The organism is Lolliginicoccus lacisalsi (genome assembly GCF_014841105.1).
In the GTDB taxonomy this organism is placed as follows: domain Bacteria; phylum Actinomycetota; class Actinomycetes; order Mycobacteriales; family Mycobacteriaceae; genus Lolliginicoccus; species Lolliginicoccus lacisalsi.
Window position 1 is genome coordinate 1 of sequence record NZ_JACYWE010000011.1, and the last position, 57115, is coordinate 57115.

Annotated in this window: 29 protein-coding genes; 27 read left to right on the plus strand and 2 right to left on the minus strand. The window is 67.6% G+C overall.

The features are described 5' to 3' along the window. Positions 1–44 precede the first annotated feature (44 nt). From HT102_RS15100 to HT102_RS15155, 12 genes are all read left to right on the plus strand, one after another. Positions 45–797: an MlaE family ABC transporter permease gene (locus HT102_RS15100; protein WP_192040306.1), complete on the plus strand. Its 753-nt coding sequence runs from the start codon at positions 45–47 to the stop codon at positions 795–797. Positions 798–800: 3 nt separating this feature from the next. Next, a complete protein-coding gene (locus HT102_RS15105) occupies positions 801–1661 on the plus strand; it encodes an MlaE family ABC transporter permease (protein WP_192040283.1) in 861 nt (286 codons plus the stop codon). Then, on the plus strand, positions 1658–3001 hold the full coding sequence (locus HT102_RS15110) for an MCE family protein (RefSeq protein WP_192040284.1): 1344 nt from the start codon (positions 1658–1660) through the stop codon (positions 2999–3001). The genes HT102_RS15105 and HT102_RS15110 overlap by 4 nt, the downstream gene beginning before the upstream one ends. Continuing rightward, a complete protein-coding gene (locus HT102_RS15115) occupies positions 2998–4077 on the plus strand; it encodes an MCE family protein (RefSeq protein ID WP_192040285.1) in 1080 nt (359 codons plus the stop codon). The genes HT102_RS15110 and HT102_RS15115 overlap by 4 nt, the downstream gene beginning before the upstream one ends. Further along, positions 4074–5069, plus strand: a complete 996-nt coding sequence (locus tag HT102_RS15120) for an MCE family protein (RefSeq protein ID WP_192040286.1) — start codon at positions 4074–4076, stop codon at positions 5067–5069. The genes HT102_RS15115 and HT102_RS15120 overlap by 4 nt, the downstream gene beginning before the upstream one ends. Next, positions 5069–6310 carry an MCE family protein gene (locus HT102_RS15125; RefSeq protein WP_192040287.1) on the plus strand — a complete coding sequence of 414 codons (1242 nt, stop codon included), beginning with the start codon at positions 5069–5071 and terminating at the stop codon, positions 6308–6310. Before HT102_RS15120 ends, HT102_RS15125 begins: the two co-directional genes overlap by 1 nt. A gap of 95 nt (positions 6311–6405) precedes the next feature. Next, a complete protein-coding gene (locus HT102_RS15130) occupies positions 6406–7587 on the plus strand; it encodes an MCE family protein (protein ID WP_333473490.1) in 1182 nt (393 codons plus the stop codon). Beyond that, positions 7584–8843: an MCE family protein gene (locus HT102_RS15135; RefSeq protein ID WP_192040288.1), complete on the plus strand. Its 1260-nt coding sequence runs from the start codon at positions 7584–7586 to the stop codon at positions 8841–8843. The genes HT102_RS15130 and HT102_RS15135 overlap by 4 nt, the downstream gene beginning before the upstream one ends. A 123-nt stretch (positions 8844–8966) precedes the next feature. Beyond that, entirely contained in the window at positions 8967–9650 is a 684-nt protein-coding gene (locus HT102_RS15140; RefSeq protein WP_192040289.1) for a hypothetical protein, read from the plus strand. 82 nt (positions 9651–9732) lie between these two features. Continuing rightward, the gene (locus tag HT102_RS15145; RefSeq protein WP_192040290.1) at positions 9733–10437 is read left to right on the plus strand and encodes a hypothetical protein; all 705 of its coding nucleotides are present in this window, start codon (positions 9733–9735) and stop codon (positions 10435–10437) included. 387 nt (positions 10438–10824) lie between these two features. After that, positions 10825–14298, plus strand: coding sequence for a DNA-directed RNA polymerase subunit beta (gene rpoB, locus HT102_RS15150; protein ID WP_192040291.1), 3474 nt, complete (start codon positions 10825–10827; stop codon positions 14296–14298). A 165-nt stretch (positions 14299–14463) separates the two neighbouring features. Continuing rightward, positions 14464–18417, plus strand: coding sequence for a DNA-directed RNA polymerase subunit beta' (locus tag HT102_RS15155; protein ID WP_192040292.1), 3954 nt, complete (start codon positions 14464–14466; stop codon positions 18415–18417). A gap of 113 nt (positions 18418–18530) precedes the next feature. Here the strand turns inward: HT102_RS15155 and HT102_RS15160 are convergent, their stop codons facing one another. Both HT102_RS15160 and HT102_RS15165 read right to left on the minus strand, forming a co-directional pair. Beyond that, positions 18531–19277 carry an acyl-[acyl-carrier-protein] thioesterase gene (locus HT102_RS15160; RefSeq protein WP_192040293.1) on the minus strand — a complete coding sequence of 249 codons (747 nt, stop codon included), beginning with the start codon at positions 19275–19277 and terminating at the stop codon, positions 18531–18533. 23 nt (positions 19278–19300) lie between these two features. Further along, complete coding sequence (locus HT102_RS15165) at positions 19301–19798, minus strand: SixA phosphatase family protein (protein ID WP_192040294.1); 498 nt, start codon at positions 19796–19798, stop codon at positions 19301–19303. A gap of 224 nt (positions 19799–20022) precedes the next feature. Here HT102_RS15165 and HT102_RS15170 point away from each other — a divergent pair, with 224 nt between their 5' ends. The 15 genes from HT102_RS15170 (at position 20023) to HT102_RS15240 (ending at position 56822) form a co-directional block, all read left to right on the plus strand. Further along, positions 20023–20826 (plus strand): TIGR03084 family metal-binding protein, encoded by an 804-nt coding sequence (locus tag HT102_RS15170; protein WP_192040295.1) that lies wholly within the window; start codon positions 20023–20025, stop codon positions 20824–20826. Positions 20827–20873: 47 nt separating this feature from the next. Continuing rightward, positions 20874–22580 (plus strand): acyclic terpene utilization AtuA family protein, encoded by a 1707-nt coding sequence (locus HT102_RS15175; protein ID WP_225443764.1) that lies wholly within the window; start codon positions 20874–20876, stop codon positions 22578–22580. Between the two features lie 26 nt (positions 22581–22606). After that, positions 22607–23776 carry an acyl-CoA dehydrogenase family protein gene (locus HT102_RS15180; protein WP_192040296.1) on the plus strand — a complete coding sequence of 390 codons (1170 nt, stop codon included), beginning with the start codon at positions 22607–22609 and terminating at the stop codon, positions 23774–23776. Next, complete coding sequence (locus tag HT102_RS15185; protein ID WP_192040297.1) at positions 23773–25371, plus strand: acyl-CoA carboxylase subunit beta; 1599 nt, start codon at positions 23773–23775, stop codon at positions 25369–25371. The genes HT102_RS15180 and HT102_RS15185 overlap by 4 nt, the downstream gene beginning before the upstream one ends. Before the next feature lie 10 nt (positions 25372–25381). Continuing rightward, positions 25382–27388: an acetyl/propionyl/methylcrotonyl-CoA carboxylase subunit alpha gene (locus HT102_RS15190; protein ID WP_225443765.1), complete on the plus strand. Its 2007-nt coding sequence runs from the start codon at positions 25382–25384 to the stop codon at positions 27386–27388. A gap of 4 nt (positions 27389–27392) precedes the next feature. Continuing rightward, positions 27393–28550: an acyl-CoA dehydrogenase family protein gene (locus tag HT102_RS15195; RefSeq protein ID WP_192040298.1), complete on the plus strand. Its 1158-nt coding sequence runs from the start codon at positions 27393–27395 to the stop codon at positions 28548–28550. A gap of 75 nt (positions 28551–28625) precedes the next feature. Beyond that, entirely contained in the window at positions 28626–29435 is an 810-nt protein-coding gene (locus tag HT102_RS15200) for an enoyl-CoA hydratase family protein (RefSeq protein ID WP_192040299.1), read from the plus strand. 2 nt (positions 29436–29437) lie between these two features. Next, complete coding sequence (locus tag HT102_RS15205) at positions 29438–30073, plus strand: TetR/AcrR family transcriptional regulator (protein WP_192040310.1); 636 nt, start codon at positions 29438–29440, stop codon at positions 30071–30073. An 11-nt stretch (positions 30074–30084) separates the two neighbouring features. Then, complete coding sequence (locus HT102_RS15210; RefSeq protein WP_192040300.1) at positions 30085–30645, plus strand: DUF3558 domain-containing protein; 561 nt, start codon at positions 30085–30087, stop codon at positions 30643–30645. A gap of 46 nt (positions 30646–30691) precedes the next feature. Then, the gene (locus tag HT102_RS15215; RefSeq protein WP_192040301.1) at positions 30692–31210 is read left to right on the plus strand and encodes a DUF3558 domain-containing protein; all 519 of its coding nucleotides are present in this window, start codon (positions 30692–30694) and stop codon (positions 31208–31210) included. Between the two features lie 401 nt (positions 31211–31611). Continuing rightward, positions 31612–31986 carry a 30S ribosomal protein S12 gene (gene rpsL, locus HT102_RS15220; RefSeq protein ID WP_149360542.1) on the plus strand — a complete coding sequence of 125 codons (375 nt, stop codon included), beginning with the start codon at positions 31612–31614 and terminating at the stop codon, positions 31984–31986. Further along, on the plus strand, positions 31986–32456 hold the full coding sequence (gene rpsG, locus HT102_RS15225; protein WP_192040302.1) for a 30S ribosomal protein S7: 471 nt from the start codon (positions 31986–31988) through the stop codon (positions 32454–32456). Before rpsL ends, rpsG begins: the two co-directional genes overlap by 1 nt. 162 nt (positions 32457–32618) lie before the next feature. Next, positions 32619–34736, plus strand: a complete 2118-nt coding sequence (fusA, locus tag HT102_RS15230) for an elongation factor G (protein ID WP_192040303.1) — start codon at positions 32619–32621, stop codon at positions 34734–34736. Between the two features lie 137 nt (positions 34737–34873). Further along, positions 34874–36067 (plus strand): elongation factor Tu, encoded by a 1194-nt coding sequence (gene tuf, locus HT102_RS15235; RefSeq protein WP_192040304.1) that lies wholly within the window; start codon positions 34874–34876, stop codon positions 36065–36067. A 514-nt stretch (positions 36068–36581) separates the two neighbouring features. Continuing rightward, the gene (locus HT102_RS15240; protein ID WP_192040305.1) at positions 36582–56822 is read left to right on the plus strand and encodes a non-ribosomal peptide synthase/polyketide synthase; all 20241 of its coding nucleotides are present in this window, start codon (positions 36582–36584) and stop codon (positions 56820–56822) included. The last annotated feature ends 293 nt before the right edge of the window (positions 56823–57115 follow it).

Below are 57115 nucleotides of genomic sequence, written 5' to 3' on the forward strand. Positions count from 1 at the left end.
CCAGCGCAGTGCGCGATAACAAGGTGACAAAGGCCGCGGAGGGCATGCTCCGCCAGGCCGGGCTGATCTTCCAGCTCTTCGTCGATGTCATCCGCAACACCTTCCGCCGCCCGTTCCAGACCCGCGAGTTCATCGAGCAGGCATGGTTCATCGCCAACGTGACCATTCTGCCGACCGCGCTGGTGGCGATCCCGTTCGGCGCGATCGTCTCGCTGCAGACCGGCTCGCTGATCCGCCAGCTAGGTGCCGAGGGCTTCGTCGGATCCGCGAGCTCGCTGGCCGTCATCCAGCAGGGAAGCCCGCTGGTGACCGCCCTGCTCGTCTCCGGTGCGGCTGGTTCAGCCGTGACCGCCGATCTGGGCTCACGCACCATCCGCGAGGAGATCGACGCGATGAGGGTGCTGGGCATCGACCCCATCCAGCGCCTCGTGGTGCCCCGCGTGCTGGCGATGATCCTGGTCGCCGCGCTGCTCAACGGCCTCGTCGCCGTCGTGGGCGTGGGCGGTGGCTACGTCTTCAACGTCATGCTGCAGGACGGCACTCCAGGAACGTACGTCGCATCGTTCTCAGCGCTCGCGCAGTTGCCCGACCTCTGGATCGGCGAGGTCAAGGGCATGGTGTTCGGTGTGATCGCGGGCGTGATCGCCGCCTACAAGGGCCTCAATCCCAAGGGTGGCCCGAAGGGCGTGGGGGATGCGGTGAACGAGGGCGTGGTCATCAGTTTCCTCTTGCTGTTCTTCGCCAACTTCATCCTCACCGCTGTGTACATCCAGATGATCCCGCCGAAGGGGGCGTAAGGCATGACGGCAACCAAGGGCCGCCTCGATGTCATGGGGCGGCGCGCGAAGAAAGTCGCCAAGGCACCCCTCAATACGCTCGAGGACCTGGGCGGGCAGCTGTCATTCTATGGCCGCGCCATCGCCTGGATCCCCGCCGCCATCAAGAAGTACCCGAAGGAGATCACCCGGCTGCTCGCCGAAGTGACCTTCGGCACCGGTGGCCTCGCGGTCATCCTGGGTACCTTCGGAGTCATCATCGCGATGTCCGCCTTCACAGGCGTGGTCGTCGGCATGCAGGGCTATGCCTCGCTCGACCAGATCGGCGCCTCGGTGCTGACGGGCTTCATCGCGGCATACATCAATACCCGTGAGGTGGCGCCGATCATCGCGGCGCTGGCCTTGTCGTCCACCGTCGGTTGCGGCTTCACGGCCCAGCTCGGCGCGATGCGCATCTCCGAGGAGATCGACGCCGTCGAGGTCATGGCGGTACCGAGCCTTCCGTTCCTCGTCACGACCCGCATCGTGGCTGGCTTCATCGCCGTCATCCCGCTGTATGTGGTGGGCCTGCTCTCCTCGTACTTCGCCTCGCGAGCCATCAACGTCTACCTCAATGGCCAGTCGACTGGCTCGTACGATCACTACTTCAACCTATTCTTGCCACCCGAGGATGTGTTGTGGTCGTTCGGCAAGGTGATGATATTCGCGTTCGTCCTCATCATGGTGCATTGCTACTACGGCTATAACGCCAGCGGTGGCCCGGCTGGTGTGGGCGTGGCCGTCGGTACTTCAGTGCGTACGGTCATCGTGACCGTCGCCATCCTTGACTTCTTCCTGAGCCTCGCGATCTGGGGCACGACTACCACAGTGAGGGTTGCCGGATGAGTGCTGCACCCAGCAAAAACAGGCTGCGCTTCGTCGGACTGATCTTTCTCGTCCTGATCCTGACTTTCGTGCTGATGACGGTGCTGATCTTCATGAAGGTCTTCAAGCCGGTCACCAAGGCGACCGTGATGGTCGAAACGCTCGGCAACTCGCTGAGCAACCAGGCCGACGTCAAGATCAACGGTGTCGACGTCGGTGAGGTCCGCAGCACGAGCATCAGCCCGGGCGGAGGCCAGGCGGAGATCGAGATCGCCATCGATGCGGACCGGACCTCGTACGTCCCGGAGAACGTCACCGCGCGCATCGCCCCCAAGACGCTCTTCGGCGAGCGATACGTCGCCCTGATCCTGCCGGAGAACCCGGTGGGCGAGATCCAGGCGGGCGCGGTCATCCCCGAGGCGACCCAGGGCAGCGTCATTGACGCCTCGCGCATGTACGACGTGTTCCACGATCTGCTCACGGCAGTGCCGCCCTCGGACCTCGCTGTCACTCTCGGCGCGCTGAACCAGGCCTTCGACGATCGCGGCGACAAGCTCGGGGTCATGATCGACCGGTTCCAGGAGATGGCGACGAGCATCAATACGGAGCAGCCCAACCTCGAGGCAACGGTCCGGGACTTCGCGACTTTTGCCGATACCTACTCCGATGCCCTTCCGGATTTGATCAACGCGCTCGATACCTTCCGCACCACCAACCAGACGGTCATCGAAGAACGATCCAACGTCGATGCGATGCTGGTATCGCTCACCCGTTCGTCGAACCAGCTCGCGGATTTCCTCAACACCAACGGCGGTAGCCTCATCACCATCGCCTCGGACTCAAGGGAGACCCTGGAGATGCTTGCCCGGTACTCACCGGCCTACGGATGCGCCATCGGCTACTTCGCTGACCTCGAACCGAGGCTCGACCGCGCATTCGGCGCGGGGCTCGAGGATCGCGGCACAGGCCTCTCGGTGACGGTGGAGCTCGCGAACCCGCGCGGCCGTTACCTCCCCAACCAGGACGAGCCACGACTCTTCGATACTCGCGGCCCTGTCTGCTACCAGCCCGTGCCGCCGGGCCAGGGCAACTTCGGCCAGTACCCCGGTGGCGCGATCAATGACGGCACCTACCCCGTGCCCTCGCGCAACCCCGGGCCGCAGAACCTGCAGGAACTGCCAGATCCCTTGGCCAGCGTGGTGAGCACGAGTGGCCCGGACCTCGCCGGTTCCGCGGCGGAACGCGATGCACTGAGCGTCATCTACAGCCAGGGCACCGGAATCGCGCCCGACGACATCCCAGGATGGACCACCATGATCGGAGCACCAGTACTTCGCGGGGCGGAGGTGAGCATTCGATGAAGAGTCTCGCCGCACCCCTGATCAAGCTGATTGTCTTTGCCGTGGTCACGATCATGGCCGTCTCTGTGCTCGCGGTTGCCGTCGCGAACTACCTTCCGACCTCGGGCGCGAAGTACACCGCCCAGTTCACCGACGTCACCTCCCTCGCCGTCGGCGACGAGGTCCGGATCGCGGGCATCCGCGTCGGTAAGGTCACGGCCATCAACCTCTTGCCCCGGGGTGCCGAGCGTGACATCGCCGAGGTGGAGTTCCAGTTGCAGGATGGCATGGAGGTGCCCTCCAACATCGATGCCTCGATCCGATACCGGCACCTCGCCGGCCAGCGCTACGTACTGCTGACCAGGGGAACCACCGGGGACGAGTCCGAGATGCTGCAATCGGGCGATGTGATCCCGCTGGAGCGCACGACGCCGGCCGTCAACCTGACCGTCCTGTTCAATGGCTTCCGGCCACTGTTCGAGACCCTCAACCCCAACGACGTGAACCGGCTCGCGGACCAGATCATCCAGATCTTCCAGGGCGAGCGGACAAACGTCACCCAGCTCGTAGCGAATGTCGGCACCCTGACCAACGCCATCGCCGACAAGGACGAGGTCATCGGAGCTGTCATCGCGAACCTCAACTCCGTGCTCGAGCGCGTCAACGAGCATGACGAGGACATCAAGGAAATGGTGACCTCCCTCGACATCCTGGTGAGTGGCCTCGCGGAGGACCGCGGGACCATCGGCAGCGCGGTCGACTCGCTGTCCGTGCTCACCACCGAGCTGTCCGCGCTTCTCGAATCGTCCCGCCCGTCGATCCAAGGCACGATCGGAGGCGTTGAGCAGCTCGCGGGCAACCTCAACGAGGGGAGCGCAGAGGTCGAGTCCGCTCTGCAGAACCTGCCGGTCAAGCTCGAGCGAGTGGGCAAGACGGCATCGCTCGGCTCTTGGTTCTCCATCTACCTGTGCGGGCTCGACATCATGCTCGGACCGGGCGCACCCTCCACGGTTAATGTTCCCGGCGGCATCCCGCGGCTCAACCAGCCGATCTACACCAATGCCTCGCCACGCTGCCAACCTGGAGGTATCCAGTGACCACGCACCGTAATCCCGCTATTACCGGCTTTATCGGTGTCATCGTGATCCTCGCGGCCACGGCGTCGGCGTTCTTCCTCAACGATGTCCCGCTGTACGGCCAGGCGCAGAGCTACACCGCCGAGTTCAGCGAGACCGCGGGAATGGACGTTGGTGCCGAGGTCCGTGTCGCGGGCGTCAAGGTCGGTGAGGTCACCGGCCTGACTCTCGAGGGCGACCGCGTGGCCATCGACCTCCGCGTCGAGGACACCTGGGTCGGCGACCGCACCGAGGCCTCGATCCAGATCAAGACCGTGCTTGGGCAGAAGTTCGTGTCGCTCGAACCACGCGGCACCGAGGCACTCAATCCACGCGAACGGATCCCGCTGGAGCGTACGAATGCTCCCTATGACGTCATCCCGGCGTTCTCGGACGCGGCGGAGACTTTGGGCGAGATCGACATGGAGCAGGCAGCGGACGCCTTCCGGACGCTTTCGGACGCCTTCGCCGATACGCCCGAGCACATGCGCAATGCCATCGACGGTGTTACGCGGCTCTCGCAGACCATCTCGCAGCGCGACGAGGAGCTCGTGCGGCTCCTCGATGAGACGCGGCAGACCACGCAGATCTTCGCGGACCGCAACGAGGAGTTCAGCCGCTTGATCACCAATGCGGGACTGTTGCTCCAGGAGCTCAACATCCGTCGCGAGGCGATCTCGATCCTCCTTAGGTCGAGCCAGGACCTCTCCACCGAGCTGACCGGCCTGGTCGAGGACAACGAGGCCCAGATGGGCCCCGCGCTGGCACAGCTCCAGGGAGTCACCGACATCCTCGTGCGCAACCAGGATGCGTTGCAGCGCGGCGTGAACCTGCTCGCGCCGTTCTACCGGGTCTTCGCGGACACGCTCGGAAACGGTCGCTGGTTCGATATCGCCATCGTCAACCTCACGCCACCGGGGTTGCCTGAGGTTCCAGGCGTTCGTGCCCCGATCAACACCGAGGGAGTTAACTGATGGCCAAGAAAGGCATCGGATTCATCGCGGGCGCCCTGGTGGTGGTGCTCCTCGTCGGGGTCATCATCTGGTGGCTGCTGTTCCGCCCCGGGATGCAGATCACCACGCACTTCCCAACGACCGTTGGCATCTACAGCGGCACCAAGGTGCGCGTGCTGGGCATGGAGGTCGGCAAGGTCTCCAGCGTCACCCCCGTGGGTGATGAGGTCCGCGTGGAGATGAACATCGATCGGGGCGTCGAGCTTCCCGCTGACGTGTTCGCCCTGCAGATGACGCCGTCCCTCATCTCGGACCGATACATCCAGCTGGCGCCCGGCTACTCGGGCGGCCCGACGCTGGAGGGGCCTGACGCCGAGATCCCCCGGGAACGCGCCCGCGTCCCGGTCGAGGTTGATGAGATCTATCGCTCGCTGGCCGAGTTCACCGAGGCCATGGGTTCGGATGGGGCAAACCGGGACGGCGCGCTGTCGGAATTCATCGACACCTCCCACGCAAACCTGGTCGGCAATGGCGAGGCACTGGGCGAATCGATCACTGAGCTCGCCGCGGCGTCGCGGACGTTCTCGGAAGGCAGCGAGGACTTCTTCGGAACGATCCGCAACCTGCAGGAACTGACGACCGCGCTGGCCGAGAACGACACCCAGGTGCGCAACTTCAACACGCAGATGGCGGTCTTCACCAACTATCTCGCCGGTGAGCGGGAAAACGTCGGTGCCGCGATCAACCAGCTCTCCTTCACGCTCGACGACGTCGCGCGCTTCGTCAACGACAATCGCGAGGCGATCTCGTCCAACGCCGACGGGCTTGCCCAGGTGACCTCCCGGTTGACGCAGGAGACCGACGCGCTCCGAGAGATCCTGGTGACCGCGCCGCTCGCGATCAGCAACCTCGCGAACGCCTACGACGCGGAATCCGGAACGCTGGCCGCTCGACTCAATCTGCTCGAGCTCCAGGATCTCGGTGGCTCGGTCTGCGGCTTGGTCGACCTGCAGCGCCTGTACCCGGGTGATCAGCGCTTCGCTGACCTCGGCAGGCAGATGGCACCGATCCTCGAGCAATGCGACGGCCTTGCCCAGCAGATCAATGCGGGGGTTCGGAGCCCAGGAGTGGTCCTGCCGCTGGGCATCATGAGCAACCAGCTCATCGAGGGTGCTGGCCCGGTCCCCGGTACGGTTCCCGGCGTCCAGGCACCCATCGCGCTTACTGATGTCGAACGCTCACTGGTCGGAGGTGGACGGTGATCAATCCGTCAAGGGGCAACGCTCCACGAACCAGCAACGCAACGCCACGGCGACGGCCCGGTCGACTGATCGGCCTGGGCGCTAGCCTGGCGGCAGTGGGTGCGATGACCACTGGCTGCGTGCTGGAGGACGGCATCTACACGATTCCGCTGCCCGGCGGCGCGGACCTCGGATCTGATCCGATCTCGGTCACCGCCGAGTTCGACCAGGTGCCCGAGGTCTTCCCCGACACCATGGTGAAGGTCAACGGCGTCAACGTTGGAATGGTCGACGACGTGAACCTGAGCGACGGTGGCTGGAACGCGATCATCTCGATTCGCCTGCGCGAGGGGCTCGAGCTGCCCGTGAACTCGGTGATCTCCATCCAGCAGACCGCGTTGCTCGGAGAGAAGTTCGTTGCCATCGAGCCACCGGAAGGGGACAGGTCCCCCGAAGTGATCGAGGACGGGCACTACATCCCACCTGACAACAGCCGGGTCCAGATCGAGATCGAGGACATCTTCGGGGCACTGTCCCTGCTGCTCAATGGCGGCGGCGTCGCACAGATCCAGCCCATCCTCGATGAGCTCGAGAAGGCCTTCGGAGGCCGCGAGCCACAGATCAAGTCGCTGCTGCAGGAGACGAACACACTGGTCAACAGCCTGAACAACCAACGAGGCGAGATCCAGCGTGCTCTTGACAACCTCGAGGTGATGTCTGCGCGTCTCGATGGCCAGCGTGACCAGATCAGCGCGATCGCCGAGGAGATCCCGCGCGGAACACAGATCCTCGCGGAGCAGACCCCGCAGCTCATCGAGGCGCTCCGCCAGATCGAGGCAATGAGCACCATCGGCTCGGACGTGATCAGCACGGTCCGGGAGGATCTTGTCGCTGACCTGCGGGCATTGCGCCCGATCGTGCAAGCGCTCGCCAACACGGGACAGGACTTGCCCGAGGCGCTGTCGATCCTGCCGACCTACCCGTTCCCGGATACCGCGATCGAAGCTTCCTTCGCCGGGGCGGTCAATGGGTGGCTCACCGTGGACCTCCAGCTCGCCGATACCCTGGAGAACCTAGGGATCGGGCAGCCGCCGCCGCAGTACATCGCACCGTACGGGCAGCCGCAACCGGTCATTGACCCGAGCAACCCCTACGTCAACGGGAACGGGCCGGTGCCAGGTCCGGGGACCGCGCCGCTGATCCCGCTGGGCAACCTGTTGCCCGCGCGGGCGCCGGTGGAGTCACCACTCGGACAGTTCCAGGAACTCCTCGACACCTTGGGGGTCGGCCAGCCATGATGTCTCGCTTTGTCAAGATCCAGTTGGTCATGTTCGTGGTGATCGCCGTCGTGGGCGTCGTTTTCGTCGGCGCCAAGTACGCGCGGTTGCACACCTTGATCGGCTTCGGCGAGTTCTCCGTCTATGTCGACATGGGCGAGGAAGGCGGCACCGGCGGCATCTTCCCGCTCGCCGAGGTGACCTACCGCGGTGTTCCGGTCGGATTGATCGGCGAGCTCGAGCCGGTCGATGGCGGCACGCGCGTGGAGCTGCTGATCAACACGAGCAGCCCGGACATCCCAGCGTCGTCCCGGGCAGTGGTGGCCAACCGCTCGGCCGCGGGCGAGCAGTTCCTCGACCTCCGGGCGGAGACCGAGGAGGGGCCGTACCTCGAGGAGGGGTCGGTCATCGGGTTCGAGAAGTCCTCCGCGCCGGTCCGTGTCGACCGCCTGCTCGATGGTCTCTATGACTTGTCGCAGTCGATCCCGCTGGAGAAGTTCCGCGAGGTCGTCGAGGAGACCGCATCGGTATTCCATGCACGGGGAGAGGACCTCGGGACGATCATTGACTCGTTCGACACCTTCTCGGAGGAAGCGAACGACTCCATGCCAGAGGTCCTGGATTTCCTCCGCGATGGCAGCATCTTCCTGCGCACGCAGGCGGAGCAGCAGAACGAGATCCGTTCCTTCTCCAGTGATCTCGGCCTGATCACCGATCAGTTGCAGCAAAGCGATCAGGACATCCGGCGCATCATCGGTACGTCTACGAGCGCGAGCGACGCCGTGAGCGCGCTGCTCGATCGTGGCGGACCGTCACTGACGCGGATCCTGAGCGACACCGCGCCCATCGCGGAGGTGCTCGGCGAGCGGGGCATGTACCTGCGGCCGGTGCTGCAGGCGTTGCCCGCGCTCGGTGCCGCGGCCTACACAGTGGCGCCCAACGATGGGACCGCGCACTTCGGGCTGGTCTTCGAGCTCAATAATCCACCAGCATGCACGGTCGGCTACGAGGGCACCCGCGAGCGAATGCCCGCAGGGCCAACGATCGACACGGTGTACAACGGCACGCACGCTGACTGGGAATGGGACACCACGGTCGGGTGCCGCACCCCGCAGGGCAACCCGACGGGCGTGCGCACGTCCAACAAGATGGTCTACGCGGATCCCAACACGGTGCAGCCGTGGGACAACAACCCGAAGGTCGCTCCCGATACCGCGAACCTCAACCCGTTCGCGCAGCAGACCGCGCAACTGCTCAATCTGCTCGACGGCGGCTAGCAAGACACCATCTAGTGGGGCCCGGGCAATGACTGGGCCCCACTAGATGTGTGTTTGCTTGCGGTTTCCTGAGAACCGCATGGGTAGTTCGGGCCAGGCACACGGCGAAGGTACGGTGAACGCGTGAGTGAGAAGCAAGGCACAGAATCCGGGACCAAGACGGATACGCCACAGAGGCACAGCGGCGCGACGATCGCCCTCGGGGTGATCGCCGTCCTGCTGATCGGGGCCATCGGATGGCTCGCCTGGGTGTGGTGGGGGGTGTTCGACGGGCGCGGCGTTGCCACGGAGCGTGATCGGGTGCTGACCGCCGCGCATGGCGCCGTCGTCACGATGAACTCCCTCGACGGGGATGACCCCGAGGGAACCCTCGAGGAGATCCGCACCGTGATCACGGGCGAGGACATCAACGCCCAGATCGACCAGGCGGAGGAAGCACTGCTCGGCCGCGACACCGAGGGCCGACGGATCAGCGTCGAGGTCACCGACATCGCGCTGGAGTCGTTCGATGCCGAAGCAGGCATCGCGGAGGTGTTCGCCGTGCTCAACCAGACCGCTGAGCGCCCTGATACGGGGAACGTCGTCCAGCGCGTCATCGCTGGGATGACGATGACCAAGGTTGATGGCAAGTGGCTGGTGTCGGCCTCGGACTACGTGGCTCTCTCGACCCCGATCGTTGGCGGTCCGGGCGAGGGGGACGCGCAGCAGGATCCGGCCGTGCCGGGCGAGGCTCCCGCCCCGCAGCCGGAGGACGGCGCTCCGCAGCAGGAAGGTGGCGAGGCGCCACAGCCCGAGGAGGGTGAGTGAGCGTGCTCGCTATCGCTGACCGTGGCGCGCTGATCGCGAGCGCGCCTGACCGCCGCAGATTCATCGAGGGAGAGTAGTCATCATGGTGCGACGCAATACCGCGGGCGGGCAACGGCCGGAACGTGGTCGCCGCCCCCGGATCGCCGGTCACAATCGCTCCCGGACCGAGCAGCACGCGGAAGCCCAGGGCGCGCGAGCTGCGACGGAGGGGACGGACCAGTCTTCTGGCAGCGCGAGGAACGACGGTCCCGCGACGACCAAGGGCACGCCCCGCTGGCTCATCGCGCTCGTCGTTGTGCTCGCGCTCGTCGCGGCGATCGCGACGGGGGTTCTTGCCGGAACCCGTGGCGTGGGCGCGCTCGCCGGCGCCAGCTCCGCTGCGGACGGGGGCTCTGGAAATCGAGCTTTCGTGGATGCGGGCGAGACGCGGGAGGTCAAGCTTCGTGCCGTCGAGGCGGTCGAGGCGATCTTCAGCTATAGCCACGAGACGCTCGAGGAAGACTTTGAAGCTGCTCGCGGGTACCTGACTGACTCGATGCGGGAGAACTACGATTCCACCATCGGAGTCACCCAGGACGTGGCGCTCCAGCTTGGCGCGGTGGTGGAGACCACCGTTCCGCGCGCTGGCGTGGTGTCCCTGAGCGATGGCGAGGCCGAGGTGCTCGTGCTGACAGCGGTGAGCACCGTGAGGTCCGATGGCGCGGCTGACCAGGCTTCGGGGCCGTTGCGACTGGAACTGGTCGAGGTCGACGGGGAGTGGCTCGTCGATGCGATCATCGAGCGGTAGGGCTCACATTCGCCGGGGCTGCGTTATCGCCTCTGATTGGGTACGATCTCGATAGGCAGTCGGCAGTGCCTGGATTGCGCTATTCGCGTACCAGCAGCACTGCGTGGCTGGGGAGCGCCGGGCCTTGCCGGACGCTCCGGGATGCGGCCTGTCGACGCGACTCGACAAGTGTCGACTATTTTTGCGTGGGATTCGACATCTCAGCGCCGATCGTCTATCGTTGGACGTTGCGCTGGCTGCCTCCTGTACACCACTCGTCCCTCGATCGTGCTTCGTCTCGTCTGATCGTGAGTTGAGGGGTTCGTTCGGGTTGCCTCCAGCGGACTCAATCACTCAGCAAAGCAGACGAAAGCGTTTGCCGTCCGCGAGCCGGGCGGCGCGCGTGAGGTGCTGGAAGGACGCATCTTGGCAGTCTCCCGCCAGACCAGTTCAGTGGCCGGCATTCCCGGAGCTCCGCATAGGGTCTCCTTCGCGAAGATTCGCGAACCCCTCGAAGTCCCTGGGTTGCTTGACCTTCAGTTGGATTCATTCGAATGGTTGATCGGCGCGGAAAGCTGGCGCGAGCGCGCAGCTGCCCGCGGCGAGGACGCCACCGCCAGCGGTCTTGAGTACGTGCTTTCGGAAATCTCCCCCATTGAGGACTTCGCGTCCTCGATGTCGTTGTCCTTCACCGACCCGCGATTCGACGAGGTCAAGGCCTCCGTCGAGGAGTGCAAGGAAAAGGACATGACCTACGCGGCGCCGTTGTTCGTGACCGCGGAGTTCATCAACAACGAGACGGGCGAGATCAAGAGCCAGACGGTCTTCATGGGCGATTTCCCCATGATGACCAACAAGGGCACCTTTGTCATCAATGGCACCGAGCGTGTCGTGGTGTCCCAGCTGGTTCGCTCGCCGGGCGTCTACTTCGACAAGACCCGCGATAAGTCCACTGAGAAGGACCTCTATAGCGTCAAGGTGATCCCGAGCCGGGGTGCCTGGCTCGAGTTCGACATCGACAAGCGCGACACCGTCGGCGTCCGCATCGACCGCAAGCGCCGCCAGCCCGTCACCGTGCTCCTCAAGGCGCGTGGCTGGACCAACGAGCGGATCCGCGAGCGCTTCGGCTTCTCCGAGATCATGATGTCGACTCTCGAGAAGGACAACACCGCAGGCACCGATGACGCGTTGCTTGATATCTACCGCAAGCTGCGCCCGGGCGAGCCCCCCACCAAGGAGGGCGCCGAGAGCCTCCTCGATAGCCTGTTCTTCAAGGACAAGCGCTATGACCTCGCGCGGGTCGGCCGGTACAAGGTGAACAAGAAGCTCGGGCTGGCCATTGATCCGGCCACGACGACGCTCACCGACGAGGACATCGTCTCCACCATCGAGTACCTCGTTCGCCTACACGCCGGCGAGACCCTGATGACCAGCGTCAACGACGTCGAGGTCACGGTCCGCACCGACGATATCGATCACTTCGGCAATCGTCGCCTGCGCACCGTCGGCGAGCTGATCCAGAACCAGATCCGGGTCGGCCTGTCCCGCATGGAGCGCGTGGTCCGCGAGCGCATGACCACCCAGGACGTGGAGGCCATCACTCCGCAGACCCTGATCAACATCCGGCCCGTGGTCGCGGCGATCAAGGAGTTCTTCGGAACCTCCCAGCTGTCGCAGTTCATGGACCAGAACAACCCGCTGTCGGGCCTGACCCACAAGCGGCGCCTGTCGGCACTGGGCCCCGGTGGCCTCTCCCGTGAGCGCGCGGGGCTGGAAGTCCGTGACGTCCACCCCTCGCACTACGGCCGCATGTGCCCGATCGAGACCCCGGAAGGCCCGAACATCGGGCTGATCGGCTCGCTCTCGGTCTACGCGCGGGTGAACCCGTTCGGCTTCATCGAGACCCCCTCCCGCAAGGTCGAGGGTGGCGTTGTCACCGACGAGATCCGCTACCTCACCGCGGACGAGGAAGATCGCTTCAACATCGCGCAGGCCAACTCGGCTATCGACGCGCAGGGGCGGTTCGTCGATGAGCAGGTCCTCGTGCGGCCCCCGGCCGCGAGCGACTCCGAGGTCGAGTTCGTCGCGGCGGACGAGGTCCAGTACATGGATGTCTCGCCGCGGCAGATGGTCTCGGCAGCTACCGCGATGATCCCCTTCCTCGAGCACGACGACGCCAACCGTGCGCTCATGGGCGCGAACATGCAGCGCCAGGCTGTCCCGCTGCTCCGCAGCGAGGCGCCCCTGGTGGGCACCGGCATGGAGCTGCGCGCCGCGTATGACTCGGGCGATGTGATCCTCACCGAGAAGGCAGGCGTGGTCGAGGAGGTCTCGGCCGACTACATCACGATCAGGGCCGACGACGGGACCCGGCGCACCTACCAGCTGCGCAAGTTCAGTCGCTCGAACCAGGGCACCTGCATCAACCAGCGCCCGATCGTTGACGAGGGCCAGCGGGTCGAGATCGGCCAGGTCATCGGCGACGGTCCCTGCACCGACCAGGGCGAGATGGCGCTCGGCAAGAACCTGCTCGTCGCGGTCATGCCGTGGGAGGGCCACAACTACGAGGACGCGATCATCATCTCGCAGCGCCTCGTGGAGGAGGACACCTTCACCTCGATCCAGATCGAGGAGCACGAGATCGATGCGCGCGACACCAAGCTCGGGGCCGAGGAGATCACCCGCGACATCCCCAATGTCGCCGATGAGGTCCTTGCTGATCTCGACGACCGCGGCATCGTGCGCATCGGCGCGGAGGTCCGCGATGGCGACATCCTCGTCGGCAAGGTCACCCCGAAGGGCGAGACCGAGCTGACCCCCGAGGAGCGGTTGCTCCGCGCGATCTTCGGCGAGAAGGCCAAGGAGGTCCGCGACACGTCGCTGCGCGTGCCGCACGGCGAGCCCGGCAAGGTCATCGGTGTCCGGGTCTTCTCCCGCGAGGACAACGACGATCTCCCGCCCGGTGTCAATGAGCTCGTGCGCGTGTACGTAGCGCAGAAGCGCAAGATCCAGGATGGTGACAAGCTCGCTGGCCGCCACGGCAACAAGGGCGTCATCGGCAAGATCCTCCCCACCGAGGACATGCCATTCCTGGCCGACGGCACCCCGGTCGATATCATCCTCAACACCCACGGCGTGCCCCGCCGAATGAACATCGGCCAGGTCCTCGAGTCCCATCTGGGATGGATCGCGAAGTCCGGCTGGAAGGTCGACATCGCCAACGGCATGCCCGATTGGGCGGAGAAGCTGCCGCAGGAGGTCCTTGAGGCAGAGCCCGATACGCGCACCGCTACCCCGGTGTTCGATGGGGCCAAGGAGGACGAGCTCGCTGGACTGCTCGGTTCCACCCTGCCCAACCGCGATGGCGATCACATGGTGGAGGCGAACGGCAAGGCGAACCTGTTCGATGGCCGCTCGGGCGAGCCGTTCCCGTACCCGGTCGCGGTCGGCTACATGTACATCCTCAAGCTGCACCACATGGTCGACGACAAGATCCACGCGCGCTCGACCGGGCCCTACTCGATGATCACCCAGCAGCCGCTCGGCGGCAAGGCCCAGTTCGGTGGCCAGCGCTTTGGTGAGATGGAGTGCTGGGCGATGCAGGCCTACGGTGCTGCCTACACGCTGCAGGAGCTGCTCACCATCAAGTCGGACGACGTGGTGGGCCGCGTCAAGGTGTACGAGGCGATCGTCAAGGGCGAGAACATCCCCGAGCCAGGCATCCCCGAGTCGTTCAAGGTGTTGCTCAAGGAGCTCCAGTCGCTCTGCCTGAACGTCGAGGTGCTGTCCTCGGATGGCGCCGCGATCTCGATGCACGACAGCGATGACGACGACATCGAGCGCACCGCCGCGAGCTTCGGGATGAACAGCCGCGCGATCTGATGGGGGCGATAGCCACCGCGTCCCCGGATGCGGTGGCGCTCCGGCGCCCGTCGCGGACACGCGTCATGGTGCTTTAGCTGAACAAGGTATTGCAGTCCGGCCTCGCAGGCCGGGGAACGTATCCAGCCTGCGAGGCCAATAACCCTTACGGGGAAAGGAAGTTACGTGCTAGACGTCAACTTCTTCGATGAACTCCGCATCAGCCTGGCCACCGCGGACGACATCAGGGCCTGGTCGCACGGTGAGGTCAAGAAGCCTGAGACGATCAACTACCGCACCCTCAAGCCCGAGAAGGACGGACTCTTCTGCGAGAAGATCTTCGGCCCCACCCGGGACTGGGAATGCTACTGCGGCAAGTACAAGCGCGTCCGCTTCAAGGGCATCATCTGTGAGCGCTGCGGTGTCGAGGTAACCCGCGCGAAGGTGCGTCGCGAGCGCATGGGGCATATCGCCCTCGCCGCGCCGGTCACTCACATCTGGTACTTCAAGGGCGTGCCGAGCCGTCTTGGCTATCTGCTGGATCTCGCGCCGAAGGATCTCGAGAAGATCATCTACTTCGCGGCGTATGTCATCACCCACGTCGAGGACGAGATGCGTCACAACGAGCTCTCCACCCTCGAGGCGCAGATGAACGTCGAGAAGAAGGGCGTGGCCGATCAGCGCGACGCTGATCTCGCCGAGCGCGCGCAGAAGCTCGAGAGCGACCTCGCCGAGCTCGAGGCCGAGGGCGCCAAGGCCGATATCCGCAAGAAGGTCAAGGATGGCGCCGAGCGGGAGATGCGCCAGATCCGTGACCGCGCGCAGCGCGAGATCGATCGTCTCGAGGAGATCTGGACCGTCTTCACCAAGATGGCGCCCAAGCAGCTCATCGTCGACGAGCTGATCTACCGCGAGCTCGAGGACCGCTACGGCCAGTACTTCGAGGGCGGCATGGGGGCCGAGGCCATCCAGAAGCTGCTCGAGACGTTCGACGTCGAGGGCGAGGCCGAGATCCTGCGCGAGGTCATCCGCAGCGGCAAGGGCCAGAAGAAGATCCGCGCCCTCAAGCGGCTCAAGGTCGTGGCCGCGTTCCAGTCGACGGGCAACTCGCCCGGCGGCATGGTTCTCGACGCCGTACCGGTGATCCCGCCGGAGCTGCGGCCGATGGTCCAGCTCGACGGTGGCCGGTTCGCCACGTCCGACCTCAATGACCTGTACCGGCGCGTCATCAACCGCAACAACCGGTTGAAGCGGCTCATCGACCTCGGGGCTCCCGAGATCATCGTCGCCAACGAGAAGCGCATGCTGCAGGAGTCCGTGGACGCGCTGTTCGACAATGGTCGTCGTGGCCGTCCGGTCACCGGGCCGGGCAACCGTCCGTTGAAGTCCTTGTCGGACCTTCTCAAGGGCAAGCAGGGCCGGTTCCGCCAGAACCTGCTGGGCAAGCGTGTGGACTACTCGGGCCGCTCGGTCATCGTGGTCGGTCCGCAGCTCAAGCTGCACCAGTGCGGCCTGCCCAAGCTGATGGCCCTTGAGCTGTTCAAGCCGTTCGTGATGAAGCGGCTCGTGGATCTCAACCACGCGCAGAACATCAAGGCCGCCAAGCGGGCGGTCGAGCGCCAGCGCACCCAGGTCTGGGAGGTCCTCGAAGAGGTCATCTCCGAGCATCCCGTGATGCTCAACCGTGCGCCTACCCTGCACCGCCTCGGTATCCAGGCGTTCGAGCCGATCCTCGTCGAGGGCAAGGCCATCCAGCTGCATCCGCTCGTGTGCGAGGCGTTCAACGCTGACTTCGACGGTGACCAGATGGCCGTGCACCTGCCGCTGTCCTCGGAGGCACAGGCCGAGGCCCGCGTGCTGATGCTGTCGTCGAACAACATCCTCTCGCCCGCCTCGGGCCGCCCGCTCGCCATGCCGCGACTCGACATGGTGACCGGCCTGTACCACCTGACCCGCCTCGTGGAGGACGGCAAGGGCCAGTACAAGGCAGCCGCGAAGGATGTGCCGGAGCGGGGCGTCTACGCCTCGCCGGCGGAGGCGATCATGGCCTTCGATCGTGGCGAGCTCGGCTTGCAGTCGATGGTCAAGATCCGCCTCAACCATCGTCGCCCCACCAAGGACGACGAGCGGGAGCTGTTCCCCGAGGGCTGGAAGCTCGGTGACGCCTGGATCGCCACCACCACCCTGGGCCGGGTCCTGTTCAACGATCTGCTGCCGCGCGACTACTACTACGTCAACGACGTGATGCCGAAGAAGCGGCAGGCCGTGATCATCAACGATCTCGCCGAGCGCTACCCGATGATCGTCGTCGCGCAGACCGTGGACAAGCTCAAGGACGCCGGCTTCTACTGGGCAACCCGCTCGGGCGTGACGGTAGCCATGTCCGACGTGCTCGTGCCGCCGGACAAGGAGCAGATCCTCGCGGTGTACGACCAGAAGGCCGCGAACCTCGAGAAGATGTACCAGCGGGGCAAGCTGTCCTCCGATGAGCGCCATGACGGTCTCGTCGAGATCTGGAAGCAGGCCACGGACGAGGTCGGCAAGGCGCTCGAGGCGTACTACCCGGATGACAACCCGATCCCGATGATCGTGAAGTCCGGAGCCGCGGGCAACATGACGCAGATCCGGTCGCTCGCCGGCATGAAGGGCCTGGTGACCAACCCGAAGGGTGAGTTCATCTCGCAGCCGATCAAGTCCTCGTTCCGCGAGGGCCTGACCGTGCTCGAGTACTTCATCAACACCCACGGTGCCCGCAAGGGCCTCGCCGATACCGCGCTGCGCACGGCGGACTCGGGCTACCTGACCCGTCGTCTCGTGGACGTCTCGCAGGACGTCATCGTTCGCGAGGTCGACTGCGGCACCTCCCGCGGCCTGGAGATCCCGATCGCGGAGCACACCCAGGACGGCAGCCTGATCCAGGTCGAGCATGTCGAGACCAGCGCGTATGCCCGCACCCTCGCGGCCGATGCGCTCGATGCGAACGGCAATGTCGTTGTCGAGCGCGGCCACGATCTTGGTGATCCGGCGATCGAGAAGCTCATCGAGTCGGGAATCACCAAGGTCAAGGTCCGCTCGGTGCTGACCTGCACCACCGCCACTGGTGTGTGCGCGATGTGCTACGGCCGGTCGATGGCTACTGGCCAGCTCGTGGATATCGGCGAGGCCGTCGGTATCGTCGCGGCCCAGTCCATCGGTGAGCCAGGCACCCAGCTGACGATGCGTACCTTCCACCAGGGTGGTGTCGGTGACGACATCACTGGCGGCCTGCCCCGCGTGCAGGAACTGTTCGAGGCCCGCGTGCCCAAGAGCAGGACCCCGATCGCGGAGTCCGCTGGCACCGTGCGCATCGAGGACGATGACCGCTTCTTCAAGATCATCGTCACTCCTGACGATGGCAGCGACGAGGTGCACATCGACAAGCTGCCCAAGCGGCAGGGCCTGGCCCGGTTCAAGCATGCCGATGGCGTGGAGCGCATCCTCGCCAACGGTGATCGTGTCGAGCTCGGGCAGGAACTGCTCGAGGGCTCTGCGGATCCGCACGAGGTGCTTCGCGTCCTCGGGCCCCGCAAGGTGCAGATCCACCTCGTCAACGAGGTGCAGGAGGTCTACCGGTCGCAGGGCGTGTCGATCCACGACAAGCACATCGAGGTGATCATCCGGCAGATGCTGCGTCGCGTCACCATCATCGATTCGGGCTCCACCGAGTTCCTGCCCGGCTCGCTCGTCGAGCGCGCCGAGTTCGAGGCGGAGAACCGTCGTGTGGTGTCCGAGGGTGGCGAGCCGGCCTCGGGCCGCGCGGTGCTCATGGGTATCACCAAGGCGTCGCTGGCCACCGATTCGTGGCTGTCCGCGGCTTCCTTCCAGGAGACCACCCGGGTGCTCACCGATGCGGCGATCAACCGTCGCAGCGACAAGCTCATCGGCCTGAAGGAGAACGTGATCATCGGCAAGCTGATCCCGGCCGGAACTGGCATCGCCCAGTACCGGGACATCCAGGTCCAGCCGACCGAGGAGGCGCGCGAGGCGGCATTCGCTGTCACCTCGTACGACGACACCTACTTCAGCCCCGATGCGTTCGGGACCAGCTCTGGTGTCGCGGTGCCGCTCGATGACTTCGGCGGATTCCAGGACATGCGCTAGGAGCCAGGCATAGCAGCGATGCCCGCTTCCGGATCATCCGGGAGCGGGCATCGCTTTGTCGTGGGTGGCGGGGCGGCGGGGCAGTCCTATGCCTGCGCCGATGCGCAGGGCACCTAGTCGAGTGGCGCTACCTTGGCCTGGGCGCTGGTCTTGCCGTTGACGGTGAACCAGGTGATGAATGCCTTCTCGTCCTGGCGGATGGCGAGCTCGACCTCGGCGTCGGGCGGGATGGGCGCGAGGTACTCGATGGCAGTGCGCGTGGGAACGGACTGGAGCTCGGGGCGGTGGTGGAGGACTTCCTCGACGGCCTGGAGGTAGATGCTGTTGTTGACGTGGCCGAGCAGGTCGATGTCCACGGCGCGGATGGGGAAGGCGGCGCGGGTGTCACGCTCGAGGGGTGTCTCGGTTATCCAGGAGCGCCAGCGCAGGCGCTGCGTCTCGGCGGTGGAGCCGAGCATCTTCTCGAAACCGTCGGTGATGCGAGTGGGCATCCCGCTGGTGGGGCTGAGGTTGATCCAGAATCCCTCGGTCTCGATGAGGCCGCCGGTGGGGGTGGAGAGCCGGACCCGCATGGTGCACCAGCGGCTCGAGATTCCGGAGCACCAGCGCTCCACTGTGACGGTATCGGGGAACGTGATGGGCTCGATGATGTCGATGACGGTGCGGCGAACGACCCAGATGGGGTGCTCGCCGCGTGCCTCGACGTGGTCGAGGTGGTCGAAGCCGGCGTCCTGGAGGTAGCGCGCGACACCGTCGCGGCGGAGCGATGTGTTGCGGTCGACGTCGCCGGCACGGACGGGCCAGGAGGTGCGGAAGACGTGGGGGCTGTCGGGGAGCGGTGCCAGGCGTGCGTCGAACATGGATTCCTCGGAGTCGTGCGGTTTCAGCGCGGGACGTGGAATGTGACGAGGGTACAGGAACCGGCGGCGAGCTTGTCCCAGTCGTGCTTGGTGGTGAGCACCGCGAGGGCTGAGGTGGGGTATTTGGCCCGGATGCGCCCTGCGGCCTCGCCGGTGTCGTTGGCGGCGAGGTAGAGGGTGGCGTCCGGGATGCCGGGCCAGTGCCCGATGACGAGGATGGCCTGGATGCTGGGCTCGACGAGTCCTATTTCCTCGATGATGGATTGCTCGTCGGCGCCGTAGAGCTCGGGGACGAACGTGACGGGAGCGTCGATCCTCGCGGCGGCGAGCGTGTCCCGGGTGCGGCGGGAGGTGGAGCACAGGACGAGGTCGATGCGGGGGGCATGCTCGCGCAGCCAGTCGCCGGCGAGCGCTGCCTCGCGCTCGCCGCGGTCGGCGAGGGGGCGGTCGTGGTCGCTCGTTGCCGGTGGGTAGGCGGATTTGCCGTGGCGCAGGAAGATCAGGGTGCGGCCGGTGTCCATGATCGGCAACCGTAGTGCGGTGGGCGACGGGGCGCGGGGGAGCGGCGTGGACGTATCCGGATCGTGCTCAAACCGTTTGCTCGTGCCGCGGGGCCGTGGTGGCGGTGTCGCGCATCCGGGATTCTCAGGCAATACACACCAAAAAAGAATCATGCATGCTTGCTTCTTTATCGGCGAGCTGTCACTCTTGTCTCACATAACTCGGCCGATCCGGAAGCGAGCCCATGTCCGATCCCACCCGTCTTGTCACCGAGGTCGTTGACGACCTCGACGCCGAGGGCGACGCCCTCGAGGCCCTTGTCGCGGGCCTGCCGCCCGATCAATGGTCGCGGCCCACGCCCGCCGAGGGCTGGACCATAGCCCACCAGATCGCCCATCTCGCCTGGACCGATGCCGCCTCCATCAAAGCCGCCACCGATCCCGAGGCCTTTCAGCAACTCGTCACCGAGGCTTGGAGCAATCCTACGGGCTTCGTCGACGAGGCCGCTGAGGAATGGGCGCGCATCCCTCCCGCGCAATTGCTCGAGACCTGGCGCGCGGGCCGGCACGAGCTCTCAGAGGCCTTGCGAGCAGTCGAGCCCGGCAACAAGATCCCCTGGTTCGGCCCGCCGATGAACCCGGTGTCCATGGCCAGCGCGCGCATCATGGAGACCTGGGCGCACGGCCTCGACATCGCCGACACCATCGGCGCAGCGCCAGAGCCCACCGCGCGCATCAAGCACGTCGCCCACATCGGCGTCCGGGCCCGTGACTTCGCCTACGCGCTCAATCAGCTCACCCCTCCCGCCGAGCCGTTCCGCGTCGAGCTCGTCGCCCCGGACGGCGCGACCTGGACGTGGGGCCCCGAGGATGCCGCGCAGCGCGTCACCGGGACAGCGCTCGACTTCTGCTACCTCGTCACCCAGCGCCGCAACATCGCGGACGTCGACCTGAGCGCCGAGGGTGAGGACGCGCGCCACTGGCTCGGGATCGCGCAGGCCTTCGCGGGCCCTCCAGGCAATGGCAGGCCGCCCGCAAGCAGCCAGTAGGCCACATCCATGACTCCGTCGCACACCTGAAGCAACAAGGACACCACATGCCACAACCCACCATGATCAGGGTCGGAAACTGCTCCGGCTTCTACGGCGACCGCATCTCCGCCATGCGCGAGATGCTCGAGGGCGGCGACCTCGACTACCTCACCGGCGACTACCTCGCTGAGCTCACCATGCTCATCCTCGGCCGCGACCGCATGAAGGATGCTGGCCTCGGCTATGCCAAGACCTTCCTCCGGCAAGTGGAGGACACCCTCGGGCTCGCTCTCGAGCAGGGCGTCAAGATCGTCACCAACGCGGGCGGGCTCAACCCGGCTGGCCTCGTCGCCAAGATGCAGGAGTTCGCCAAGGCCCAGGGCCTCACCGCCAGCATCGCCCACGTCGAGGGAGATGACCTGCGCGAGAGGGCCCAGGAGCTCGGCCTCGGCACCCCGCTCACCGCCAATGCCTACCTCGGCGCCTTCGGCATCGCCGAATGCCTCAACGCCGGCGCGGACATCGTCGTCACCGGCCGCGTCACCGATGCCTCCGTCATCGTCGCCCCCGCCATCGCCGAGTTCGGCTGGGGGCGCACCGACTTTGATCAGCTCGCCGGCGCCGTCGCCGCCGGGCACATCATCGAGTGCGGCACCCAGGCCACCGGCGGCAACTACGCCTTCTTCTCCGAGATCCCTGACCTTGGCCGCCCCGGTTTCCCCATCGCCGAGATCCACCCCGACGGCAGCAGCGTCATCACCAAGCACGAGGGCACCGGGGGAGAGGTCAGCGTCGGCACTGTCACCGCCCAGCTGCTGTACGAGATCTCCGGCGCGCGCTACGCCGGGCCCGACGTGACCACCCGCATGGACAGCATCGAGCTGTCGCAGGAGGGCCCCGATCGGGTCCGCGTCAGCGGAGTCACGGGCGAGGCACCGCCGCCGGACCTCAAGGTCTCGCTGAACACCCTCGGCGGGTTCCGCAACCAAATGGAGTTCATCGTCACCGGCCTCGACCGCGAGAAGAAGGTCGAGCTCGCGAAGTCCCAGCTCGAGTCCTGGCTGACCAAGCGTCCCGCCGAGCTGCGCTGGGAATACTCCGGCACCGCGAAGGAGGATGCCGAGACCGAGGAGCAAGCCACCTCGCTGCTGCGCTGCATCGTCAAGGATCCCGACCCGAAGGTCGTGGGCCGGGCCTTCACCAGCGTCGCCGTCGAGCTCGCGCTCGCTAGCTATGCGGGCTTCACGTTCACCTCCCCGCCCGGCGACGCCCAGCCCTATGGGCTGTTCACGCCCGGCTACGTCCCGCAGGACAAGGTCCCGCACATCGCGGTCCTGCCCGACGGCACCCGCGTCGATATCCCCGCCCCCGAGCAGGTGCAGGCCCTCGCCGATGTGGACGAGCCCGCGCTGCCGGAGCCCATCGAGCCCGGCGAGACCCGTTCCGTCCCGCTCGGCCTCGTCGTCGGCGCGCGCAGCGGTGACAAGGGCGGCAGCGCCAACATCGGCGTCTGGGCCCGCAGCGACGAGGCCTGGGCCTGGCTCGCCCACGCGCTCACCGTCGAAGAGCTCAAGCGGCTCCTGCCCGAGGCCAAGGACCTCGAGGTCACGCGCTACGTGCTGCCGAGGCTCCGGGCCGTGAACTTCGTCATCGAGGGCATCCTCGGGCAGGGCGTCGCCTCCCAGGCCCGCTTCGACCCGCAGGCCAAGGGCCTCGGCGAATGGCTCCGCTCCCGCCACATGTACATCCCCGTTTCCCTCCTCCCCGCATGACCGCACCCCGGAAGGTGAATCCCAGCATGACCTCAGCAGGCACCTGGCCATCCCGCTCGCTATGGGAGAGCCCCGAACGACTCGAGCTCCGCAAGACGGTGCGCCGTTTCGCCGAGCAACACATCCTTCCGTACCAGGAGCAGTGGGAGCGTGACGGCGAGCTGCCGCGCGAGCTCCACAAGAAGGCCGGCGACATCGGCCTGCTCGGCGCTGGCTTCCCCGAGGAGGTCGGCGGCGGCGGGGGCAACCTCATCGACGCGATGATCGTCGCCGAGGAGATCTGCTACGCCGGTGCCCCCGGTGGCCTGCTCGCCTCCTTGTTCACCCACGGCATCGCCCTGCCGCACATGGCCACCGCTGGCGATCCCGACCACCTCGCCAAGTGGGTCCGCCCCACCCTCGACGGTGACCTCATCGGATCCCTCGCCATCACCGAGCCCGGCGGCGGCTCCGACGTGGCTAGCATGCGCACCACCGCGCGCCGGGAGGGCGACGAGTTCGTCATCAACGGCTCCAAGACCTTCATCACCTCCGCGGTGCGGGCCGACTTCGTCGTCACCGTCTGCCGCACCGGCGAGAAGGGCCAGCTCTCGCTCATCGTCGTCGAGAAGGGCACCCCGGGCTTCACCGTGGCGCGCAAGCTCGACAAGATGGGCTGGCTGTGCTCGGACACCGCCGAGCTGCACTACGACGACGTGCGCGTGCCCGCCGCCAACCTCATCGGCGACGAGCACAGCGGCTTCCAGCAGCTCGCCCAGGGCTTCGTCACCGAGCGGGCCGCCCTCGCCGTGCAGGGCTACGCCAGCGCGCAGCGATGCCTCGACCTATCGGTGCAGTGGTGCCGCGACCGCGAGACCTTCGGCCGCCCGCTCATCAGCCGCCAGACCGTGCAGGCCACCCTCTCCGAGATGGCCCGCAAGAGCGACGTCGCCCGCGTCTACAGCCGCCAGCTCATCGAGCGCTTCACCTACGGCGACGGCGACCTCATCGCCGAGATGTGCTTCGCGAAGAACACCGCGGTGGAGACCGGTGAGTGGGTCGCCAACCAGGCGGTGCAGCTCTTCGGCGGCATGGGCTACATGCGGGAGAGCGAAGTAGAGCGGCAATACCGAGACATGCGCCTCCTCGGCATCGGGGGCGGCACCAACGAGATCCTTACCGGCCTGGCCGCGAAGCGATTGGGGTTCAAGGCATGACCACACTGAAAACGACTCTGGACACCTCCTCCGAGGATTTCGCTGGCGCCCGCGAGGCCATGCTGGCCAAGCTCCAGGAGGTCGAGGCCGAGTACGACAAGGCCCTCTCCGGCGGCGGCGAGGACAAGATGGCGCGCCACCGCAAGCGTGGCAAGCTGACCGCCCGCGAGCGCATCGAGCTGCTCATCGATCCGGATTCCGCGTTCCTCGAGCTGTGCCCGCTCGCGGCCTGGGGAAGCGACTTCCATGTCGGCGCGAGCCTCGTCATCGGCATCGGTGTCGTCAGCGGCGTCGAGTGCCTCATCGTCGCCAACGACCCCACCGTCAAGGGCGGCACCTCCAACCCGTGGACGCTCAAGAAGTCGTTCCGGGCAAACGAGGTCGCCTTCCAGAACCGGCTTCCCGTCATCTCCCTCGTAGAGTCCGGCGGAGCTGACCTGCCCACGCAGAAGGAAGTCTTCATCCCCGGTGGCAAGATGTTCCGGGACCTCACCCGTGCCTCCGCGGCGGGCATCCCCACCATCTCCCTGGTGTTCGGCAACTCCACCGCGGGTGGTGCCTACATCCCCGGCATGTCCGACCACGTGGTGATGATCAAGGAGCAGTCGAAGGTCTTCCTCGGTGGCCCGCCCCTGGTGAAGATGGCCACCGGCGAGGAGTCCGATGACGAGTCCCTCGGCGGCGCCGACATGCACGCGCGTGTCTCCGGCCTCGCTGACTACTACGCCATCGACGAGCCCGACGCCATCCGCATCGGCCGCGACATCGTCTCCCGCCTCAACTGGCACAAGAAGGGCCCCGAGCCGCGCGCCGACTACGCCGACCCGCTCTATGACTCCGAGGACCTGCTCGGCGTGGTCCCCAGCGACCTGAAGATCCCGTTCGACCCCCGCGAGGTCATCGCCCGCGTCGTCGACGGCTCCGAGTTCGACGAGTTCAAGCCGCTCTACGGCACGTCGCTGGTCACTGGCTGGGCGCAGCTGCACGGCTACCCCGTGGGCATCCTCGCCAACGCCCGCGGCATCCTGTTCAGCGAGGAATCGCAGAAGGCGACGCAGTTCATCCAGCTCGCCAACCGGGCCAACACCCCGCTGCTGTTCCTCCACAACACCACCGGCTACATGGTCGGCAAGGAGTACGAGCAGAACGGCATCATCAAGCACGGATCGATGATGATCAACGCCGTCTCCAACTCGAAGGTCCCGCACATCTCGCTGCTCATGGGCGCCTCCTACGGAGCCGGCCACTACGGCATGTGCGGCCGCGCCTACGACCCCCGCTTCCTGTTCGCCTGGCCGAGCGCCAAGTCCGCCGTGATGGGCGCCCAGCAGCTCGCGGGCGTCATCTCGCTGGTCATGCGGGCTGGGGCCGAGGCCAAGGGCAAGCCGTTCGACGAGGAGTTCGACAAGAACATGCGTGCCATGGTCGAGGCACAGATCGAGGCGGAGTCGCTGCCGATGTTCCTCTCCGGCCGGCTCTTCGACGACGGCGTGATCGACCCGCGCGACACCCGCACCATCCTGGGCCTCTGCCTCTCCGCGATCCACACCGAAGCGGTCGAGGGCACGGACAACTTCGGCGTCTTCCGGATGTGAGTGGACCGACATGAACGCTCAGACAGGAACAAGCATGCAAGCCATCACCAATGTCCTCGTGGCCAACCGTGGCGAGATCGCCCGCCGCGTCTTCGCCACCTGCCGCCGCGCCGGTATCGGCACCGTAGCGGTCTTCTCCGACGCCGACGCCCAGGCCCCGCACGTGCTCGAGGCTGACGCCGCCGTGCACCTGCCCGGCAACACCCCGGGCGAGACCTACCTGCGCGCCGACAAGATCATCGAGGCGGCCAAGGCGGCGGGAGCGGACGCCATCCACCCCGGCTACGGCTTCCTCTCCGAGAACGCCGACTTCGCGCGCGCTGTCATCGACGCCGGGCTCATCTGGATCGGCCCGCCCGTCAAGGCCATCGAGCTGATGGGCTCGAAGGTCGAGTCCAAGCGCATGATGGACGACGCTGGCGTGCCCGTGCTCAAGAAGCTCGACCCCGCCACCGTCACCGAGGCAGAGCTGCCCGTGCTCATCAAGGCCTCCGCGGGCGGCGGCGGGCGCGGCATGCGCATCGTGCGCAAGCTCGCCGACCTCAACGACCAGATCGAGGCCGCGCAGCGCGAGGCCGGATCCGCCTTCGGCGATCCGACCGTGTTCTGCGAGCGCTATCTCGAGACCGGCCGCCACATCGAGGTGCAGGTCATGGCCGACCAGCACGGCGACGTGTGGTCGGTGGGGGAGCGCGAGTGCTCGATCCAGCGCCGCCACCAGAAGGTCGTCGAGGAAGCACCCTCGCCGCTTGTCGAGAAGATCGACGGCATGCGCGACCGGCTCTTCGAGGCAGCCCAGCTCGCCGCCAAGGCCATCGACTACGTCGGTGCCGGAACGGTCGAGTTCCTCGCGGACGAATCCGGCCACTTCTTCTTCCTCGAGATGAACACGCGCCTGCAGGTCGAGCACCCCGTCACCGAGAACACCACGGGTCTCGACCTCGTGCAGATGCAGCTCGACGTCGCCGCTGGCGCGCCGCTGCCCGCCGAGCAGCCGGGGATGCGCGGTCACTCCATCGAGGTGCGCCTCTACGCCGAGGACCCCGCGCAGGAATGGCAGCCGCAGTCCGGCACCGTCCATCACATCGATGTCCCTGGCACCCGCAACGCCTTCGAGGTGCTCACCGAGACCGGTGTGCGGCTGGATTCCGGTGTGGTGGACGGCTCCGTGGTCAGCGTGTTCTACGACCCGATGCTGGCGAAGGTCATCTCCTTCGCGCCCACGCGCTACCAGGCCGCGCAGGTCCTGGCAGCGGGCCTGGCCGGAATGCGGCTGCATGGCCTCGTCACCAACCGCGATCTGCTGGTGAACATCCTGCGGCACCCGGCCTTCCTCGCCGGTGATACCGATACCGCGTTCTTCGACAAGCACGGGCTCGATACCCTCTCCACGCCCATCGCGTCCACTGAGTCCGTGACCCTCTCGGCGATCGCCGCTGCCCTCGCCGATGCTGAGCTTGCCCGCGCCGGGGCAAAGGTCCAGCCGCGCATCCCGTCGGGCTGGCGAAACATGCCGTCGCAGCCGCAGCGCCGCGACTACGAGCACGGCGAGGAGACCCTCGAGGTCGCCTACCGCTTCTCCCGCAACGGAGTCCTCGTGCCCGGCCATGAGGGCATCGCCGTCGTCAGCACTTCCCCGAACGTGGTGGTCATCGACGTCGCTGGAGTGCGCCGCCGGTTCACCATCGCTCGCTACGGGACGATGCGGTGCGTCGACTCCCCGCTCGGGCATGCCACCTTCACCGCCAAGCCGCGGTTCATCGACCCGTCGGCGGCCGTGGCAGCAGGCTCGCTGCTCGCGCCCATGCCCGGCTCGGTCATCCGGGTCGCGGCGTCGGTCGGTGACACCGTCACCGCGGGCCAGCCGATCCTCTGGCTCGAGGCCATGAAGATGGAGCACACCATCGCTGCCCCGGTCGATGGCGTGGTCACCGAGCTCAATGTCCAAGCAGGCCAGCAAGTCGACGTCGGCACCATCCTGGCCGTCGTCAGCGACGAAACCCCCGAAAGCGAGTAGAACAATGTCGTTCATCGAGACCGAGGAGCAGAAAGAGCTCCGCAAGGCCGTCTCCGAGCTCGGCCACAAGTACGGCTGGACGTACCTGCTGGAGAAGGCAAAGAACGGCGAGAAGACCACCGAGCTGTGGGAGGAAGCGGGCAAGCTCGGCTTCCTCGGCGTGAACCTGCCCGAGGAGTACGGCGGCGGCGGGGCTGGCATGTACGAGCTGTCCCTCGTCCTCGAGGAGCTCTCCGCGGCCGGTGCTGGCCTGCTCATGATGGTCGTCTCCCCGGCGATCTGCGGCACCATCATCAGCCGGTACGGCACCGACGAGCAGAAGCAGACGTGGCTGCCCGGGATCGCCGACGGCTCGATCACCATGGCGTTCGGCATCACCGAGCCCGACGCCGGATCGAACTCGCACAACATCATCACCACTGCCCGCCGAGATGGCGACGAGTGGATCCTCAATGGCCGCAAGACCTACATCTCGGGCGTCGACCAGGCGCAGGCCGTGCTGATCGTCTCGCGCATGGCGGACTCGAAGACCGGCAAGCTCAAGCCGGCGCTGTTCATCGTCCCCACCGATGCACCGAACTTCGAGTACCAGGCCATCGAGATGGGCATGCGCAGCCCCGAGAAGCAGTTCACGCTGTTCATCGATGACGTGCGGTTGCCCGCCGACGCGCTCGTCGGCTCCGAGGACGCGGCCCTGATGCAGCTGTTCGCCGGCCTGAACCCCGAGCGGATCATGGCTTCTGCCATGGCCATCGGAACCGCCCGGTACGCCCTCGACAAGGCAACGGCATACGCCAAGGAGCGCCAGGTCTTCAAGACCCCTATCGGCGCGCACCAGGCTATCGCGCACCCCCTCGCGCAGTGCTACGTCGAGATCGAGCTGGCCAAGCTCGCGATGCAGAAGGCCGCGTTCCTCTACGACAGCGGTGACGACTGGGGCGCCGCCACGGCAGCGAACATGGCCAAGTACGCCGCCGGCGAGGCGGGCGTGAAAACCGTCGACCAGGCCGTGCACACCCACGGTGGCAACGGCCTCGCCGTCGAGTATGGGCTCGTGGATCTCCTCGCTGCCTCGCGCCTGATGCGCATCGCGCCGGTCAGCCGCGAGATGATCCTCAACTTCATCGCCCAGGCCAACCTCGGCCTGCCCAAGTCCTACTAGGCACACGACCAAGGGGGCGGGCGGCGCATCATGTGCTGGCCGCCCCCTTGCTTCACCTCCCGAAGGAGAACACGCATGAGCGACACCCAGCTCGTCACCTACTCGATCGACGGCGGCGTGGCGACCATCACGCTCGACTCGCCGCACAACCGCAATGCCCTATCCACCAAGCTCGTCCAGCAGCTCCAGGACCATCTCGATGCCGCGGCCGCCGATGACGCCGTGCGCGCGATCGTCCTCACCCATACCGGCGGGACGTTCTGCGCCGGAGCGGACCTCTCGGAGGCAGCCTCCACCGACGGGCAGCCGCTCGACCCGCAGGAAGTGGCGAAGCTGCGCACCAGCCAGATGCGCGACCTCCTGCGCTCGATCGTGGCCCACCCCAAGCCCATCCTCGGGCAGATCGACGGCCACGTCCGCGCCGGCGGCATGGGCCTCGTCGGGGCCTGCGACTTCGTCCTGGCCGGCCCGGCGTGCACGTTCGCGCTCACCGAGGCCAAGCTCGGCCTCGCCCCCTCGATCATCTCGCTGACGCTGCTGCCGAAGCTGACCGCGCGGGCAGCCTCGCGCTACTTCCTCACTGGCGAGAAGTTCGGGCCCGAGGTCGCCGAGCAGATCGGGCTCGTCACCATCGCGGCCGAGGACCCCGCGGCCGTGGCTCGGGAGCTGTGCGCCGAGTTGCTCAAGGCCTCGCCGCAGGGCCTCGCCGAGACCAAGTCGCTCACCACGGATGTGGTGCTCGCGGGATTCGAGGAGCGGGGCGACGCGCTCGCGGCGATGTCCGCGCGCCTGTTTGCCTCCGAGGAAGCTCGCGAAGGCATGATCGCGTTCCTGCAGCGGCGGCCCCCCCGGTGGGCCGAGCCCACTGTACGGTCTACCGAGTGACCATCCGCGAGCCCCAGCAGGAGCGCAGCCGCGCGACGCACCAGCGCCTGCTCGAAGCGACCATCGAGTGCCTTGCCGAGCGTGGCTGGGCTGGCACCACGGTAGGTGTCGTCGCGCAGCGGGCTGGAGTGTCGCGCGGCGCGATCCAGCACCATTTCCCTACCCGCGAGGACCTCATCACCTCGGCGCTCGAGCACATGTTCGACCGCCGCATGCACGAGGTGCGCATCGCTGCGGAAGGGCTACCGCGCGGCGAGGGCCGTGTCGAGTCGATCGTGGTGCGGCTCGTCGACTACTTCACCGGTGAGGTGTTCAAGGCAGCGCTGCAGGTATGGACGGCCGCCGCGGCCGACCCGGTCCTGCGGGAGCGGATCGTGCCGCTCGAGCTGAAGTTCGGGCGCACGGTCCACGCCGTCGCGATCGAGCTGCTCGAGGCCGATGACACCGACCCGACCACGCATCGCTTGGTGCAGGCCACCCTGGACATGGGGCGGGGCCTCGGACTGGCAGATGTGCTCACCGATGACTCGCGGCGCCGCTCCGAGATCGTCAAGGCGTGGGCCGCGCACCTCGCCCAGGCTCTCGCCCCCGCGCGGCCCGGTACCGCTCCTGCGGACACGCTCCCGCGGCGCGAGTAGCATGCGAAGGCGTGGACGCTAGGTCAGTGGGAGGGGCGCGCGGGATGCTCGCCGTCGGCGTGGCTGCCGTCGCGTTCCTGGCCACGGCATGCTCGCCAGGCGGGACCGGGGATGGCGCCCCCACGGCCACTAGCGACGCGGAGGGCACCGTCCTGCGCGAGGCAGGCTTGTTCTTCGGCGAGTGCGGCGGAGTGTCCACCGAGGATCTCATGGCGCTCACGGGAATCCGCGGCGTGCGCCTGCAGGAGCGCAACTCGGTGGGCTGCCGCTGGGAGGGGGGCTTCTTCGGCCCGTACGCCTCGTTCTCCTGGTACCGGGGCAGCCCGATCGGGCGCGAGCGCGCCGTCGTCGAGCTATCCGGCCGCGGTGTCCGCGATGTCTCCGTCGCTGGGCCATCGGGGGAGCTCACGGGGTTCGCCGGCTGGGGCCGCTTCATCTGCGAGGTCTCCATCCAGTCCAACTCCGACTTCTTCGTCTGGTCCGTGGTCTTCGCGGAGGAGCTCTCCGATGACGAGATGTGCCGGCGCGTGCTCGCGCTCGCGGAAGCGACGGTGAACCGTGCGGAGCCATGATCGACGACGACTAGCCCGCGGCACGAGGCCCCTGGCGGTAGCCACGATGGCCGCTGCGGCCCTGCTTCTCGGGATCGCGGGATGCGGCCAGGACGAGCCAGCCCCCGCTCCTGGCGAGGACCGGGCATCCTCGCCCGGGGGCACCGACAACGAGGAGTTCCGCAACCTCCTCGATGAGTGCCTCGTGGTGTCACCCGAGCAGATCGTGGAGGTTTTCGACGCCCAGGCGCTCGACAACACGTTCTACGGGGCGATCTGTCGCTTCACCATCATTGGCGCGGCCGTTCCCACCAGCGTGACGCTGGCATGGTTCGAGAACAGCTCGCTGTGGCATGAGCGCCGCGCCACCGAGCGCCTCGGCTACGACATCGAGAACACCACCGTTGCGGGGCAGGGCGGGTTCACCGTGCGGATACCCGGGGACGCAGCCGCGTGCGGGGTGGCCACCCGCGCGGGGGAGGGCGGAACCCTCATCTGGTGGGTGCATCCGCAATCGCGCTCGGGAGGCGACGGCTGCGCGGCCGCGATGGAGCTCGCTGAGCTGACCGTGCGCACCCACTTCTAGCTCGCTCCCGGGCGCGGCCCGGGCCGGTGGCGCGCGGTTGGCCATCCGCGCGATCGCGGGCCATAATCATGGTGCGCGCGCCCGCTGGTCCGGCGGCCTTTGGCCAGTGCTGCCGTGGTTTTGACCTCGATAGCATGTTGGATGTATTGTTGCCGGTCGTGCCCGATGCATCCGGGTGTAGCACAATCCTGAGCCTGGCGGACTAGCCGTGCCGAGCTCCTGCGTGATCAACGAAGGCAGCATCGAGATCGCCTTTTTATGATGTCCTCGCAGCTCAGGAGAGTGACACTCCCGACCTCGGGGTAGCGGGACCGGGCCTTGCGGCCTGGTTCGCCCGGAAAGAATTACAACGTTCCCGCTCTTGACCATGAGAGTTAGAAGCACCAGAGGAAAGCCGGTCTATGCCCACCATTCAGCAGCTGGTCCGTAAGGGGCGCCGCGACAAGGTCGCCAAGACCAAGACCGCGGCCCTGAAGGGAAGCCCCCAGCGTCGAGGTGTGTGCACGCGTGTGTACACCACCACCCCAAAGAAGCCGAACTCAGCGCTGCGAAAGGTGGCTCGTGTTCGCCTGACCAGCCAGATCGAGGTCACGGCCTACATCCCCGGTGAGGGGCACAACCTTCAGGAGCACTCGATGGTGCTCGTGCGTGGCGGTCGTGTGAAGGACCTTCCGGGTGTCCGTTACAAGATCATTCGTGGTTCGCTCGATACCCAGGGCGTGAAGAACCGCAAGCAAGCGCGCAGCCGCTACGGCGCCAAGAAGGAGAAGAGCTAATGCCTCGCAAGGGCCCAGCCCCGAAGCGTCCCCTGGTCGCGGACCCGGTCTACGGTTCCCCCCTGGTCACGCAGTTGGTGAACAAGGTGCTCCTCGATGGGAAGAAGTCCATCGCGGAGAGCATTGTCTACGAAGCGCTGGAGCTCGCCCGGGAGCGCACCGGTACCGATCCGGTCATCACCCTGAAGCGCGCGCTCGACAACGTCCGCCCCGCCCTTGAGGTGCGCAGCCGCCGCGTCGGTGGCGCCACCTACCAGGTGCCGGTGGATGTCCGCCCCGCCCGCGCCACCACGCTGGCCATGCGCTGGCTGGTCACGTTCTCCCGCGCCCGTCGCGAGAAGACCATGGTCGAGCGCCTGGCGAACGAGATCCTGGATGCCAGCAATGGCCTGGGAGCTGCTGTCAAGCGTCGCGAGGATACGCACAAGATGGCTGACGCTAACAAGGCATTCGCGCACTACCGTTGGTGATTGGCCGCGGGCACCACATGCATTGAGCGAGGTGCCCGCAACAGTCCTGTCCTGACTGGCTAGAGTAGCCAAGACAGGGTGATGAGCTTCTAGTCGGTGGCCGCAGTGCCGGCCGACGAGGTTTCCGCACAAGACGACACGAGACGAGCGGGGAAGATTCCAGTGGCACTTGACGTGCTGACCGACCTGAACCGGGTCCGCAACATCGGCATCATGGCGCACATCGACGCCGGTAAGACCACCACCACCGAGCGGATTCTGTTCTACACCGGCATCAACTACAAGATCGGTGAGACGCATGAGGGCGCGTCGACGATGGACTGGATGGCGCAGGAGCAGGAGCGGGGTATCACCATTACCTCGGCAGCCACGACCTGCTACTGGAACGACAACCAGATCAACATCATCGACACTCCTGGCCACGTTGACTTCACGGTGGAGGTCGAGCGCTCCCTGCGCGTGCTCGACGGCGCCGTGGCTGTCTTCGATGGCAAGGAGGGCGTCGAGCCGCAGTCCGAGCAGGTGTGGCGCCAGGCCGACAAGTACGACGTGCCGCGTATCTGCTTCGTCAACAAGATGGACAAGCTCGGTGCTGATTTCTACTACACCGTGCAGACCATCAAGGACCGCCTCGGTGCCAAGCCGCTGGTCCTCCAGCTCCCGATCGGCGCGGAGAACGAGTTCTCCGGAATCGTCGATCTCGTTGAGCAGCGGGCCATCGTCTGGCATGACAAGGACGCTGACGGCAACGACACCAAGGGCCAGGTGTTCGAGGTCATCGACATCCCCGAGGATCTCGTCGAGAAGGCCGAGCAGTACCGCCAGGAGCTCATCGAGGCTGTTGCCGAGGCGAACGAGGAGCTTCTCGAGAAGTTCTTCGGCGGCGAGGAGCTGACCATTGCAGAGATCAAGGGCGCGATCCGCGAGCTGACCATCAACGGCGACGCCTACCCGGTCCTGTGCGGGTCCGCGTTCAAGAACAAGGGCGTTCAGCCCATGCTCGACGCGGTCATCGACTTCCTGCCGTCGCCCCTGGACGTGCCGTCCATCGAGGGCCACCCGCCCGGTGACGAGGAGAGCGTCCTCGAGCGCAAGCCCAACACGGACGAACCTTTCGCCGGCCTCGCGTTCAAGGTCGCGTCGCACCCGTTCTTCGGCAAGCTCACCTACGTCCGCGTCTACTCGGGCAAGCTCGATTCGGGCGCCCCGGTGCTCAACTCGACGAAGGGCAAGAAGGAGCGCGTCGGCAAGCTGTTCCAGATGCACGCGAACAAGGAGAACCCTGTTCCGAGCGCCTCGGTCGGCCACATCTACGCGTTCATCGGCCTGAAGGACACCACCACGGGCGACACCCTGTGCGATGCGGCTGCGCCGATCATCCTGGAGTCGATGTCGTTCCCCGATCCCGTGATCGAGGTGGCCATCGAGCCGAAGACCAAGTCCGACCAGGAAAAGCTGAGCACCGCGATCCAGAAGCTCGCCGAGGAAGACCCGACATTCAAGGTCCACCTCGACGACGAGACCGGCCAGACCGTCATCGGCGGCATGGGCGAGCTCCACCTCGACATCCTTGTCGATCGCATGAAGCGAGAGTTCAAGGTCGAGGCGAACGTCGGCAAGCCCCAGGTCGCGTACCGCGAGACCATTCGCGGTACTGTGGAGAAGCACGAGTTCACCCACAAGAAGCAGACCGGTGGATCCGGACAGTTCGCGCGCGTCATCATCAAGCTCGAGCCGTACCACGGCGAAGAGGGCGAGCACTACGCGTTCGTCAGCGCTGTCACCGGTGGGCGTGTGCCGAGGGAGTACATCCCCTCGGTGGACGCCGGAGCCCAGGACGCCATGCAGTACGGCGTACTGGCTGGCTATCCGTTGACCGACATCAAGGTCACGCTCCTCGACGGTGCGTACCACGAGGTCGACTCCTCGGAAATGGCCTTCAAGATCGCCGGTTCCCAGGCCTTCAAGGAAGCTGCCCGCAAGGCGCAGCCGGTGATCCTCGAGCCGCTCATGGCGGTCGAGGTCATCACTCCTGAGGACTACATGGGTGATGTCATCGGTGACCTGAACTCCCGACGTGGCCAGATCCAGGCCATGGAGGAGCGCAGCGGCGCACGTGTCGTCAAGGCACTCGTTCCGCTGTCGGAGATGTTCGGCTACGTCGGCGACCTCCGGTCGAAGACTCAAGGCCGGGCGAACTACTCGATGGTGTTCAACTCCTACGCCGAGGTTCCCTCGAACGTGGCGAAGGAGATCATCGCGAAAGCCACCGGCGAGTAATTCACTCACCGCCGACCATAGGTAGTATCTCCGGGTAGCTTCCTAGGAGCCGCTTCTCTGGGAGTCGGCATACCACCTCGTTAGAACAACCGCACTGCTGCAAATCGCAAGCACCAATCAGTCCAGGAGGCCATAAAGTGGCGAAGGCGAAGTTCGAGCGGACCAAGCCGCACGTCAACATCGGCACCATCGGTCACGTTGACCACGGCAAGACCACGCTCACCGCTGCTATCACCAAGGTTCTTCACGATACCTTCCCCGAACTCAACAAGAGCTTCGCGTTCGATGAGATCGACAAGGCTCCTGAAGAGAAGCAGCGCGGAATCACCATCAACATCTCGCACGTCGAGTACCAGACGGAGAAGCGTCACTACGCTCACGTCGACGCACCCGGCCACGCCGATTACATCAAGAACATGATCACCGGCGCAGCGCAGATGGATGGTGCAATCCTCGTGGTTGCCGCGACCGACGGCCCGATGCCGCAGACCCGTGAGCACGTGCTGCTCGCCCGTCAGGTTGGCGTTCCGTACATCCTTGTCGCACTGAACAAGGCCGACATGGTCGACGACGAGGAGATCCTCGAGCTCGTCGAGATGGAGGTGCGCGAGCTCCTCTCCTCGCAGGAGTTCGACGGCGACAACGCTCCCGTTGTCCAGGTTTCCGCGCTCAAGGCGCTCGAGGGCGATCCCGAGTGGGCCAAGAAGATCGTGGAGCTCATGGAGGCGGTCGACGCTTCCATCCCCGATCCCGAGCGTGACACGGACAAGCCGTTCCTCATGCCCGTCGAGGACGTCTTCACCATCACCGGCCGCGGCACCGTGGTCACCGGCCGCATCGAGCGTGGCAAGGTCAACGTGAACGAGGAAGTCGAGATCGTCGGCATCCGCGAGAAGTCCACGAAGACCACCGTCACCGGCATCGAGATGTTCCGCAAGCTGCTTGACTACGGCGCGGCTGGCGACAACGTCGGCCTGCTCCTCCGTGGCATCAAGCGCGAGGACGTCGAGCGTGGCCAGGTTGTTGTGAAGCCGGGCTCCACCACCCCGCCCACCGAGTTCGAGGGCCAGGCCTACATCCTGTCCAAGGACGAGGGCGGACGGCACACCCCGTTCTTCAACAACTACCGTCCTCAGTTCTACTTCCGCACCACGGACGTCACCGGTGTGGTAACCCTGCCTGAGGGCACCGAGATGGTCATGCCCGGTGACAACACCGACATGTCCGTCAAGCTCATCCAGCCCGTCGCCATGGACGAGGGCCTTCGCTTCGCGATCCGCGAGGGTGGCCGTACCGTCGGTGCAGGCCGCGTCACCAAGATCGTCAAGTGATCTGACGCTGCTGCACAGGCGCGTTGCCTGTAGCTAGTACTCGAATCGCCTGCCCGCATCCGCGGGCAGGCGATTCGCCTTTTCCGGTACGGGCGTCCGCATGGTTCTTGGGGGTAGCGTGAGAGGAATTTCTCACGTGAGCAACAACACTCGGGCCACCCGATCGGGGGCGTTCCGATCGGTTGGCCAGCAGCGACTGCCCGTGCTTATGCGCCGGTCGGGGAGCGCGGACGGGCCCGATGGTTGCATGTTTCCTGGCTGTTGCGGGGCAACCCAACCCGCCATGCCACTACTATGACGAAGTGATTCCCTGACCAAAGGCAGGCCAAGTGGCGTAACAATGAGTGCGACAAGACGATGAGTATGCAGGGGGAGCCGAGATCCGCGCCGTACCGCGCATCGCCTCGATGCCAGGTAGGCCAGCACGGATCCTGCGGATCCGGCAGGTACCCAGGAGCTGCGTAGCCGCAGCGAGAGTTGGTCCCGCGCGCGCGGGTGGATATGGAGTGGATGCGTGAGCCAGACTGAGACGCCCGGGAACGAACCGAACGTCGCTCGGGACAGCGGCCCCCGCCCCTTTCCGCTCTCCGCGGCCCAGTACAGCATGTGGATGTCGCAGCAGCTCGATCCCGGCACGCCCGTCAACATCGCGATGTATGTCGAGATCCGTGGGGAGATCAACCATGCTCGCCTCGAGGAAGCCACCCTGCGCGCCGGCGCGGACATCGGCTCGGGATACCTGCGCATCCTCGACACCGAGGACGGGCCGCGCCAGGTCGTTGACCTCAGCCAGGGACAGTCGGTCGATCTGATCGATCTCTCGGACCGGGACGACCCGGCCGGGTCTGCCTGGGGATGGATGCAGCAGGAATACTCGACGCCGCTGGACTTCGCCACGGATCGGCTCGCGCGGTCGGCACTGCTCAAGCTGGGCGCGGACCATTACATCTGGTACATGCGCCTGCACCACATCGCCATCGATGGCTTTGGCGGCATGAACATGCTGCGACGCATCGCCGAGGTCTACTCGGCGCTTTCTGATGGCGAGGAGCCAGCCCCGCTCCGGACGAACTCCCTCGAGTCGATCTATGACTCGGAGATCGCCTACAAGGAGTCGAAGCGGTTCGCCGACGATCGGCAGTTCTGGACCGAGTACGTGCAGGACCTTCCCGAGAAGGTGACCCTGGCGCTGCGATCGGCCCCTGCCGCGCCCGTCAGCCTGGTGCGATCCGAGCCCGTGGCCGAGCGGACCGACGCGCTGATCGCCGAGACCGCCGCGGAGCGGTACCGCAAGTCCTGGGCCCCGACCGTGCTCGCGGCTTTCGGCGCATACCTCTCGCGCGTGAGCGGGCGCGACGAGATCGCGCTTAGCTTCCCGGTCAGTTCCCGGGTCACGAAGTTCATGCGGGCTTCCGGTGGCATGGTGTCGAACGTCGTGCCGATGCGGATCGCGGTGCCGCGCGGTGCCACTCCCCAGGAACTGTCGGATGCGATCGACACCCAGATCACCAAGACGCTGCGGCATCAGCGGTATCGCTACGAGGACCTGCGTCGCGACATGGGCATGGTGTCGGCGGACCGCGAGTTCTTCGGCCCGACGGTGAACATCATGATGTTCCAGCCCGAGGTCCGCCTTGGTGACGTCATTGGGCGGCTCGGCGTGCTCAGCACCGGGCCCGTCGAGGACCTGTCGGTGAACCTCTACCCCGGGTCCGGCGGAAGCCAGATCCAGGTCGATTTCGAGGCGAACCCGGGACGGTACAGCAAGGACGAGCTGGCGCGGCATCACCAGCGCTTCATGCGGTTCCTGGACGCGTTCGTCGCGGCGGATCCCGGGACGCCGATCGAGCAGATCGATCTGCTCGATGAGCCCGAGCGCGAGGCGCTCGACAGCTGGTCGCGCGGACCGTCCGCGGAGGTCGATCCCGAAGCCCTGGTGCGCGACATCGCTGACGTTCTGGGCCAGGCCGCCGGGGATCCGGTAGTGGGCTCGACGGCGGCTGTCGTCTCCGGCGACATCGTCGTCAGCTACGCCGAGCTCGCCCAGGCGGTCGCGGTGATCGCGGGCCGCCTGCGCGAGGCAGGGGTGGGCGCGGACGACGTGGTGGCCCTCGCGCTGCCCCGTTCGCCCGAGTGGATCGCGGCGATGGTCGCGACATGGCTGGTGGGCGCGGCCTACGCGCCAGTGGATCCGGCGTTCCCCGCCGAGCGGCTCGAGGCCGTCCTCGCTGATACCGGCGCCCGCGCGGTCGCCTGCCTGGCTGGCTGGACCCATTCCGGCGTGGTCCCCGACGAGCAGCGCGTTGTGTGCGATGTCGCGATGATGGCGAGCACGGATCCCGCGCCGCTGCCGGTGGGTGCTGCCTGGGGCGAAGCGCGTGCCGGGCTGCGCACTGCCTACATCATCTCGACGTCGGGCTCGACAGGGCGCCCCAAGCCAACGGTGGTGCCAATGGCGGGCGTGGCCAATACCGTGCAGTGGTACCGCCAGGAGACCTCGCTGGCGGCGGGGGAGGGCGTGCTCATCGCCTCCGCTCCCGGCTTCGACCTCACGCAGAAGAACGTGTGGGCCGCCGTCGCGGGTGGGGCGACGATCGTGCTCGCGCGCGATGGTTTCGACCCGGCGGACATCCTGCCGGCGATCCGCGACAACGGCGTGGTGCTGGCGAACATGTCCCCGAGCGCCTTCGAGGCGCTGGTCGATGCCGATACCGATGACGTGATGCGCGGCGTGCGCACGGTCTTCCTCGGCGGCGAGGCGATCCGGCCGCGGCCGGTCGCCGGGCTGCTGGCAGCGGGTGCGCGGATCGTCAACAGCTACGGCCCGACCGAGGCCTCGGACGTGGTGTCCTTCGCGGCGATGTCGGAGGCGGACCAGGTCTCGGTGCCGATCGGCCATCCTGTTCCCAATACCGGGCTGCATGTGCTCGACGGGTCGCTGCGCCCCGCGCCGATCGGTGTGCCGGGCGAGCTCTACGTCAGCGGCACCGGCGTGGGCCGCGGCTACGGCAGCCAGCTGGCGTTGACCGCGCAGCGGTTCGTGGCGAGCCCGTTCGGTGATCCGGGCGCGCGCATGTATCGCACCGGGGACCTGGTGCGGTGGCGCGCCGACGGCGAGCTCGAGTACATCGGGCGCACTGATTTCCAGGTGAAGCTGCGGGGCTTCCGCATCGAGCTCGGCGAGATCGAGCAGGCATTGGTCGGGCATCCCGCGGTGGGCCAGGCAGCGGCACGGGTGCAGCGGACCGAGGGGAAGCCGGACCGGCTGGTCGGTTACGCCGTCGCGGCGCAGGGCGAGACCATCGACGAGTCCGACGTCCTCCGCCACGTCTCCGGCTTCCTGCCGGGCTACATGGTGCCCGCGGTGCTGATGGTGCTCGACGAGCTGCCGCTGAGCGCGAGCGGCAAGATCGACCGCAAGGCGCTGCCCGAGCCGGACTTCGGCGCGATGGTGTCCTCGACGCGGGAGCCGACGAACGAGACCGAGCGGATCCTCGCGGGGATCCTCGCGGAGGTCCTGGGCCTGCCCTCGATCGGGCTCGATGACTCGTTCTTCGCGCTCGGCGGCGACAGCATCATGTCGATCAATGTGGTCTCGCGCGCGAAGGCAGCGGGCCTGCACATCACGCCACGGGATGTCTTCGAGAGGCGCACCGTCGCGGCCCTGGCGCAGGTTGCTGTCCACGCTGACGACGCGAGCCGCATCGTGCTCGAGGAACTCGACGGCGGCGGGATCGGCGAGGCGCCGCTGACACCGGTGATGCACTGGATGCTGGAACGGGGCGGGGACCACGCCCAGTACTCGCAGGCCGCGCTGCTGGCGCTGCCCTCGGGCATCGACGGGGACGGCATCGCCCGCACCCTGCAGGCCAGCCTGGACCACCATGACCTGCTGCGGGTCCAGGTGTCGCCCAAGAAGCTCTCCGTCCACCCGGCGGGAGCGGTGGCGGCGACCGATCTGATCACGCGTGTGCAGACCCAGGACGAGCCGGGATCCGACACGTTCGCGCAGGCCGTCTCGCACTCGCTGGAGGCCGCCTCGGAACGGCTCGATCCGGCGGCGGGCCGCATGCTGCAAGCCGTGTGGTTCGATTTCGGCAGCAAGACCGAGGGCCGGATCCTGCTGGTCATCCATCACGTCGCGATCGATGGTGTCTCCTGGCGGGTGCTCGTGCCCGATCTCATTGCCGCGTGGGCAGCCATCAGCTCCGGCGAGCAGCCCGCGCTGCAGCCGGTGGGCACGTCGTTCCGCCGCTGGGCGCATGGCCTCGAGGAGCAGGTGCCGGAGCGCGAGAAGGAGCTCCCGCTGTGGGAGGGGATGCTCGCCGGTGGCAGCGAGCCGACGCTCGGTTCCCGGCCCTTCGACCGCGACCGCGACCTCAACCGCACCCTGGAGAGGGTCACCTTCGAGCTGCCCACCGATGTCACCGACGCGTTGCTGACCCGCGTGCCCGAGGTGGTGCGCGGTGGTGTCGATGACGGCCTGCTCGCGGCGCTGGTGCTGGCGCTGGCGAAGTGGCGGGGCGCGGTCACGCCATTGATCGGGCTCGAGGGGCATGGCCGCGAGGCTGCCGCGGTGCCCGGCGCGGAGCTCGATCGCACGGTGGGGTGGTTCACGACGATCACGCCGGTGCGGTTCGACGCGTCCGGCGTGGACCTCGACAGCGCGTTTTCCGGAGGCAAGGCCATGGGCGAGGCGCTCAAGGCTGTCAAGGAGCAGTTGCGCGCGATCCCGGACCGGGGCATCGGCTTCGGCATGCTGCGCTACCTGCATCCCGATGGTGCCGCGCGCCTCGGCCAGGGCCCGGCGCCCCAGGTGATGTTCAACTACCTTGGGCGGTTCGTCACCGGCGAGATCCCCGACGAGGTCCGCGATCTCGGCTGGGTCCCGTCCGATGACACCGACGACCTGATGTTCACGTTCGCTCCGGGCATGGCCGCGCCCGGTGTCCTCGACATCACCGCGATGATCGCGCCCGCCGAGGACGGGCAGGTTCTCAAGGTCACGGTGCTGTACCCGTCGGGGCTGCTCGACGATCGTGCCGCCCATGAGTTCGTGGGCTACTGGAGCCGGGCGCTCGGCGCGCTCGGCGACTATGCCTCCGGGCCCGGCGCCGGTGGCCTCACGCCGTCGGATGTCGCGATGGTCGAGATCGATCAGCCGACCATCGATGGCATCGAGCGGCACTACCCGCTGCTCGAGGACATCTGGCCGTTGTCGCCGCTGCAGGCGGGCATGCTGTTCCATGCCGTGCTGGCCGAGGACAGCGTCGACGCCTACATGGTGCAGCTGGTGCTGCATGCGCGGGGCACCGTGGATGTGGAGCGCCTCGAGCGTTCCGCCAACGCGGTGATCGCCCGCCATGCCAACCTGCGCGCCGCGTTCATCACCACGGCCGATGGGGAGCCGCTGCAGCTCATCCTCGGCGAGGCCAGCATCAGCGTCCGGACGCTCGACCTCAGCGATGCCCCCGATGCGGATGCCGCGGTGTCGCGGTTCCTCGCGGAGGATCGCGAGCATCGCTTCGACATGGCGCGTGCACCGCTGGTGCGGATCACGGTGCTGACGATCGCGCCGGGCGAGCATCGCCTCGTCCTCACCAACCACCACATCCTGATGGATGGCTGGTCCACCCCGCTCTACCTGCGGGACCTCATCATGGTCTACGCCGCTGATGGCGACGCCTCGGCACTGCCCTCGGCCCGTTCCTACAAGGACTACTTGCAGTGGGTGCGCCGGCAGGACGCGTCCGAGTCCCTCGCGGCGTGGCGCGGCGCGCTGGCCGGCCTCGATGAGCCCACGACCCTGGTGCCGCTCGAGCGGGCCCGCAAGCACGATGCGCCGTCCCGCGAGCTCGTTCACGGCTTCAGCGACACCTTCACCCAGCGGGTCGTGCATGTGGCCCGCGACCTGGGCGTCACGGTCAACACCGTGGTGCAGGCAGCATGGGGGATCGTGCTCGCCACCGAGACGACCCGCAGCGATGTCGTGTTCGGCGCGACAGTGTCCGGGCGCCCGCCCGAGCTCGATGGCGTCGAGGACATGATCGGACTGTTCATCAACACGCTGCCCGTGCGGCTGCGCCTGGACCCGGGCGAGACGTTCGCCGAGCTCCTCGCGCGCCTGCAGGGCGAGCAGGCCGACCTGCTCGAGCATCACTACGTGCAGCTCGCCGAGATCCAGGGCGAGGCAGGCGAGGGCGCGCTGTTCGACACCCTCACCGTCTTCGAGTCCTATCCGGTCGACCGCGCTGGCCTCGGCGAGGGCCACGCCATCGCGGGCATGAGCATCGTGGATATCGAGGGCATCGACGCCGCGCACTACCCGGTCACGGTCATCACCCATGCCGAGCCCGAGCTGCGCCTCATCGTCAAGTTCTTCCCGGACCTGCTCGCGCCGGAGCGCATGTCCGCGCTGATGCAGCGCATGGTGCGCACGCTCGCCCGCATCGTGGAGCAGCCGGATACGCGGTTCGCTGACTTCGACGTGCTGACCGATACCGAGCGGGAGCACCTCGCGCCCGTGCATGGCGCCCCGGGGGAACCGCCGCGCGCGCTCCCCGACATCCTGGCCGCTACCGCCGCGGAGGCGGCGAGCAGCACCGCGATCATCGATCGGCACCGCGTGCTGACCTATGCCGAGCTCGATGCGCGCTCGTCACGGCTGGCCCGCTACCTCATCGACCTTGGCGTGGGCCCGGAGCAGTTCGTGGCGCTGGGCATGTCCCGGTCGGTCGAATCGCTGATCGGCATGTGGGCGGTGGTCAAGTCCGGCGGCGCGTTCGTGCCAGTGGACCCGAGCTACCCGACGGATCGCATCGAGCACATGCTGCGCGACTCGTCAGCGGGATTCGGGCTCACCGTCGCTGGCGAGCGCGGCGGGCTGCCCGGCATCACCGAGTGGATCACGCTCGACGATCCCGAGGTCGCCGCGCGCATCGATGCCTTCTCCGCGGCCCCGGTCAGCGATCGGGAGCGCCGCCAGTCGGTTCGCATCGCCAACACCGCCTACATGATCTACACCTCCGGCTCCACCGGCCTGCCCAAGGGCGTCGTGGTGACGCATCGGGGCATGGCGAACTTCGCGGCCGAGCAGCGTGACCGGTACGCGGTGACGCACGACTCGCGGGTGCTGCACTTCTCCTCGCCGAGCTTCGACGCCTCCGTGCTCGAGTACCTGCTTGCCTTCGGGACCGGCGCCACGATGGTGGTGGTGCCGCCCGGAACCTTCGGCGGCGATGAGCTCGCGGACGTCATCCGCGAGCACCAGGCCACCCATGCCTTCATCACCCCGGCCGCGCTCGCCTCGGTCGATCCGGCGGGCCTCGATTCGTTCCAGCATGTCGTGGCCGGCGGCGAGGCCGTTCCCGCCGACCTGGTGGCCCGCTGGGCGCCAGGGCGCCGCATGTACAACGGCTACGGGCCCACTGAGACCACGATCATGGTGATGATCTCGCAGCCCATGTCCGCGGGGCAGGATGTCGTCACCATCGGCCCACCGATCCGCGGCACCCGCGCGATGGTGCTCGACTCGCGGCTGCGGCCCGTGCCGGTCGGTGTCGCCGGCGAGCTCTATGTCGCGGGAATGGGCGAGGCACGCGGCTACCACGACCGTCGCGGCCTCACCGCGGAGCGGTTCGTCGCTGATCCCTGCGGCAAGCCCGGCGACCGGATGTATCGCACCGGCGACCTCGTGCGATGGACGACGCATGGTCCCTCCGGCGGGCTGGAGATCGAGTACCTGGGCCGCACGGACTTCCAGGTCAAGGTGCGGGGCTTCCGCATCGAGCTCGGCGAGATCGATGCTGCCCTTGCCAAGCATCCCAGCGTGGATTTCGCCGTCACCCTCGGCAACACCGGGTCCAGCGGCATCACCCGGCTGGTGGCATACGTCAAGCCCGTCGCTGGTGCCACGCTGGATCAGCAGGAGCTCGTGGATTTCGTGGGCGAGACGCTGCCGTCGCACATGGTGCCGTCCGCGATCATCATGCTCGACGAGATCCCCCTCACGGTGAACGGCAAGCTTGATCGCCGCGGCCTCCCGGAGCCCGTGTTCACCTCGGACGAGGACAGCTACGTCGAGCCGTCGACCGCGGCGGAGCAGGCCATCGCCGGGATCTTCGCTGGCGTGCTGGGCCTTGAACGGGTGGGCGTGCACGATAGCTTCTTCGACCTCGGTGGCAACTCGTTGTCCGCCACTCGTGTCGTCGCGCGCATCAAGAATGCCTTCGACGCGCAGCTTGGCGTGCGCGATCTGTTCGAATCGCCAACGGTGGCCTCGCTCGCGGCTCGCATGGATGGTGCCGCGAGCGCCCCCGACACCGCCCTGGTGGCGCGCCCGCGCCCGGAGCGGCTGCCGCTGTCCCTGGCGCAGCAGGGCCTGTGGTTCATCAACCAGTACGATCCGTCCTCGGGCATCTACAACATCGCGTTCGGCGTGGACCTGACCGGCCAGCTCGATGTCGCCGCGATGCAGCAGGCAATGCGCGATGTGCTCGAGCGGCACGAGGCCCTGCGCACCGTGTTCCCGGCCGACACGCAGGGCGCGCACCAGGTGATCCTGCCGATGGCGGAGACCGACATCCCGATCGACGTCGTCGATGTCGATGCCGATGCCGCGGCCGCGGCGGGCTCGTCGTTCGCCGGGCCCGCGGAGGAGCCTGCCATCGAGTTCGTCTCGCGCGGCTTCGACGTGCGCGCGGAGCTGCCGATCCGCGCCCGGATCTTCCGCGTGGCGCCCGACCGGCACTTCCTTGCCATCGTGGTGCACCACATCGTGGCCGATGGTGGCTCCATGCCACCGCTGGCCAGCGACCTCATGTATGCCTACTCGTGCCGCGTCGATGGCGCCGAGCCGCAGTGGGAGCCGCTGCCGGTGCAGTACGCCGACTACGCGCTGTGGCAGCGCGAGGTCCTCGGCGACGAGACCGACCCGGGCAGCGTGGTGGCGCGGCAGCTCGAGCACTGGTCCTCCACGCTGCGGGGCATCCCGCAGCTGCTTCCGCTGCCCACGGATTTCCCGCGCCCCGCGACGCAGTCGATGCGCGGCGCGACCGTCCGGTTCGGGATCGACGCGGAGGTGCACCGGCGCCTCGCGGAGCTCGCGCGCGAGCACAACGCGACCGTGTTCATGGTCGCTCACGCGGCTCTCGCTGTCCTGCTCGCCCGGCTCTCGGGAACCACGGACATCGCGATCGGCACCCCGGTCGCTGGCCGTGGCGAGGAAGCCCTCGAGCGGCTCGCGGGCATGTTCGTCAACACGCTCGTGCTGCGGGCGCAGGTGAACCCGGACGCGACGTTCGCGGAGCTGCTCGCCGAGGTCTGGGAGCAGGACCTCGCGGCGTTCAACAATGCGGATGTGCCGTTCGAGCGCGTCGTGCGCGAGATCGGCGTGGATCGCGCCGCGGGCCACTCGCCGCTCTTCCAGGTGATGCTCGCGTTCCAGAACACCGATCCGGTGCGGTTCGCGCTCAGCGGCCTCGAGGTGGTCGCGGATGGGCTCGACATCAACAGCGCCAAGTACGACCTGCTGCTCACGCTCGAGGAGATGCACACCGAGCGGGGCGAGCCGAGCGGCATCAAGGCGCACCTGACCTATGCGACGGATCTGTTCGAGCACCAGACGATCGAGCAGTACTGCGAGCGCTACGCCCGCGTCCTCGAGGCGATCATCGATGATCCCGGCATCGCGGTCGGTGACATCAACCTGTTGTCCAGCGAGGAGCAGGGCCTGTTCACGACGGGGCCGCAGCCCACTGGCCGCTTGCAGCAGCGGGTCGAGCAGGCCTTGTCGAAGGAGCCCGATGGCGCCGCGTTCGTCGTCGATGGCATGCGCGTGTCCTACCAGCAGGTCCAGGACCGCGCCCGGGTGGTAGCCGAGCGCATCGGCGAGGAACGCATCCACGATGATGGCCACTACGCGCTCGCGCTGCTGACTTTCGCCACCGGCGCGTCCGATGATGGTGCCGCCATGCGGCTGATCGACAGGCTCGTGCCGGTGCTCGATGCGGTCGCCGGGGACACGGCGCTCGCGCTCGGCGCGCTCGGGCAGAACCTCGATCTCGGAGCGGTCGGCGGCGGGGGCGGCTGGAACGATACGGCCCGCCAGGTCCCCGAGACGACCCTTGCTGACATGTTCGCGCAGCAGGTCGTCAAGACCCCCGATCTGCCTGCCCTGGCATACCGGCAGCGCTCGCTCACCTACGCGGAGCTCGATGCCTGGTCCAGCCAGCTCGCGCGGCACCTGATCAGCCTGGGGGTTGGCCCGGAATCGCGGGTCGCGCTGGTGATGCGCCGTTCCCTGGAGATGGTCGTCGGCATGTACGCCATCATCAAGGCCGGCGGTGCCTACGTGCCGGTGGATCCCGACCATCCCGCGGAACGCATCGACTGGGTCCTGGGCTCGTCGCGGCCGGTATGCGTGGTCACCACCACCCGTGACCGCGTGCCGCTCGCCGAGGGCGTCACGGTGCTCGAGCTCGACCGCCTCGACACCAGCAGCCTCGATGCTGGGCCGGTCACCGACGAGGACCGGGTCGCGCCGCTGTTTGCCGACCACATCGCCTACATCATCTACACCTCGGGCTCCACCGGTAACCCGAAGGGCGTGGCCGTCTCGCACCGGGCGATCGCCAACCGCCTGCTGTGGATGCAGCACGAGTACGCGCTCGCGCCGAGCGATGCCGTGCTGCAGAAGACCCCGTTCACCTTCGACGTGTCGGTGTGGGAGTTCTTCTGGCCCCTGCAGGTCGGTGCCCGGCTGGTGGTCGCGCTGCCCGATGGGCATCGCGATCCCGCGTACCTGACCGAGCTGATCGAGCAGGAGCGCATCACTGTCCTGCACTTCGTGCCCTCGATGCTCGCGGTGTTCGTGGCCGCGGCGACCGAGAGCGGCTGGGGCGATCGCATCGCCACGCTGCGCATGGTCTTTGCCAGTGGCGAGGCGCTCGCTCCCGCCACCGCGGCAGGCCTCGCCGAGCTCTCCGATGCGGCGCTGCACAACCTCTACGGCCCCACCGAAGCAGCCGTGGATGTCACCTACCACCAGTACACCGGCGATGACACCGTCACCGTGCCGATCGGCGCGCCCGTGTGGAACACCCAGGTGTACGTGCTCGACAACCGGCTCTCGCCCGTGCCGATCGGCGTGCATGGCGAGCTGTACCTTGCCGGCATCCAGCTTGCTCGCGGCTACGTCGGGCAGCCAGGCCTGAGCGCGGACCGGTTCATCGCGAGCCCGTTCGGCGCGCCCGGCGAGCGGATGTATCGCACCGGCGATCTCGTGCGCTGGCGCAAGGACGGCGAGATCGAGTACATCGGCCGCACCGACTTCCAGGTGAAGCTGCGCGGACTGCGCATCGAGCTCGGCGAGATCGAGGCCGTCCTGCAGGCGCAGGAGGGCGTGGACCAGGTCGTGGTCGTGCTGCACCGCGATCCCACCGCGGGCGACCAGCTCGTTGGCTATGTCACCCCCAAGCCTGGCGCGGAGCTGCAGGTCGATCACCTGCGGCGAGGCGCGGCCGAGCGCCTGCCCGAGTACATGGTGCCGCGCGTGATCATGGTGCTCGACGAGTTCCCCCTCAACATCAACGGCAAGCTCGATCGCAAGGCCTTGCCCGAGCCCGAGCACAGCACCGGCACCGAGGTGCACGCCGCGCCATCCGGCCCGGTGGAGGAGATCATCGCGGGCATCTTCACCGAGGTCACCAATCATGAGCGCGTGGGCGCGACGGTGTCGTTCTTCGATCTCGGTGGCAACTCGCTGTCGGCCACGCTGGTGACCACCCGCATCAACGACGCCTTCGGTTGCGACCTCAACCTGCGTGACCTGTTCGAGTCACCCACCGTCGCGGGCCTCGCCGCGCTCGTCGAGCACCAGGGCGCCCGGGGGGCTGCCCGGCCCAAGCTGGTGCGCCAGCCGCGCGACGGCCACATCCCGCTGTCGCTGGCGCAGCAGCGCCTGTGGTTCCTCAACCGGTTCGATTCCGCGTCCGCGGTGTACAACATGCCGCTCGTGCTGCGGCTGTCGGGCAAGCTCTACGTTTCAGCCCTGCAGGAGGCGCTGCACGACGTCGTGGGCAGGCACGAGTCCCTGCGCACCGTGTTCCCCATGCATGATGGCGAGGCCACGCAGGTCATCCTGCCGGCCAGCAGGGTCGACATCGATGTGTCGCCGGTGGACGTCGCGGGCTCCGGTGCCCTCGAGCGGGAACTGTTCACCCTCGCCTCGGTCGGGTTCGATGTCACCGCGGAGCCGCCGATCCGCGCTGCCCTGCTGCGCACCGCGCCCGACGAGCACACCCTCCTCGTGGTCGTTCACCACATCGCGGCGGACGGGGCCTCGCTCGGTCCGCTCGCGAAGGATCTCGTCACCGCCTACAAGGCCCGGGCCAACGATGACTCCCCATCGTGGGAGCCCCTGCCCGTGCAGTACGCCGACTACGCGATGTGGCAGCGGGAGCTGCTCGGCTCCGAGAACGATCCGGAGTCGGTCGCTGGCCGCCAGATCGCGTTCTGGCGCGAGACGCTCGCGGGGATCCCTGACGTGCTCGAGCTGCCGACGGACCGGCCGCGCCCGCCCGCGCAATCGCAGCGGGGCGCCACCTTCGCGTTCACCATCCCCGCCGCGGTGCAGGCAGGCCTGCAGGAGCTTGCGCGGGAGAAGCGCACCACCATCTTCATGGTCGTGCACGCGGCGTTCGCGACGCTTCTCTCGCGGCTGTCCGGGTCCGATGACGTCGCGATCGGCACCCCGGTCGCGGGGCGCGGGGAGCGTGCGCTCGACCCGCTCGTCGGCATGTTCGTCAACACCCTGGTCCTGCGTGCCCAGGTCGATCCAGAGTCCTCTTTCGAGGATCTCCTCGCGTCGGTCCGCGAGCGCGACCTCGCGGCGTTCACGCAGGCCGATGTGCCGTTCGAGCAGCTTGTCGACGCCCTGCGGCCGCCGCGGTCCAACGCTCACGCGCCCCTGTTCCAGGTGGTGCTCGCGTTCCAGAACACCGATCCCATCGCGTTCGACCTCGACGGGATCGCGGCCGAGCTGCGCACTGTCGACGTGCACACCACCAAGTTCGACCTGATGCTCGACCTGTCCGAGCAGACCGACGAGACCGGTGCCCCCGCGGGCATGCGCGGGCACTTCGTGTATGCCACCGATCTGTTCGACGAGGCCACGATCGTGGGCTTCGCCGACCGGTTCGTGCAGGTGCTCTCCGCGGTGATCGACGATCCGCAGCGGCCCGTCGGCGATATCGAGATCGTCAGCGACGCCGAGCGGGCCGCCATCGTCCCGGTGCGCGGCGGTGCTGCCCCGGAGCCCATGGTGCTTCCTGCCCTCCTCGAGCGGGCTGCAGCGGTGGATCCCGCCGCGACCGCGGTGATCGCCGGGGACCGCGCGCTCACCTACGAGCAGCTCGATCGTGGCTCCTCCATGCTCGCGCGCGTCCTGCTCGGCCGTGGTGTGCGGACCGGCCACGTGGTGGCGCTCGCGATGCCACGATCGATCGAGATGGTCGAGGCGATCTGGGCGGTGGCGAAGACCGGCGCGGCGTACGTGCCCGTGGATCCTGCCTATCCGGAGGACCGCATCGCCCACATGATCTCGGACTCGGGCGCGAGCGCGGGCCTCGTCCTCGCAGCCGACCGGTCCGCGCTGCCCGCGGGCATCGAGTGGATCAGCATCGATGACCCCGGCTTCCGCGAGGGCCTCGCCACCATGCCCGATGGCCCGGTCACCGATGCCGAGCGCGGACCGATCTCGGTCGGGTCCGCCGCCTACATGATCTACACCTCGGGCTCCACGGGCCTGCCCAAGGGCGTCGTGGTCACCCATCGGGGGATCGCCGCGGTCGTGGCCGAGCAGATCGATGCGTTCGGCCTCACTCGGGGCTCGCGGGTGCTGCAGGTCGCCTCGCCGTCCTTCGACGCGTCGGTGTTCGAGCTGCTCATGGCGTTCGGCCCTGCCGCCACCCTCGTTGTGGTGCCGGGCGGTGGCCGCGACGCGGCCGGTTCCGTGGGCCAGGTGCTGCGCGACCAGCACGTCACCCATTGCGTGATCACCCCCTCGGTGCTCGCCTCGCTCGATCCCGCCGAGCTGACCGATATCGAGACGCTGCTCGTTGCCGGCGAGGCCTGCCCTCCCGAGCTTGTTGCCCAGTGGGCGCCCGGGCGCCGCATGCTCAACCTGTATGGCCCGACCGAATCGACGATCTGGTCCACCGCGAGCGCCCCCATGCAGCCCGGGCAGCCCGTGGACATCGGGCGCCCCATCGTGGGCACTGATGTGCTGGTGCTCGACGGCCGGCTCCGGCCCGTGCCCGTCGGGGTCGCTGGCGAGATGTACCTCGCCGGCGAGGGGCTCGCGCGCGGCTACCACAATCGCATCGGGCTCACCGCGGCCCGCTTCGTTGCCGATCCGTTCGGCGGCCCCGGGGAGCGGCTCTACCGCACCGGCGACCTCGTGCGCTGGAAGCACGATCACACCCTCGAGTACCTGGGCCGCACCGACTTCCAGGTCAAGCTGCGCGGCCTGCGCATCGAGCTCGGCGAGATCGAGGCCGCCCTCGCCCGGCACGCCACCGTGAGCCAGGCCGTGGTCACGGTCTACCACGACGCTCACATCGGCGATGTGCTCGTCGCCTACGTGGTGGCGGCCAGCGGGGAGGCGCGGCTCGATACCGAGCAGTTGCGCGAGCATGTCGGCGAGGGCCTGCCGGCCTACATGGTGCCGCAGGTCATCATGGTGCTCGACGCGATCCCTGTCACGGTCAACGGCAAGACGGACCGCAAGGCTCTGCCGGACCCCGACCTCGGGCTGCTGCAGCAGGAGTTCCGGGCGCCGGCCTCGGCGATGGAGGAGATCATCGCTGGCATCTTCGGCGAGATCACCGGCCGGGAGCGCGTCGGCGCGGACGACAACTTCTTCGACATCGGCGGCAACTCCCTGTCCGCCACCCGCGTGGCTGCCCGGGCCAGCGAGGCCACCGGTCGCGAGATCGGGGTGCGGGAGTTGTTCGACGCTCCCACGGTCGCTGAGTTCGCCGCCGCGGTGGAATCCGCGGCCACGGGAACCACCCGGCCGCCGCTCGCGCCGCTGTCGGAGGATGCCGCCGCTCCGCTGTCGCTGGCGCAGAACCGCATGCTCGTGCTCAACCAGCTCGACACGAGCTCGCCGGCGTACAACATCCCGCTGATGCTGCGGCTCGCCGGAACGCTCGACGCTGAAGCGATGTCCGCCGCGATGCACGATGTCATCAGCCGGCACGAGGTCCTGCGCACCACCTACCCCGAGGTGGACGGCGAGCACGTCCTCGAGGTGGCCCCGGCGCGGGAGATCCCCACCTCCCTCGCACCCGTGGATGTGGCGGGGGAGGAGCAGCTCCTTTCCCGTGCCACTGCCCTCGCCACCGCCGGTTTCGACGTCACCCGGGATGCACCCGTCCGCACCGCGCTGTTCCGCCTCGCCGAGGACCAGCATGTGCTCGTGCTCGTCGTCCATCACATCGCGGCCGACGGTGAATCCCTCGCGCCACTCGCCCGGGACGTGATGATCGCCTACTCGGCACGTGCCGAGGACCACGAGCCCGGCTGGGCGCCGCTCGCCGTGCAGTACTCGGACTTCGCCGCGTGGCAGCGCGATCTCCTCGGCTCCGAGGATGATCCCGCGTCGCTGCTGTCCACCCAGATCGCGTACTGGCGCACGGCCCTGGCCGATCTGCCGGAGCTCATCGAGCTGCCCACCGACCGGCCGCGGCCGGCCGTGATGTCCCAGCGCGGTGCCCAGCATGAGCTCGCGCTCGACGCCGCGACGCAGCAGCGCATCATGGACCTCGCGCGCCGCCACAACGCCACCCCCTTCATGGTGGTGCATGCGGCGCTCGCAATCCTGTTGTCGCGGTTGTCCGGCGAGACCGACATCCCCATCGGCACCCCGGTGGCAGGACGTGGCGACCGCAAGCTCGACGACCTCGTCGGCATGTTCGTCAACACCCTCGTGCTGCGCACCGAGATCGCCTCGGGGCAGCGGTTCGTGGACTTCCTCGACCAGGTGCGCCGCTCCGATATCGCCGCGTTCACCCACACCGATGTGCCGTTCGAGAAGCTTGTCGAGGCACTTGATCCGGCACGGTCACGGGCGCACGCGCCCCTGTTCCAGGTGCTGTTCACCTTCCAGAACAGCAGCTCGCCCCGGTTCGAGCTGCCAGGCCTCGCCGTGGAGCCGATCGAGGTGGACACCCACACGGTGAAGTTCGACCTCGATATCGCGGTGATCCAGCAGTGGACGGACAACGTCGTCCCCGCCGGCATGCGGGTAGTGCTCACCTACGCCACCGATCTGTTCGACGAATCGACCGTGGCCAGCTTCGGCACGCGCTTCGCCACGCTGCTCGGCAGTGTGCTCGAGGCACCCGAGGCAGCTATCCGCGACCAGCGCTGGATCGACGGCGCCGAGCTCGATCAGATGGCCACGCTCGGGCACGGCGACCGGCGGCCGGTGATGGAGGCCAGCCCGCTGCACCGGTTCCGCCAGCAGTGCGCCGCGACCCCTGACGCCGCCGCCATCCGCGACGGCGGCCTCGTCCTCACCTACCGGCAGCTCGACGCTGCTTCCACCCAGCTCGGCGAGGAACTCGCCCGCGCGGGCGCGGGACCGGACGATGTAGTGGCGCTGCTGCTGCCACGCTCCGCCCAGTGGGTCGTCGCGATGCTCGCCGCGTGGAAGACCGGGGCGGCCTACGCGCCCATCGACCCGAAGTTCCCCGAGGACCGGCTCGCCGCGGTGCTCGCCGACACCCAGGCAAGGGTCGCTGTGGTCGCCGGCCCGGGCCCCTGGGACACGCTCATGGCCGAGGGCACGGTCTTCACCCTCGACGAGCGCATCGCCGAGGCGCCCCCGGTCGCTACGGCGCTGCCCGATCGCTGGACCGAGGCAGGCGCGGGCGACCGCATCGGCTACGTCATCTCCACCTCTGGCTCCACCGGCAGGCCCAAGCCGACCCTGGTGCCAATGGCGGGGATCGCCAACACGCTCGAGTGGTACCTCGACGCTTCAGCGATCGACGCCGGCGATGGAGTGCTGATCGCCTCCTCGCCCGGCTTCGACCTGACCCAGAAGAATGTCTGGGCGGCGCTGTCCGCGGGCGCGACCATCGTCATCGCCGAGGACCCGTTCGACCCGGCGAGCATCCTGAGCTCCCTCACGGATGCCCCCGTCGCGCTGGCCAACATGTCGCCGAGCGCGTTCGAGGCCCTCGTCGAGACCGATGACACCCATGTCCTCGACAGCCTGCGCAGCGTGTTCCTCGGCGGCGAGGCGATCCGCCGCAAGCCGATCGCCGAGCTGCTCGCGGCAGGCGTGCGCTTCTACAACAGCTACGGGCCCACCGAGGCCTCCGATGTGGTCTCCTGGGCACCCGTGGAGCCTGGCGCGGACGGGACAGCTCCGATCGGCGAGCCCATCCCCAATATCGATCTGTTCGTCCTCGACGGTGACCTGCGGCCCGTGCCGCCGGGGGTGGGGGGCGAGCTGTATGTCGCCGGAATCGGCGTCGGGCGTGGCTACGGCGGGATGACCGCGCTCACCGCGCAGCGCTTCGTCGCGTGCCCGTTCGGCAAGCCGGGCGATCGCATGTACCGCACGGGCGATCTTGCCCGGTGGACCACCGAGGGGCAGCTCGAGTACCTGGGCCGCACGGACTTCCAGGTGAAGCTGCGCGGCTTCCGCATCGAGCTCGGCGAGATCGAAGCTGTCCTCGCCGCGGACCCAGCCATCAGCAAGGCGCACGTGCAGGTCTACCACGATGCCCACGCTGGCGATCAGCTCGTGGCCTACCTCGTGCCGGGCCCGGGCGCCGAGCCCGACCGGGACGGGCTGCGCGCTCATGCCTCGGCGAGCCTGCCGCCGTACATGGTCCCGGCAGCGATCGAGATGCTGGAGGAGTTCCCCCTCACGGCCAGCGGCAAGCTGGACCGCAGGCGGCTGCCTGTTCCGCAGCTCGCCGTTGCCGCCACCGGCGAGCATGTGGCGCCGACCAATCCGGTAGAGGAAGCGATCGCCGCCGTCTTCGCCGAGGTCCTCGGTGTGCCGGAGGTGTCGATCACGGTGCCGTTCTTCGACCTCGGCGGGAACTCGCTGGGCGCGATGAAGGCCGTGGCCCGCATCAGCAGCAGCCTCGGCGTGAAGGTGCGCCTGCAGGACCTGTTCGACGCGCCCACCGTCGCCGAGCTCGCGGTCCGCGTCGAGCACGCCCATGCCCTGCGGGGCGGCGGGCACCCGCTCGCTCCCGCTGATCCGCGGCCCGAGCACATCCCGCTGTCCCTCGCGCAGCAGCGCATGTGGCTGATCAACCGGTTCGACCCCGCATCGTCGGCCTACAACATGCCGTTGATCGTGCGGCTCTCCGGCGAGCTGGATGCCGCCGCGCTCGCCCAGGCCGTCGCCGACGTCATCGAGCGCCACGAGACCCTGCGCACGATGTTCCCCGAGGGGCCCGAGGGCCCGTCGCAGCGCATCCTGCCAGCCGCGGACACCACGATCGACCTCGCGGTGCAGGAGGTCCCCGAGCAGGAGGCCATCGCGCGCATCACCGCGCTCGTGGCCCGCGGGTTCGACGTGACCCGGGAAGTGCCGCTGCGCAGCGCGCTGCTGCGCATCGCGCCGACCGAGCATGTGCTCGTCATCGTTGTGCACCACATCATCGGTGATGGCGAATCCATGACACCGATGGCGCGGGACGTGATGATCGCCTACGCCGCGCGGTCCGCCGGCGACATCCCGGGCTGGGAACCGCTCGAGGTGCAGTACGCGGACTTCGCGATCTGGCAGCGCCGCGAGCTCGGCGATGCCAGCGAGCCGGGCACGCTGGCGGCCGAGCAGCTCGACTACTGGCGCGAGAACCTCGCCGGGCTGCCCGCACTGCTCGACATCCCCACCGACAGGCCGCGCCCGGCCACGGCCGGAACCGAGGCCGGGACCGTCACCTTCCAGATCGGCGCCGACGCCCACCAGGGCCTCTCCGGCCTGGCCAAGGAGCAGAACGCTTCCCTGTTCATGGTGCTGCACGCCGCGTTCGCCACGACGCTCGCCCGCATCACTGGGACCAGTGATATCGCGGTCGGCTCACCGGTAGCCGGTCGTGGCGAGGCCGCGCTCGACGACTTGATCGGCATGTTCGTCAATACGCTCGTGCTGCGCACCGAGGCAGATCCGGACATGACGTTCCAGGACTTCCTGCACGATGTCCGCCGGACCGACGTCGCCGCTTTCGAGCATGCGGATATCCCCTTCGAGCAGATCGTCGATGCGCTCGGAGCGGGTGGCTCCCACGCCCACGCGCCGCTCGTGCAGGTGGTCATCAGCCTGCTCAACCCGCAGCAAGGCGCCCTTGAGCTGCCCGGGCTGGTCGTGAGCCCGTTCGAGGGCGCGAGCGAGTCCGCCAAGTTCGACGTGCTGCTCACCCTGGAGCAACGATTCACCGACCAGCATGAGCCCGACGGGATCGCCGGCACGATCGTCTACCGTGCCGATATCTTCGATGCTGCCTCGATGCAGCGCCTCGGGCACCGGTTCGAGCGAGTCATCGGCGCTGTCCTCGCCGATACCACGGTCATTCTTGGCGATATCGACATCACCGACGAGGACGAGGCGAGCAGCATCGTCCAGGGTGGTGCCACGGCCAGCGAGAAGCCACGCGCCGAGGCCAACGGCGGCCTCGCGGGTGGTGGCCTCGTTGAGCCCGAGACGCTGGCCCAGATCCTCGCCCGAGGTGCCGAGGCCGATCCCGCCGGAACCGCGATCATCGCTGGCGCCAAGAACGTCACCTATATGAACCTGGACAAGCGGTCATCCCGGCTCGCTCGGCTGCTCATCCGCAACGGAGCGGGGCCCGAGAGCGTCGTGGCCCTCGTCCTGCCCGTCTCCACCGAGCTCGTCGTCGCTACCTGGGTCGTCGCGAAGGCCGGGGCGGCGCTCCACATCATTGATCCCGCCTCGGGCGCCGCGAGCCTCGACGGCTTCACCGGCATCGTGGTCTCCACCACTGGGATCGAAACGGGGACCAGCGCTACCCGCATCGATCTCGACGACGCGGCGACCAAGGCACAGCTGAAGGCATTGCCGCCGACACCGATCTCGTTCTACGACCGGTCCGGCACGCTGCGCGCCACAAACACCGCCTACCTGGTCCCCGCGGGCACCGGGACCGTCGCGGAGATGCCTCACACGGGCATCGCCTCGGCGCTGGCGGACCTGCGCTCCTGGACCAGCGTGGCCGAGGCGAGCAGCGTTCAGGTCGTCGAGCCCACTGACCCAGCCCGCACGATCCTCGAGGTTGCCCTCGCGGCCTCGGCGAGCCTGCCCGTGGACGTCACGGGAGCCGCGGATGGCGGCGGGGTCCGCTTGGCCACCTTGATGCCGGGCGAGCAGGTTCCCGAGGGCCAGGCCATCACTACCGGGATTGCCGGGACGGTCACCGCGCGCGCTGTCGCGTCGGGGAGCGATGTGGCGATCACGCCGGCGCGGGGGACTACCTGGCTGATCCTCGACGAGGCATTGCAGCCCGTGGGCCCCGGGATCGAGGGCGAGCTCTATATCGCTGGCCCGGCGCTCGGGCGTGGGTGCCCCCAGGCGCTCGCGGCCACGGCCGTGTCGTTCGTCGCCGACCCGATCGGGGCCGCTGGTGGCCGGATGCACCGGTCCGGGGTGCGCGCGCGCTGGACCGGCGACGGCACTGTCGCCTGGACTGGTGCCCAGGCGTAGCCCGTGGCTAGCTGCCGCTCCCGGAGGATTTCCGCGCGGCGCGAGAAGCATTGCGGGCGGTTGGCTTTGCCGAGGCGTGTGATGCGCGTCTCCCTAACCTGGTTAGCATGTAAAGGCGATGTGTCGTGTTCGTAACACGGTGACGCCTAATCCGGGGCGAGGTCGCGCAGCAGTTAGGGATCGCAATGGCTTCTCCGACAGTTTCTCGCCTCAGGCTCCTGCCTCAGTTGTTGGCGGCGGCGGTGGAGGTGGATCCGTCGGGCCCGGCTTTGGTGCTGGGGGACCGGGTGGTG

Coding starts and splice junctions, on each gene's coding strand:
- HT102_RS15115 (WP_192040285.1), top strand. CDS start 2,998: ATGAAGAGTCTCGCCGCACCCCTGATCAAGCTGATTGTCTTTGCCGTG.
- HT102_RS15110 (WP_192040284.1), top strand. CDS start 1,658: ATGAGTGCTGCACCCAGCAAAAACAGGCTGCGCTTCGTCGGACTGATC.
- HT102_RS15175 (WP_225443764.1), top strand. CDS start 20,874: ATGCCACAACCCACCATGATCAGGGTCGGAAACTGCTCCGGCTTCTAC.
- rpsL (WP_149360542.1), top strand. CDS start 31,612: ATGCCCACCATTCAGCAGCTGGTCCGTAAGGGGCGCCGCGACAAGGTC.
- HT102_RS15105 (WP_192040283.1), top strand. CDS start 801: ATGACGGCAACCAAGGGCCGCCTCGATGTCATGGGGCGGCGCGCGAAG.
- HT102_RS15100 (WP_192040306.1), top strand. CDS start 45: ATGCTCCGCCAGGCCGGGCTGATCTTCCAGCTCTTCGTCGATGTCATC.
- HT102_RS15160 (WP_192040293.1), bottom strand. CDS start 19,277: ATGTTCGACGCACGCCTGGCACCGCTCCCCGACAGCCCCCACGTCTTC.
- HT102_RS15125 (WP_192040287.1), top strand. CDS start 5,069: ATGGCCAAGAAAGGCATCGGATTCATCGCGGGCGCCCTGGTGGTGGTG.
- HT102_RS15180 (WP_192040296.1), top strand. CDS start 22,607: ATGACCTCAGCAGGCACCTGGCCATCCCGCTCGCTATGGGAGAGCCCC.
- HT102_RS15185 (WP_192040297.1), top strand. CDS start 23,773: ATGACCACACTGAAAACGACTCTGGACACCTCCTCCGAGGATTTCGCT.
- HT102_RS15165 (WP_192040294.1), bottom strand. CDS start 19,798: ATGGACACCGGCCGCACCCTGATCTTCCTGCGCCACGGCAAATCCGCC.
- HT102_RS15190 (WP_225443765.1), top strand. CDS start 25,382: ATGAACGCTCAGACAGGAACAAGCATGCAAGCCATCACCAATGTCCTC.
- HT102_RS15215 (WP_192040301.1), top strand. CDS start 30,692: ATGGCCGCTGCGGCCCTGCTTCTCGGGATCGCGGGATGCGGCCAGGAC.
- HT102_RS15135 (WP_192040288.1), top strand. CDS start 7,584: ATGATGTCTCGCTTTGTCAAGATCCAGTTGGTCATGTTCGTGGTGATC.
- HT102_RS15170 (WP_192040295.1), top strand. CDS start 20,023: ATGTCCGATCCCACCCGTCTTGTCACCGAGGTCGTTGACGACCTCGAC.
- HT102_RS15195 (WP_192040298.1), top strand. CDS start 27,393: ATGTCGTTCATCGAGACCGAGGAGCAGAAAGAGCTCCGCAAGGCCGTC.
- HT102_RS15200 (WP_192040299.1), top strand. CDS start 28,626: ATGAGCGACACCCAGCTCGTCACCTACTCGATCGACGGCGGCGTGGCG.
- HT102_RS15145 (WP_192040290.1), top strand. CDS start 9,733: ATGGTGCGACGCAATACCGCGGGCGGGCAACGGCCGGAACGTGGTCGC.
- rpsG (WP_192040302.1), top strand. CDS start 31,986: ATGCCTCGCAAGGGCCCAGCCCCGAAGCGTCCCCTGGTCGCGGACCCG.